The 57,671-nt window shown below is 56.1% G+C and carries 52 protein-coding genes and 7 tRNA genes (2 of these 59 running past the window's edge); 30 read left to right on the forward strand and 29 right to left on the reverse strand.

Translation table 11 applies throughout. The features are described from left to right. From lnt to miaB, 5 genes are all read right to left on the reverse strand, one after another. Nucleotides 1-1,224: the 5' portion of an apolipoprotein N-acyltransferase gene (lnt, locus tag NB069_RS05875; RefSeq protein WP_250588485.1), read on the reverse strand. 315 nt of this gene lie to the left of the window's left edge; only the first 1,224 of its 1,539 coding nucleotides appear in the window; the start codon lies at nt 1,222-1,224; the stop codon falls past the left edge of the window. A 5-nt stretch (nt 1,225-1,229) separates the two neighbouring features. Next, complete coding sequence (gene corC, locus NB069_RS05880; RefSeq protein ID WP_250588488.1) at nt 1,230-2,108, reverse strand: CNNM family magnesium/cobalt transport protein CorC; 879 nt, start codon at nt 2,106-2,108, stop codon at nt 1,230-1,232. 104 nt (nt 2,109-2,212) lie between these two features. Further along, entirely contained in the window at nt 2,213-2,680 is a 468-nt protein-coding gene (gene ybeY, locus NB069_RS05885) for an rRNA maturation RNase YbeY (protein WP_250588490.1), read from the reverse strand. Further along, nucleotides 2,677-3,723 carry a PhoH family protein gene (locus tag NB069_RS05890; RefSeq protein WP_250588492.1) on the reverse strand — a complete coding sequence of 349 codons (1,047 nt, stop codon included), beginning with the start codon at nt 3,721-3,723 and terminating at the stop codon, nt 2,677-2,679. Before NB069_RS05890 ends, ybeY begins: the two co-directional genes overlap by 4 nt. 151 nt (nt 3,724-3,874) lie before the next feature. Continuing rightward, nucleotides 3,875-5,305 (reverse strand): tRNA (N6-isopentenyl adenosine(37)-C2)-methylthiotransferase MiaB, encoded by a 1,431-nt coding sequence (miaB, locus tag NB069_RS05895; RefSeq protein ID WP_250588494.1) that lies wholly within the window; start codon nt 5,303-5,305, stop codon nt 3,875-3,877. A 136-nt stretch (nt 5,306-5,441) separates the two neighbouring features. On the opposite strand from miaB, the gene ubiF reads away from it, so the two are divergent. Next, nucleotides 5,442-6,617, forward strand: a complete 1,176-nt coding sequence (ubiF, locus tag NB069_RS05900) for a 3-demethoxyubiquinol 3-hydroxylase (RefSeq protein WP_250588502.1) — start codon at nt 5,442-5,444, stop codon at nt 6,615-6,617. A gap of 97 nt (nt 6,618-6,714) precedes the next feature. Here the strand turns inward: ubiF and NB069_RS05905 are convergent. From NB069_RS05905 to nagB, 12 genes are all read right to left on the reverse strand, one after another. Then, a tRNA-Gln gene (locus NB069_RS05905) sits at nt 6,715-6,789 on the reverse strand. A gap of 36 nt (nt 6,790-6,825) precedes the next feature. Beyond that, nucleotides 6,826-6,900: transfer RNA gene (locus NB069_RS05910), tRNA-Gln, on the reverse strand. 43 nt (nt 6,901-6,943) lie between these two features. Beyond that, a tRNA-Met gene (locus NB069_RS05915) sits at nt 6,944-7,020 on the reverse strand. A gap of 16 nt (nt 7,021-7,036) precedes the next feature. After that, nucleotides 7,037-7,111: transfer RNA gene (locus NB069_RS05920), tRNA-Gln, on the reverse strand. A gap of 33 nt (nt 7,112-7,144) precedes the next feature. Further along, nucleotides 7,145-7,219, reverse strand: a tRNA-Gln gene (locus tag NB069_RS05925). 23 nt (nt 7,220-7,242) lie between these two features. After that, nucleotides 7,243-7,327: transfer RNA gene (locus NB069_RS05930), tRNA-Leu, on the reverse strand. Between the two features lie 8 nt (nt 7,328-7,335). Further along, nucleotides 7,336-7,412: transfer RNA gene (locus NB069_RS05935), tRNA-Met, on the reverse strand. A gap of 225 nt (nt 7,413-7,637) precedes the next feature. Next, a complete protein-coding gene (asnB, locus tag NB069_RS05940) occupies nt 7,638-9,302 on the reverse strand; it encodes an asparagine synthase B (protein ID WP_250588504.1) in 1,665 nt (554 codons plus the stop codon). Between the two features lie 250 nt (nt 9,303-9,552). Continuing rightward, nucleotides 9,553-10,305 carry a ribonucleotide monophosphatase NagD gene (gene nagD, locus NB069_RS05945; protein ID WP_039031345.1) on the reverse strand — a complete coding sequence of 251 codons (753 nt, stop codon included), beginning with the start codon at nt 10,303-10,305 and terminating at the stop codon, nt 9,553-9,555. 45 nt (nt 10,306-10,350) lie between these two features. Then, nucleotides 10,351-11,571, reverse strand: coding sequence for a DNA-binding transcriptional regulator NagC (gene nagC, locus NB069_RS05950; RefSeq protein WP_250588506.1), 1,221 nt, complete (start codon nt 11,569-11,571; stop codon nt 10,351-10,353). Between the two features lie 8 nt (nt 11,572-11,579). Beyond that, nucleotides 11,580-12,728, reverse strand: coding sequence for an N-acetylglucosamine-6-phosphate deacetylase (gene nagA, locus NB069_RS05955; protein WP_250588508.1), 1,149 nt, complete (start codon nt 12,726-12,728; stop codon nt 11,580-11,582). Between the two features lie 56 nt (nt 12,729-12,784). After that, nucleotides 12,785-13,585, reverse strand: a complete 801-nt coding sequence (gene nagB / locus NB069_RS05960) for a glucosamine-6-phosphate deaminase (RefSeq protein ID WP_250588510.1) — start codon at nt 13,583-13,585, stop codon at nt 12,785-12,787. A 324-nt stretch (nt 13,586-13,909) separates the two neighbouring features. On the opposite strand from nagB, the gene nagE reads away from it, so the two are divergent. From nagE to chiQ, 4 genes are all read left to right on the forward strand, one after another. Further along, nucleotides 13,910-15,931: an N-acetylglucosamine-specific PTS transporter subunit IIBC gene (gene nagE, locus NB069_RS05965; RefSeq protein WP_250588512.1), complete on the forward strand. Its 2,022-nt coding sequence runs from the start codon at nt 13,910-13,912 to the stop codon at nt 15,929-15,931. A gap of 179 nt (nt 15,932-16,110) precedes the next feature. Further along, nucleotides 16,111-17,778 (forward strand): glutamine--tRNA ligase, encoded by a 1,668-nt coding sequence (gene glnS / locus NB069_RS05970; protein ID WP_250588514.1) that lies wholly within the window; start codon nt 16,111-16,113, stop codon nt 17,776-17,778. 432 nt (nt 17,779-18,210) lie between these two features. After that, nucleotides 18,211-19,617, forward strand: a complete 1,407-nt coding sequence (chiP, locus tag NB069_RS05975) for a chitoporin ChiP (protein WP_250588516.1) — start codon at nt 18,211-18,213, stop codon at nt 19,615-19,617. A 46-nt stretch (nt 19,618-19,663) separates the two neighbouring features. Continuing rightward, the gene (gene chiQ / locus NB069_RS05980; protein WP_434543621.1) at nt 19,664-19,993 is read left to right on the forward strand and encodes a ChiQ/YbfN family lipoprotein; all 330 of its coding nucleotides are present in this window, start codon (nt 19,664-19,666) and stop codon (nt 19,991-19,993) included. Nucleotides 19,994-20,098: 105 nt separating this feature from the next. On the opposite strand, the gene fur is transcribed toward chiQ, so the two are convergent. The 4 genes from fur to ybfF form a co-directional block, all read right to left on the reverse strand. Beyond that, nucleotides 20,099-20,545 (reverse strand): ferric iron uptake transcriptional regulator, encoded by a 447-nt coding sequence (fur, locus tag NB069_RS05985; RefSeq protein ID WP_010428651.1) that lies wholly within the window; start codon nt 20,543-20,545, stop codon nt 20,099-20,101. 291 nt (nt 20,546-20,836) lie between these two features. Beyond that, on the reverse strand, nt 20,837-21,367 hold the full coding sequence (gene fldA / locus NB069_RS05990; protein ID WP_250588519.1) for a flavodoxin FldA: 531 nt from the start codon (nt 21,365-21,367) through the stop codon (nt 20,837-20,839). 155 nt (nt 21,368-21,522) lie between these two features. Further along, nucleotides 21,523-21,810 (reverse strand): LexA regulated protein, encoded by a 288-nt coding sequence (ybfE, locus tag NB069_RS05995; protein WP_250588521.1) that lies wholly within the window; start codon nt 21,808-21,810, stop codon nt 21,523-21,525. 128 nt (nt 21,811-21,938) lie between these two features. Further along, nucleotides 21,939-22,712, reverse strand: a complete 774-nt coding sequence (gene ybfF, locus NB069_RS06000; RefSeq protein WP_250588523.1) for an esterase — start codon at nt 22,710-22,712, stop codon at nt 21,939-21,941. Between the two features lie 183 nt (nt 22,713-22,895). Between ybfF and seqA the strand changes: the two genes are divergently transcribed. Beyond that, nucleotides 22,896-23,438 carry a replication initiation negative regulator SeqA gene (gene seqA / locus NB069_RS06005; RefSeq protein WP_250588532.1) on the forward strand — a complete coding sequence of 181 codons (543 nt, stop codon included), beginning with the start codon at nt 22,896-22,898 and terminating at the stop codon, nt 23,436-23,438. A gap of 24 nt (nt 23,439-23,462) precedes the next feature. After that, nucleotides 23,463-25,103, forward strand: coding sequence for a phosphoglucomutase (alpha-D-glucose-1,6-bisphosphate-dependent) (pgm, locus tag NB069_RS06010; RefSeq protein WP_250588534.1), 1,641 nt, complete (start codon nt 23,463-23,465; stop codon nt 25,101-25,103). Nucleotides 25,104-25,230: 127 nt separating this feature from the next. On the opposite strand, the gene kdpE is transcribed toward pgm, so the two are convergent. From kdpE to kdpF, 6 genes are read right to left on the reverse strand one after another with little or no spacing between them, the layout of a single operon-like run. Further along, nucleotides 25,231-25,908 carry a two-component system response regulator KdpE gene (gene kdpE, locus NB069_RS06015; RefSeq protein ID WP_250588536.1) on the reverse strand — a complete coding sequence of 226 codons (678 nt, stop codon included), beginning with the start codon at nt 25,906-25,908 and terminating at the stop codon, nt 25,231-25,233. After that, nucleotides 25,905-28,580 carry a two-component system sensor histidine kinase KdpD gene (gene kdpD / locus NB069_RS06020; RefSeq protein WP_250588537.1) on the reverse strand — a complete coding sequence of 892 codons (2,676 nt, stop codon included), beginning with the start codon at nt 28,578-28,580 and terminating at the stop codon, nt 25,905-25,907. The genes kdpE and kdpD overlap by 4 nt, the downstream gene beginning before the upstream one ends. Further along, nucleotides 28,581-29,156: a potassium-transporting ATPase subunit KdpC gene (gene kdpC / locus NB069_RS06025; protein ID WP_250588538.1), complete on the reverse strand. Its 576-nt coding sequence runs from the start codon at nt 29,154-29,156 to the stop codon at nt 28,581-28,583. It abuts the gene before it with no gap. A gap of 12 nt (nt 29,157-29,168) precedes the next feature. Next, nucleotides 29,169-31,217, reverse strand: a complete 2,049-nt coding sequence (kdpB, locus tag NB069_RS06030) for a potassium-transporting ATPase subunit KdpB (protein WP_250588539.1) — start codon at nt 31,215-31,217, stop codon at nt 29,169-29,171. A gap of 18 nt (nt 31,218-31,235) precedes the next feature. Further along, nucleotides 31,236-32,915 (reverse strand): potassium-transporting ATPase subunit KdpA, encoded by a 1,680-nt coding sequence (kdpA, locus tag NB069_RS06035; RefSeq protein WP_250588540.1) that lies wholly within the window; start codon nt 32,913-32,915, stop codon nt 31,236-31,238. Continuing rightward, nucleotides 32,915-33,004, reverse strand: a complete 90-nt coding sequence (kdpF, locus tag NB069_RS06040; protein ID WP_250588542.1) for a K(+)-transporting ATPase subunit F — start codon at nt 33,002-33,004, stop codon at nt 32,915-32,917. The genes kdpA and kdpF overlap by 1 nt, the downstream gene beginning before the upstream one ends. Before the next feature lie 309 nt (nt 33,005-33,313). Between kdpF and NB069_RS06045 the strand changes: the two genes are divergently transcribed. The 10 genes from NB069_RS06045 to nei all read left to right on the forward strand — a co-directional run bounded on the left by NB069_RS06045 (nt 33,314) and on the right by nei (nt 41,800). After that, nucleotides 33,314-33,520 (forward strand): YbfA family protein, encoded by a 207-nt coding sequence (locus NB069_RS06045; protein WP_039029414.1) that lies wholly within the window; start codon nt 33,314-33,316, stop codon nt 33,518-33,520. Nucleotides 33,521-34,105: 585 nt separating this feature from the next. Continuing rightward, nucleotides 34,106-35,518 carry a deoxyribodipyrimidine photo-lyase gene (gene phrB, locus NB069_RS06050; protein ID WP_250588543.1) on the forward strand — a complete coding sequence of 471 codons (1,413 nt, stop codon included), beginning with the start codon at nt 34,106-34,108 and terminating at the stop codon, nt 35,516-35,518. A 10-nt stretch (nt 35,519-35,528) separates the two neighbouring features. After that, nucleotides 35,529-36,272, forward strand: coding sequence for a type 2 GTP cyclohydrolase I (locus NB069_RS06055; protein WP_250588544.1), 744 nt, complete (start codon nt 35,529-35,531; stop codon nt 36,270-36,272). Nucleotides 36,273-36,285: 13 nt separating this feature from the next. After that, nucleotides 36,286-36,942, forward strand: coding sequence for a 5-oxoprolinase subunit PxpB (pxpB, locus tag NB069_RS06060; RefSeq protein ID WP_250588545.1), 657 nt, complete (start codon nt 36,286-36,288; stop codon nt 36,940-36,942). Further along, on the forward strand, nt 36,936-37,868 hold the full coding sequence (pxpC, locus tag NB069_RS06065) for a 5-oxoprolinase subunit PxpC (RefSeq protein ID WP_250588546.1): 933 nt from the start codon (nt 36,936-36,938) through the stop codon (nt 37,866-37,868). Before pxpB ends, pxpC begins: the two co-directional genes overlap by 7 nt. Further along, entirely contained in the window at nt 37,858-38,592 is a 735-nt protein-coding gene (gene pxpA, locus NB069_RS06070) for a 5-oxoprolinase subunit PxpA (protein ID WP_250589460.1), read from the forward strand. Before pxpC ends, pxpA begins: the two co-directional genes overlap by 11 nt. A gap of 47 nt (nt 38,593-38,639) precedes the next feature. Next, the gene (locus tag NB069_RS06075; protein WP_250588547.1) at nt 38,640-39,350 is read left to right on the forward strand and encodes a DUF969 domain-containing protein; all 711 of its coding nucleotides are present in this window, start codon (nt 38,640-38,642) and stop codon (nt 39,348-39,350) included. Continuing rightward, on the forward strand, nt 39,347-40,342 hold the full coding sequence (locus NB069_RS06080; RefSeq protein WP_250588548.1) for a DUF979 domain-containing protein: 996 nt from the start codon (nt 39,347-39,349) through the stop codon (nt 40,340-40,342). Before NB069_RS06075 ends, NB069_RS06080 begins: the two co-directional genes overlap by 4 nt. 9 nt (nt 40,343-40,351) lie before the next feature. Next, a complete protein-coding gene (pcp, locus tag NB069_RS06085) occupies nt 40,352-40,996 on the forward strand; it encodes a pyroglutamyl-peptidase I (RefSeq protein ID WP_250588549.1) in 645 nt (214 codons plus the stop codon). A gap of 12 nt (nt 40,997-41,008) precedes the next feature. After that, entirely contained in the window at nt 41,009-41,800 is a 792-nt protein-coding gene (gene nei / locus NB069_RS06090; RefSeq protein ID WP_250588550.1) for an endonuclease VIII, read from the forward strand. 116 nt (nt 41,801-41,916) lie between these two features. Here nei and NB069_RS06095 read toward each other — a convergent pair whose 3' ends face one another. Together NB069_RS06095 and NB069_RS22600 are read right to left on the reverse strand one after the other, a co-directional pair. Beyond that, the gene (locus tag NB069_RS06095; RefSeq protein WP_250588551.1) at nt 41,917-43,203 is read right to left on the reverse strand and encodes a citrate synthase; all 1,287 of its coding nucleotides are present in this window, start codon (nt 43,201-43,203) and stop codon (nt 41,917-41,919) included. A gap of 205 nt (nt 43,204-43,408) precedes the next feature. Beyond that, a complete protein-coding gene (locus NB069_RS22600) occupies nt 43,409-43,516 on the reverse strand; it encodes a hypothetical protein (RefSeq protein ID WP_418936630.1) in 108 nt (35 codons plus the stop codon). A 327-nt stretch (nt 43,517-43,843) separates the two neighbouring features. Between NB069_RS22600 and sdhC the strand changes: the two genes are divergently transcribed. From sdhC to ybgC, 13 genes are all read left to right on the forward strand, one after another. After that, entirely contained in the window at nt 43,844-44,248 is a 405-nt protein-coding gene (gene sdhC / locus NB069_RS06100) for a succinate dehydrogenase cytochrome b556 subunit (protein ID WP_039029416.1), read from the forward strand. Beyond that, nucleotides 44,242-44,589, forward strand: coding sequence for a succinate dehydrogenase membrane anchor subunit (gene sdhD / locus NB069_RS06105; protein WP_250588552.1), 348 nt, complete (start codon nt 44,242-44,244; stop codon nt 44,587-44,589). Before sdhC ends, sdhD begins: the two co-directional genes overlap by 7 nt. Further along, nucleotides 44,589-46,355 (forward strand): succinate dehydrogenase flavoprotein subunit, encoded by a 1,767-nt coding sequence (gene sdhA, locus NB069_RS06110; protein WP_039029332.1) that lies wholly within the window; start codon nt 44,589-44,591, stop codon nt 46,353-46,355. The genes sdhD and sdhA overlap by 1 nt, the downstream gene beginning before the upstream one ends. Nucleotides 46,356-46,370: 15 nt before the next feature. After that, entirely contained in the window at nt 46,371-47,087 is a 717-nt protein-coding gene (gene sdhB / locus NB069_RS06115) for a succinate dehydrogenase iron-sulfur subunit SdhB (protein WP_039029333.1), read from the forward strand. Nucleotides 47,088-47,310: 223 nt separating this feature from the next. Further along, the gene (sucA, locus tag NB069_RS06120) at nt 47,311-50,118 is read left to right on the forward strand and encodes a 2-oxoglutarate dehydrogenase E1 component (protein WP_250588553.1); all 2,808 of its coding nucleotides are present in this window, start codon (nt 47,311-47,313) and stop codon (nt 50,116-50,118) included. Nucleotides 50,119-50,132: 14 nt separating this feature from the next. After that, entirely contained in the window at nt 50,133-51,362 is a 1,230-nt protein-coding gene (odhB, locus tag NB069_RS06125) for a 2-oxoglutarate dehydrogenase complex dihydrolipoyllysine-residue succinyltransferase (RefSeq protein ID WP_250588554.1), read from the forward strand. An 87-nt stretch (nt 51,363-51,449) separates the two neighbouring features. Beyond that, nucleotides 51,450-52,616: an ADP-forming succinate--CoA ligase subunit beta gene (sucC, locus tag NB069_RS06130; protein WP_032617084.1), complete on the forward strand. Its 1,167-nt coding sequence runs from the start codon at nt 51,450-51,452 to the stop codon at nt 52,614-52,616. Further along, nucleotides 52,616-53,485 (forward strand): succinate--CoA ligase subunit alpha, encoded by an 870-nt coding sequence (sucD, locus tag NB069_RS06135; RefSeq protein WP_032617085.1) that lies wholly within the window; start codon nt 52,616-52,618, stop codon nt 53,483-53,485. Before sucC ends, sucD begins: the two co-directional genes overlap by 1 nt. Before the next feature lie 809 nt (nt 53,486-54,294). After that, the gene (cydA, locus tag NB069_RS06140; RefSeq protein WP_250588555.1) at nt 54,295-55,863 is read left to right on the forward strand and encodes a cytochrome ubiquinol oxidase subunit I; all 1,569 of its coding nucleotides are present in this window, start codon (nt 54,295-54,297) and stop codon (nt 55,861-55,863) included. 15 nt (nt 55,864-55,878) lie between these two features. Continuing rightward, on the forward strand, nt 55,879-57,018 hold the full coding sequence (gene cydB, locus NB069_RS06145; protein ID WP_250588556.1) for a cytochrome d ubiquinol oxidase subunit II: 1,140 nt from the start codon (nt 55,879-55,881) through the stop codon (nt 57,016-57,018). Between the two features lie 14 nt (nt 57,019-57,032). Next, nucleotides 57,033-57,146, forward strand: a complete 114-nt coding sequence (gene cydX, locus NB069_RS06150) for a cytochrome bd-I oxidase subunit CydX (protein ID WP_003858598.1) — start codon at nt 57,033-57,035, stop codon at nt 57,144-57,146. Then, a complete protein-coding gene (gene ybgE / locus NB069_RS06155; RefSeq protein ID WP_250588557.1) occupies nt 57,146-57,430 on the forward strand; it encodes a cyd operon protein YbgE in 285 nt (94 codons plus the stop codon). The genes cydX and ybgE overlap by 1 nt, the downstream gene beginning before the upstream one ends. Nucleotides 57,431-57,578: 148 nt before the next feature. Continuing rightward, on the forward strand, nt 57,579-57,671 hold the start of the coding sequence (gene ybgC / locus NB069_RS06160; protein ID WP_250588558.1) for a tol-pal system-associated acyl-CoA thioesterase. Its footprint extends 312 nt past the window's final position; the window shows 93 of its 405 coding nt (coding positions 1-93); the start codon lies at nt 57,579-57,581; its stop codon lies off the right edge, out of view.

Genomic DNA, 57,671 nt, shown 5'->3' on the forward strand with positions numbered 1-57,671 from the left:
CAGCAAATAGTCCGTGTCCGGACGGAAATTATCCCGCACCTGCTCACCCAGAATGATCTCGTAGCAGATGGCGGCGGTCAGCAGAAATCCGTGGGCACTCAGCTGAGGCTGAACGTACGACCCCCGGCTAAAGGAGGACATAGGCAGATCGAAGAACGGCGCCAGCGGACGCAGAATGGACTCCATCGGCACAAACTCACCAAAGGGCACAAGGTGATTCTTGTTGTAACGGTTAGTCGATGCGTAGCTGTACGGATTGTCTTTCCCCAGTGTGATAATGGTGTTGTAGGTGTCGTAACGGTTCTGCTTGTTCAGACGCGCGTCAACGATACCGGTAATCAGGGTGGAGTTTTGCGCCCGCAGCTGATCGTCCAGCGTGGCAAGAAAACGCTGCTGGTTGATCTCCAGATCCGGGATTGCCGACTCCGGCCAGATAATCAGTTGGGATTTGCCCATCTCTTTCCGGGTAGCATCCAGATAAATTTTCAGGGTGTTGATCAGCTGGCCTTCATCCCACTTCAGCGACTGGGGGATATCGCCCTGAACCATTGACACCTGGGTGGCGCGTTCCGGTTCAAGGGTGAACCACTGGATATAACGCAGCGGGAAAGGCAGGGCAAAGAGCACCAGAGCCATCACCAGCGGTCGCCAGTTGCGCTGCACCAGCGCCAGCACCAGCAGGCCACTCACCACCATCAGCAGGAAGTTGATCGCCTCGACGCCCATCACCGGCGCGAGCCCTTTCAGCGGGCCGTCGATCTGGCTGTAGCCGAACTGCAGCCATGGAAAGCCGGTCAGTACCCAGCCGCGCAGAAATTCTGTGATTTGCCAGACCACCGGGGCGGCAATCGCCACACGCAGCCAGCTGGTTTTTGGCCACAGGCGCGAGAGGATACCGGCGAACAGACCGGTATACAGCGAGAGGTACGCCGCCAGCAGGACGACGAGGAAGACATTCACCGGGCCAGGCATGCCGCCAAACTGGGCAATGCTGACGTAAACCCAGTTAATACCGGAACCAAACAGACCCAGCCCCCAGAAATAGCCAATCGCCGCCGCCTGAACAGGGCGTCGGTTAAGCGTCAGCCCCTGAAGTCCCATCAGGGAGAGGAGGGCGGCAGGCCAGATGTCGTAAGGGGAAAAAGCCAGCGTACCGCTGGCTCCGAGGATCAGCGCCAGCAGCAGACGTGTGCGCTGGCGTTCAAGCAAGGGGGCAAATGCCATTTAAATCAATCATCCAGTGTGGGTTGCGGAGCGTCGTCCGGCATTCTTACATGAACCTGAATAATACGTCGACTGTCGGCCATCGCCACCTTGAACTGGTAACCGTCTATTTCCACGGTTTCGCCACGCGCCGGCAGGTGACCAAACGCCTGCATCACCAGCCCGCCGATGGTATCCACCTCTTCATCACTGAAATGGGTGCCAAAGGTGTCATTGAAATCTTCGATTGGGGCGAGCGCGCGTACGGTCCAGGTGTGGCGGCTCAGCTGACGGAAGTCGATATCCTCTTCTTCGTCATATTCGTCTTCGATTTCACCCACGATCAGTTCAAGAATATCTTCAATGGTGACCAGGCCCGAAACACCGCCAAATTCATCGATAACAATCGCCATGTGGTAGCGCTGAGAACGGAACTCTTTCAGCATGCGGTCTACACGCTTGCTTTCCGGGACAACGACCGCCGGGCGTAACACTTTTTCCATGCTGAAGGCTTCGGCATCGCTGCGCATAAACGGCAGCAGATCTTTAGCCATCAAAATCCCTTCGATGTGATCTTTATCTTCGCTAATCACCGGGAAACGCGAGTGGGCAGATTCGATGATGACATCGAGGCACTCGTCCAGGGTCTGGTTGCGTTTCAGGGTAATCATCTGCGAGCGGGGGATCATGATATCGCGAACGCGCTGGTCGGCGATGTCCATTACCCCTTCGAGCATCTCGCGCGTATCTTCATCGATAAGCTCGTTCTGCCCGGAGTCACGGATGAGCTCCAGAAGGTCGTCACGGTTTTTAGGTTCACCGTGGAACAGCTGGCTCAGAAGGAGGGAGAAAAATCCTTTTTTGCTGCTTGGTGTGTCGCTACTGTGTGAATTGTCGTCGCTCATGGCGTTTGTTAAGGGTTCTCATGTTGGATTATTCATTGCCGTCGCGGACTTTTGTCATACGCAACGGCACATTATGCCGGTAAGGCGCAGGCGCGCCCTACAGACTACTCTTTCTCGGCAATGTACGGATCCTCATAGCCCAGAGCAAGCATTATCTCTGTCTCAAGGGATTCCATCTCTTCTGCTTCGTCATCTTCAATGTGGTCGTAGCCCAGCAGATGCAGGCTGCCGTGCACCACCATATGCGCCCAGTGGGCCTCAAGCGGCTTCTGCTGCTCCTGCGCTTCCTGCTCTACCACCTGCCGACAGATGATGAGATCACCCAGCAGCGGCAGTTCAATGCCCGGTGGGGCTTCGAACGGGAAAGAGAGGACGTTAGTCGGCTTATCTTTCCCGCGGTAGGTCAGGTTCAGCTCGTGGCTTTCTGCTTCATCCACCAGGCGAATCGTCACTTCTGACTCTTCCTGGAACTGGGGGATGACGGCATTCAGCCACGCCTGAAACTGGCGCTCTTCCGGCAGACCGGAAGCGTCTTCACATGCCAGCTGTAAATCGAGGATCACCTGACTCATTTCTGCTCTTGCTCCTGGGCTTCGCGTTTGCGCTCCGCTGCCTGTTCTGCTTTACGTTTTTGATCCGCGGCTTCCCACGCTTCATATGCCGTGACAATGCGGGCTACCACCGGGTGGCGCACCACGTCTTCACTGTGGAAGAAGTTAAAGCTGATTTCGTCCACTTCACTCAGCACTTCGATGGCATGGCGCAGACCGGATTTGGTGCTGCGCGGAAGGTCGATCTGGGTGATATCACCGGTGATCACCGCTTTGGAGTTAAAGCCAATACGGGTCAGGAACATCTTCATCTGTTCGATGGTGGTGTTCTGGCTCTCATCCAGAATAATGAACGCATCGTTCAGTGTGCGCCCGCGCATATAGGCCAGCGGAGCCACTTCGATCACGTTACGCTCAATCAGTTTTTCGACCTTCTCAAAGCCAAGCATCTCGAACAGCGCATCGTACAGCGGGCGCAGATACGGGTCGACTTTCTGGCTCAGATCGCCGGGTAAAAAGCCGAGCTTTTCGCCCGCTTCCACCGCAGGGCGGGTAAGCAGAATACGGCGGATCTCCTGGCGCTCCAGGGCATCCACGGCGGCAGCTACCGCGAGGTAGGTTTTACCGGTCCCCGCCGGACCTATGCCGAAGGTGATGTCGTGGTCGAGAATATTGGCGATGTACTGCGCCTGGTTTGGTGTGCGCGGCTTAATGACGCCACGCTTGGTCTGGATGTGGATAGCTTTGCCGAATTCCGGAACGCTCTCCGCGCTCTGCTCCAGCACACGCGATTCTTTGATCGCCAGGTGGATCTGTTCCGGCTCAATATCCTGAATTTCACCGCGCATCGGCGCGGTTTCAACGTACAGGCTACGGAGAATATCCGCAGCTGCGTTGACGCAAATTGCGCGTCCGGTGAGTTTGAACTGGTTATCGCGACGATTAATCTCGATACCCAGACGTCGCTCCAGATGTTTGATGTTGTCATCAAACGGCCCGCACAGGCTCAGCAGGCGAGCGTTGTCTGCTGGCTCAAGGGTAATTTCACGCGTATCTATATTCAAACCGTTCCTCTTAATGTCCAGGGTGTCGTAAGGCAGTGGGTCTGTCTTATGAAATTATTCACGCCATAGTTTAAAGGCGCAAGCATTGCGAAGGATATGGGGGAGTGCAGGAGGAAATACAAGGCCTGCCAGAATCGGCAGGCCAGAAGGACTACGGCTGATAAACGTTTACGCCGGAATCGTTTTCTTTACGGGTGCGGGCAATCACCGATTCTGGCGATTCAACCACGCGCAGGCCCATTTCATCTTCGGTGCGTACCAGTTTGCCACGCAGGGAGTTGGTCAGCACTTCGAGGATCTCGATATCAACAAACTTGCCTACCAGATCCGGCGTGCCTTCGAAGTTCACCACGCGGTTGTTCTCCGTACGGCCAGAGAGCTGCATGATACTCTTTCGTGAAGTGCCTTCTACCAGCACGCGCTGGACGGTGCCGAGCATCCGACGGCTCCAGGCGTTAGCCTGCTGGTTGATGCGATCCTGCAGAATATACAGACGCTGCTTTTTCACCTCATCCGGCACGTCGTCAATCATATCGGCGGCAGGCGTGCCCGGACGGGCAGAGAAGATGAAGCTGTAGCTCACGTCGAAATTCACATCACCAATAACCTTCATGGTGCGCTCAAAATCGTCGTCCGTTTCACCCGGGAAGCCAACGATAAAGTCAGAGCTGATCTGGATGTCCGGGCGCGCTTCACGCAGCTTGCGGATAATGGCTTTATATTCCAGCGCGGTGTGGGTACGGCCCATCAGGTTCAGCACACGGTCAGAACCACACTGGATCGGCAGATGCAGGAAGCTCACCAGCTCTGGCGTATCGCGGTAAACATCGATGATGTCATCGGTGAATTCGATCGGGTGGCTGGTGGTAAAGCGAATGCGGTCGATACCGTCGATCGCCGCGACCAGGCGCAGCAGTTCAGCAAAGGTGCCGGTGCTGCCGTCATAGTTCTCGCCGCGCCAGGCGTTCACGTTCTGCCCGAGCAGGTTAACTTCGCGTACGCCCTGTGCCGCCAGCTGGGCGATTTCAAACAGGATGTCGTCGCAGGGACGGCTGACTTCTTCACCGCGGGTATAAGGCACCACGCAGTAAGTGCAGTATTTATTGCAGCCTTCCATGATTGAGACGAAGGCGGTCGGGCCATCCGCGCGCGGCTCCGGCAGACGGTCGAATTTTTCGATTTCCGGGAAGCTGACGTCGATGATCGCCTTGCGCTGGCCGGTCCCGCGTACGGAGTTAATCATCTCCGGCAGGCGGTGCAGGGTCTGCGGGCCAAAAATAATGTCGACGTAGTGGGCGCGCTGACGAATGAGCTTGCCTTCCTGGGAGGCGACACAGCCACCGACGCCGATGATCACTTCCGGCCTTTTTTGTTTGATCAGCTTCCAGCGACCTAACTGGTGAAAGACTTTCTCCTGCGCCTTCTCACGGATCGAGCAGGTGTTCAGCAGTAACACGTCTGCCTCTTCCGCCACGTCGGTGAGTTGATACCCATGAGTGGCATCCAGCAGATCGGCCATCTTGGATGAATCGTATTCGTTCATCTGACAGCCCCAGGTTTTAATATGGAGTTTTTTTGTCATCGACTTGCTCGTGCTCAGGATTGCAGGGCGCGTATTGTAATGCTTTGGTGCGGTTGTGACCAGTATGAAGGTTGTCAGCCTCAAGGCCAGAAAAATCCGGTAAACTTAGGGGATTATCAAATAAGGACAAATGACCATGACTATCCAACAAACCGGGATCGCCGTTGTCGGCGGCGGTATGGTCGGCGGGGCGCTGGCGCTGGGGCTGGCGCAACACGGGTTCGACGTAACGGTTATCGAACAGGCGGTGCCGACTGCTTTTGACGCTTCACAGCAGCCGGATGTACGTATCTCTGCGATCAGCGCCGCATCGGTTGATCTGCTCCGCGGGCTGGGCGTCTGGGATGCGGTGCTGGCCATGCGCGCCCACCCGTATCGCCGCCTGGAGACCTGGGAGTGGGAAAATGCCCATGTGGTATTTGACGCCACCGAGCTCAGGCTCCCGCTGCTGGGCTACATGGTTGAAAACACGGTTCTGCAGCAGGCGCTCTGGCAGGCACTGGAGGCGCATCCGCAGGTCACGCTGCGCGTCCCCGCGTCGGTGAAAAATCTGCATCGCCACAACAACCAGCATCTGGTTGAGCTGGATAACGGTGAGCAACTGGCGGTGAAGCTGCTGATTGGTGCCGACGGTGCAAATTCCCGGGTACGCGAGCTGGCCGGGATCGGCATTCATGCCTGGCAATACCCCCAGTCCTGCATGCTGATCACCGTCAATTGTGAGAACGATCCCGGCGACAGCACCTGGCAGCACTTTACGCCGAACGGTCCGCACGCCTTTTTGCCCCTGTACGATCGCTGGGCATCTCTGGTGTGGTACGACACTCCGGCACGCATTCGCCAGCTGCAGGGGCTCCCGATGGAACAGCTCCAGCGCGAAATCGCCCGCCATTTCCCGGCGCGTCTGGGTAAGGTTACGCCGGTCGCCGTCGGAGCGTTCCCGCTGACGCGTCGTCATGCGCTGAAATATGCCCGCGAAGGGTTGGCGCTGGTCGGGGACGCGGCCCATACCATACATCCGCTGGCGGGGCAGGGGGTTAACCTGGGCTATCGTGACGTAGAAGCATTGCTGGATGTATTAACCCACGCCCGCAGCCACGGCGAAGCCTGGGCCAGTCATCAGGTGCTTAAGCGTTATCAGACCCGACGAATGGCGGATAACTTCATTATGCAGTCTGGAATGGATCTGTTTTACGCCGGATTCAGTAATGACCTTGGGCCGCTGCGTATACTGCGGAACATCGGGCTGATGGCGGCACAGCGGGCAGGCGGGTTGAAGCGTCAGGCGCTGAAGTACGCGTTAGGACTTTAAACCGCTTTCAGGCCGGGTAAGGCGCAGCCGCCCCCCGGCATTTAACATGCCGGAACGCAGAAAAGCAAAAAGCTCGCCGAAGCGAGCTTTTTTTGTGTGGCTGGGGTGCAGGGATTCGAACCCCGGAATGCTGGTATCAGAAACCAGAGCCTTACCGCTTGGCGACACCCCAATTGCGTTAAAGAGAGATTTTAACGACTTTTTAAATTGGCTGGGGTACGAGGATTCGAACCTCGGAATGCCGGAATCAGAATCCGGTGCCTTACCGCTTGGCGATACCCCAACAATTTTTTTGTTTTACCGACCGGAATCGATACAACCTGATATGGTGGCTACGACGGGATTCGAACCTGTGACCCCATCATTATGAGTGATGTGCTCTAACCAACTGAGCTACGTAGCCAGACTGCATTCTTCGATGGCTGGGGTACCTGGATTCGAACCAGGGAATGCCGGTATCAAAAACCGGTGCCTTACCGCTTGGCGATACCCCAATAACCGCGGAGAACCGCAAAATCGAAGAAATATGGCTGGGGTACCTGGATTCGAACCAGGGAATGCCGGTATCAAAAACCGGTGCCTTACCGCTTGGCGATACCCCATCCGTGCAACGCTTACCTGGGAATGGTGCGGGAGGCGAGACTTGAACTCGCACACCTTGCGGCGCCAGAACCTAAATCTGGTGCGTCTACCAATTTCGCCACTCCCGCAAAAAAGATGGTGGCTACGACGGGATTCGAACCTGTGACCCCATCATTATGAGTGATGTGCTCTAACCAACTGAGCTACGTAGCCATCTTTTTTTCGCGTTACCTTATCGGCGTTGCGGGGCGCATTATGCGTATAGACCCTTGCAGCGTCAACACCTTTTTCAACGAAAATGTCTGGAATGTGACTGTTTGGTTAGGTTGCGAACAGCATGGCCGAATATTCGGCAATTATTGGTTATTAATCGTTTTTGTCCAGCGAAACGCGGGGCAAAAAAAGAGGCCCCGAAGGGCCTCATGGCGATCGGATTGATTACTGATAAGCGGACTGATGCACACCGACGGCACGTCCTGACGGATCGTTCATGGTTTTAAATGCTTCATCCCACTCAATGGCTTTCGCAGAGGAGCAGGCGACGGAAGGACCGCCAGGGACACACTCTGCTGCGCTTGGCAGCGGGAACAGCTCTTCAAAGATCTCACGGTACAGATAGGCTTCTTTCGAACCCGGCGTGTTGTACGGGAAGCGGAAGCTGGCGGTTTCCAGTTGTTGATCGGAAATCTGCTTAGCGGCCACCTCTTTCAGGGTGTCGATCCAGCTGTAACCTACGCCGTCAGAGAACTGCTCTTTCTGACGCCACGCCACGCTTGCCGGCAGATAAGATTCGAAGCATTCACGCAGAACGTGTTTCTCCATTTTACCGTTGCCGCACATTTTGTCCTGCGGGTTGATACGCATTGCCACATCGAGGAATTTTTTATCCAGGAAAGGTACGCGCGCTTCAACACCCCAGGCAGACATCGCTTTGTTAGCACGAGCGCAGTCAAACATGTGCAGCGCCTGCAGCTTACGAACGGTCTCTTCATGCAGCTCTTTGGCATCCGGCGCTTTGTGGAAGTACAGGTAGCCGCCAAAGACTTCATCAGAACCTTCGCCGGAGAGCACCATCTTGATGCCCATCGCTTTGATTTTACGCGACATCAGATACATCGGCGTGGAGGCGCGGATGGTGGTCACATCATAGGTTTCAATGTGATAAATAACGTCGCGGATCGCATCCAGTCCTTCCTGCACGGTAAAGTGAATTTCATGGTGTACGGTGCCGAGATGGTTTGCCACCTCCTGCGCGGCTTTCAGGTCCGGGGAACCTTCCAGGCCGACGGCGAAGGAGTGCAGCTGCGGCCACCAGGCTTCGGAGCGCTCCTGATCTTCAACGCGACGTGCGGCGTATTTCTTGGTGATAGCCGAGATAACGGACGAGTCCAGACCGCCAGAGAGCAGCACGCCGTACGGCACGTCTGACATCAGATGGCTTTTTACGGAATCTTCCAGCGCCTGGCGCAGTTCGTTTTTATCGGTAACGTTGTCTTTAACGGCATCGTACTCGAACCAGTCGCGCTGATAGTACTGGCGAATTTCGCCATCCTGGCTCCACAGGTAGCTGCCCGCCGGGAACTCTTTAATGGTGCGGCAAACCGGCACCAGGGCTTTCATTTCAGAGGCGACATAGAGGTTGCCGTGCTCATCGTGGCCCATATACAGCGGGATAATCCCGATGTGGTCACGACCAATCAGATAAGCATCTTTTTCGCTGTCATACAGGGCGAAGGCGAACATACCCTGCAGATCGTCAAGGAATTCCGGGCCTTTCTCCTGGTACATCGCCAGGATCACTTCGCAGTCAGAACCGGTCTGGAAGGTATAGCGATCGCCGTACTCCGCACGCAGCGCCTGATGGTTGTAGATTTCACCGTTGACCGCCAGCGCATGGGTTTTTTTCTCGTTGTATAACGGCTGGGCACCGGCGTTGACGTCCACAATCGACAGACGCTCATGCGCCAGAATCGCTTTGTCGCTGGCGTATACACCGGACCAGTCCGGGCCGCGATGGCGCATCAGACGGGACAGTTCCAGTGCTTTTTTGCGCAGTTCGACTGCGTCAGTTTTAATATCCAGTACGCCGAAAATTGAACACATAACCTTCTCCATTAACCCTGTTGCAGTGTGATGTTGCTTGCTTATGAAAATGCCGCAAAAGGGGAAGGGCAGCAAGCGTTTTGCCGGGGAAAAAACAAAAAGTGCAATGTCGATTGCTGAATGTTGAAAAAAGCGTACGTATTGAGCTGGTTTATTGATGATTATTCAATGATTGGTGTTTTTTATTAGGTACAGATCTATTTTTGCGGGGATAAAATGAAAAAACCACGTCCGGGGACGTGGTTTCGGATTACAGAACATCAATTTCCGCGACGGAGGGATAAATCCAGCTCGGCCTGAACGGCATAGAGTCGATGTCGTCCAGCGTGGATACCCCCGACAGGACCAGAATGGTTTCCAGCCCGGCCTGGAAGCCCGCCAGAATATCGGTGCGCAGGTTGTCACCGACGATCACCGTATCTTCCGAGTGAGCCTGCATCTTGTTGAGCGCCGCACGGATGATCCACGGGCTGGGCTTACCGACATAAAACGGCAGGCGGCCGGTCATCTTCTCAATACCGGCGCAGAGCGCGCCGCAGGCCGGATAAAAGCCGCGGCCGTGGGTATCCGGGTTGGTGGCGATAAAGCGGGCGCCGTTCGCCACAAAGAAGGCGGCCTTGTGCATCATCTCCCAGTTATAGGAGCGCGTTTCGCCAACGATAACGAAGTCAGGATTAACGTCGGTGATAGTGAAGCCCGCTTTGTATAACTCATGGATCAGCGCGCCTTCACCGACCACATAGGCTTTTTTGCCTTCCTGACGTTTCAGAAAATCAGCGGTCGCCATGGCTGAGGTATAAAACACGCTGTCGGGCACATTGATACCGGCGGTGGCAAAACGGTTCGCCAGATCCTGCCCTGTCTGCGACGGGAAGTTGGTGAGCAGAACCAGCGGCATGCCTTTTTCCATGATGCCGTTAAGAAATTCCGCTGCGCCCGGTACGGCAACGTTGTCGTGCATCAGCACGCCGTCGATATCACAAATAACATTCTTAATAGTCATGAACTTCCCGGCATCCAAAAAAGAAGGCGACACTATAAAACGCTGTCAGCTTTCCAGCAAACGCTGCAACAGGATACCGTTAAGCATGGCGCGTTTTACCAGCGCAAAGGCACCGATCGCCGAGCGGTCGTTCAGGGCGGATCGAACGACAGGCAGATTCTGGCGAAACGCCTTCAGCGCCTGAGTATTGATGCACCCTTCGATAGCGGGCAGCAGCACCTTTTCGGCTTCGGTAATTTCACCGGCGATCACCACTTTTTGTGGGTTAAAAAGGTTGATGGCGATGGCAATGGTTTTGCCCAGATGACGGCCAACCTGTTCGATTACCTCACTGGCTAGCGCATCGCCTTTATTGGCAGCCCGGCAGATCGCGTTGATTTTGCAGTCATCGAGCGTGACCCGGCTCTGATAGCCCTGTTCCAGCAGGTGGCGGACGCGTTGCTCAATGGCGGCGTTCGCCGCCACGGTTTCCAGACAGCCAAAGTTGCCGCAGTGGCAGCGCTCACCCAAGGGATCAACCTGAATGTGGCCAATCTCACCGACGTTGCCGTTACGGCCAATAAAGATGCGCCCGTTGGAGATGATCCCGGCACCGGTCCCCCGGTGTACGCGCACCAGAATTGAGTCTTCACAATCCTGGCTCGCACCAAAGTAGTGCTCTGCCAGCGCCAGACTACGAATATCGTGACCCACAAAGCAGGTGACGGAGAAGCGTTTTTCCAGCGCGTCGATCAGCGCCCAGTTCTCTACCTGAATATGCGGCATATAACGGATCACGCCGCTTTCGGGGTCGACGAGCCCGGGCAGGATCACCGAAATGGCGATCAGCTCACGGATTTTACGCTGGCAGGATTCAATGAACAGCTCGATGGCGTTGAGCAGCGCATGTTCAAGCGTTTCCTGCGTGCGTTCCGGCAGCGCGTAGTGCTCTTCAGCAATCGCCTTACTGCTCAGATCGTACAGGGTCAGGGTGGCATCATGACGGCCAAGGCGTACGCCGACGGCGTGGAAATGACGGGTTTCGGTAACAATCGAGATAGCGCGACGGCCCCCGGTGGAGGCCTGCTGATCCACTTCTTTGATCAGCCCGCGCTCAATGAGCTGACGGGTAATTTTCGTTACGCTGGCGGGGGCAAGCTGGCTCTGTTCTGCAATCTGGATCCGTGAGATGGGGCCGTGCTGGTCGATCAGTCGATATACCGCCGCACTGTTCAGCTGCTTTACCAGATCAACGTTGCCAATTTGAGCTTGTCCGCCAGGTGTCATACTTTTGTTTACTCTGTAACGACCTCGTTACCATTAACGATGGTCTTGATGATTTTATAATCCTGTGTGAATGCGGTGAGATTAGCGACCATTCCAGGGGCAATACTGCCCAGCTGTTTGTCTACGCCAATCGCCCGTGCCGGATAGAGCGTTGCCATACGCAGCACTTCATCAAGGGCAATACTGCAATGTTCAACCAGATTGCGCACGCCTTCGATCATGGTCAGAGCCGAACCGCTTAACGTTCCGTTCTCATCCACACAGAGTCCATTCCGGTAGTATATTGTTTTACCAGCAAAAATGAACTGTTCAATATTTGCCCCCGCTGGCGCCGTTGCGTCGGTCACCAGGCACAGCTTGTCGCCCTTCAGGCGTTTGGCGTTACGCACGTTGGCGTAATCAACGTGTAAGCCGTCGACAATAATGCCGCAGTAAACGTCTGGCTCATCGAAGATCGCCCCGGCCAGACCCGGCTCACGCCCGGTAATATATGGCATGGCGTTATAGAGATGCGTCGCGAAGGTGATACCCGCGCGGAAGCCCACTTTGGCCTCTTTCAGCGTAGCGTTGGAGTGACCTGCAGAGACCACAATGCCTGCGCCCGCCAGCTTGCGGATCACGTCCGGGTCGACCATTTCTGGTGCCAGGGTCACTTTGGTGATCACATCCGCATTCGCGCACAGGAAATCAACCAGCTCGTTATCAGGCTGGCGGACATAGTCCGGATTATGGGTGCCTTTCTTAACGATATTCAGCCACGGACCTTCAAGGTGCAGGCCCAGCGCCTGGTGCGGATATTTCGCCAGGTATTCACGCATCACGCGAACGCCCTGTTTCATCAGATCGTCGCTGGTGGTGATCAGCGTCGGCAGGTAGCTGGTGCAGCCCGATCTTTCATTGGCGCGCTGCATGATTTCCAGCGTTTCAACGGTAACGGCGTCTGCGGTATCGTTGAACTGCACGCCGCCGCAGCCGTTAAGCTGTACGTCGATAAAACCGGGGGAGATGATTGCTCCATTGAGCGAGCGTTGTTCTATATCCGCTGGCAGTTCGGCCAGTGGGCAGACACGTTCAATCAGGCCATTCGCGACAACAATCGCATGGTCATCCAGAATTTCATGGCCGGTATAAATCCGACCGTGGGTTAAAGCGTACATAACGACCCCCGGTTTAAAAATAGCATCCCGTCTCTGCAGGCAGAGACGGCGTCACATTACAGACCTTTAATGTTTTCTGCTTCTAATTCGTTGAAGTATTTCAACGTCTTCACTTTCAGTTCCATGGTAGAAGGTTCGTCGCATACGACAACCGCTTTCGGGTGCAGCTGCAGACAGCTGATGGTCCACATGTGGTTGACGTTGCCTTCTACCGCTGCCTGAAGCGCCTGCGCTTTCACGCTGCCCAGCACCAGAATCATCACCTCTTCCGCGTCCAGCAGGGTACCCACGCCAACGGTCAGCGCGTATTTTGGCACCTGGTTAACGTCACCATCAAAGAAACGGGAGTTTGCCACACGCGTGTCATGGGTCAGTGTTTTGATGCGGGTACGGGAGGCCAGAGAAGAGGCGGGTTCGTTAAACGCGATATGACCATCGTTACCTACGCCACCCATGAACAGGTGGATTTTACCGTAAGCGCGGATTTTTTCTTCATAATGACGGCATTCGGCGTCAATATCCGGTGCATTACCATCCAGCAGGTTAATATTTCCCGGTTTAATATCAATGTGATCAAAGAAGTTACGGTGCATGAAGCTATGGTAGCTTTCCGGATGCTCTTTTGGCAGACCAACGTACTCGTCCATGTTGAAGGTGACAACATGCTCGAAGCTAACCTGGCCCGCTTTATGCATCTCAACCAAGGCTTTATAGGCGGTAAGAGGTGTGCCACCGGTAGGCAGGCCGAGTACAAAAGGACGATCGGCAGTCGGTTTGAATGCGTTAATACGATTTACGATATGGCGGGCAGCCCATTTGCCGACTTGTTCTGCGGTTGCCAGGGGGATCAGTCTCATTATTCACCTCTGAAGTTTAGTAAGAGTTGGCGGATTGCTTGTCGGGGCATGATCTAAGCCTAACCTGGTTCACACCGAGAGGGGGCAATTCGTCTTGATTTTTCGTATCATAAAATAAGTTTTCACTGTTTGCCAGTCCGGGGGAGGGGTAGAAACAATATTTGGTGACAAAACTCACAAAAAGTACGCGTTTAATTTGCGATACGAATTAATTTTCCACACACTCAATCAGCCAGTGAATCATCAACTGTAGTTATAAGTTAGTGACACAATAAAAACACAGCTGAGAATACACCGTTAACGGGGTCTCATAGGGGGAACAAATTGAGCATTTTAGGTTACTTACAAAAGGTAGGCCGCGCCTTAATGGTGCCGGTCGCCACGCTGCCAGCGGCAGCGATTCTGATGGGTGTCGGTTACTGGATTGACCCGGTGGGTTGGGGTGGGGACAACGCATTAGCGGCGTTCTTTATTAAATCCGGTGCTGCCATTATCGATAACATGTCCGTGCTGTTTGCCATTGGTGTGGCTTATGGTATGTCCAAAGATAAAGACGGTGCTGCGGCATTGACCGGTTTTGTGGGCTTCCTTGTGCTGACCACACTCTGTTCCCCGGCTGCGGTTTCAATGATCCAGAAGATCCCTGCGGACCAGGTTCCGGCGGCGTTCGGTAAGATCAATAACCAGTTCGTTGGTATCCTGGTAGGTATCATCTCCGCTGAACTTTATAACCGCTTCAGCGGCGTTGAGCTGCCAAAAGCGCTCTCCTTCTTCAGCGGCCGTCGTCTGGTGCCGATCCTGACCTCTTTCGTGATGATCGCTGTGGCGTTCATTCTGATGTACATCTGGCCGGTGATCTTCGACGGTCTGGTGAACTTCGGTGAACACATTCAGAAACTGGGTTCTGTCGGTGCGGGCGTGTATGCGTTCTTCAACCGTCTGCTGATCCCGGTCGGTCTGCACCACGCGCTGAACTCCGTATTCTGGTTTGACGTTGCGGGTATTAACGATATTCCTAACTTCCTCGGCGGCGCACAGTCCATCGAAGCAGGTAAAGCGGTTGTGGGTATCACCGGTCGTTATCAGGCGGGCTTCTTCCCGATTATGATGTTCGGTCTGCCGGGTGCAGCGCTGGCTATCTATCACTGTGCACGTCCAGAGAACAAAGCGAAGGTGCTGGGTATTATGATGGCGGGCGCATTCGCGGCCTTCTTCACCGGTATCACCGAGCCGCTGGAATTCTCCTTCATGTTTGTGGCGCCTGTACTGTACGTGATCCACGCTGTACTGACCGGTATCTCTGTGTTTATCGCGGCCTCCATGCAGTGGATTGCGGGCTTCGGCTTCAGCGCCGGCCTGGTGGATATGGTGCTCTCTTCCCGTAACCCGCTGGCGGTTCACTGGTACATGCTGATCCTGCAGGGTCTGGTGTTCTTCGTGATCTACTATGTGGTGTTCCGCTTCACCATCACCAAATTCAACCTGATGACGCCGGGTCGTGAGCTGGCGGTTGCCGGTAGCGAAGCAGATGGTCAGGACGTGAATGTGAGTGCTGCCACCTCTGAAGACGTTTCTGGTCTGGCGCGTCAGTACATTGCTGCGGTTGGTGGTTCAGACAACCTGACCGGTATTGATGCCTGCATCACCCGTCTGCGTCTGAACGTGAAGGACTCTTCTCTGGTCAACGAAGCGATGGCGAAGCGTCTGGGTGCGTCTGGCGTTATCCGCCTGAACAAAACCAGCGTGCAGATCATCGTTGGCTTCGTGGCTGAGAAAATCGCCAATGCAATGAAAACCACCGGTCCCGTTGCCGCCGCAGCAGCATCTCCAGCGCCAGCTGCCGCACCTGTTGCCGCTAAGCCACAGGCTGTTGCCAACGTTACCACCATCGCAGCACTGGTTTCGCCGGTGACCGGTGAAGTGGTTGCTCTGGACCAGGTACCTGATGAGGCCTTCGCCAGCAAAGCCGTAGGTGATGGCGTAGCGGTTAAACCAACGGATAAAACCGTCGTTTCTCCTGCGGCCGGTACCATCGTTAAAATCTTTAACACCAACCACGCATTCTGCCTGGAAACAGACAAAGGCGCGGAGATCGTTGTCCACATGGGTATCGATACCGTTGCACTGGGTGGCCAGGGCTTTAAGCGCCTGGTCGAAGAGGGTGCAGAAGTGGTGGCAGGCCAGCCGGTTCTGGAGATGGATCTCGACTTCCTTAACGCCAATGCGCGCTCCATGATAAGCCCGGTTGTCTGCAGCAATATCGACGACTTCAGCGGCCTGGTTATCAAGGCGCAGGGTCAGGTGGTTGCTGGTCAGACACCGCTGTATGAAATTAAAGGCAAATAAGTGCTCCTGAGTAAGCGTTAGTGCCTGAGCGGCGGGGATATCCCCGCCGCTTTTTTTTGCAGCAATCGCCCCCATAATTCTCTCCAGAGACCTTTTTTTGCGTAACTAAAGGTTGTCACTACGGCCGGCTTATAAGATCATATGCCGTTATACGTCGTTTACGCTTTGAGGAATCCACGATGAGTGAGGCTGAAGCCCGCCCGAGCAACTTTATCCGTCAGATCATTGATGAAGATCTGGCCACTGGTAAGCACACCACAGTTCATACCCGTTTTCCGCCGGAGCCGAACGGCTACCTGCATATTGGTCATGCGAAATCGATCTGCCTGAACTTCGGCATCGCGCAGGACTACCAGGGTCAATGCAACCTGCGTTTCGATGACACCAACCCGGTGAAAGAAGATATCGAATACGTAGAGTCCATTAAGAACGACGTGCAATGGTTGGGCTTCAACTGGTCTGGCGACATCTGCTACTCCTCTGACTATTTTGACCAGCTGTACGCCTATGCCGTAGAGCTGATCAACAAAGGGCTGGCCTACGTTGACGAGCTTTCCGCTGATGAGATCCGCGAATACCGCGGTTCCCTGACCGCGCCGGGCAAAAACAGCCCGTACCGCGATCGCAGCGTGGAAGAGAACCTGGCGCTGTTTGAAAAAATGCGTGCCGGTGGCTTCGAAGAGGGTAAAGCCTGTCTGCGTGCCAAAATCGACATGGCGTCGCCGTTTATCGTGATGCGCGATCCGGTGCTGTACCGCATTAAGTTTGCCGATCATCACCAGACCGGCAGCAAGTGGTGCATCTATCCGATGTACGACTTCACCCACTGCATCAGCGATGCGCTGGAAGGCATTACGCACTCCTTATGCACGCTGGAGTTCCAGGACAACCGTCGCCTGTACGACTGGGTGCTGGATAACATCTCCATCCCGGTTCATCCGCGTCAGTACGAGTTCTCTCGTCTGAATCTGGAATATACCGTGATGTCCAAGCGTAAGCTGAACCTGCTGGTTACCGACAAGCACGTTGAAGGCTGGGATGACCCGCGTATGCCGACCATCTCTGGCCTGCGTCGTCGTGGCTATACCGCTGCCTCCATCCGTGAGTTCTGCAAACGCATTGGCGTGACCAAGCAGGACAACACCATCGAGATGGCGTCGCTGGAATCCTGTATTCGCGAAGATCTGAACGACAATGCGCCGCGCGCTATGGCCGTTATCGATCCGGTAAAACTGGTTATCGAGAACTACCCGCAGGGTGAAAGCGAGTTGGTGACCATGCCAAATCATCCGAGCAAGCCGGAGATGGGCAGCCGTGACGTACCGTTCAGCGCCGAAATCTGGATCGATCGCGCTGACTTCCGCGAAGAAGCGAACAAGCAGTACAAACGTCTGGTGATGGGCAAAGAAGTGCGTCTGCGTAATGCCTATGTGATTAAAGCAGAGCGCGTCGAAAAAGACGCAGAAGGCAATATCACCACCATTTTCTGCACCTACGATGCCGAAACCCTGAGCAAAGATCCTGCCGATGGTCGCAAGGTGAAGGGCGTGATCCACTGGGTGAGCGCAGCACATGCGCTGCCGGTTGAAATCCGTCTGTACGATCGTCTGTTCAGCGTGCCAAACCCGGGTGCCGTAGAGGACTTCCTGGAAGTCATTAACCAGGATTCGCTGGTAATCAAACAGGGCTTTGCTGAGCCATCCCTGAAAGACGCCGTCGCCGGTAATGCGTACCAGTTTGAGCGTGAAGGTTACTTCTGCCTCGACAGCCGCTACGCCACTGCGGATAAACTGGTATTTAACCGTACCGTTGGTCTGCGTGATACCTGGGCGAAAGTCGGTGAATAACTGATAAGTACCTGAAAACGCCGCGCACTGCGGCGTTTTTTTTGCATAGCGATCAGGCTTTCAATCAGCGATATGTTCGCGATGCGAATTAATTCCATTTCTCAAAACTATTCGCTTTCTCTTCCTTTTGGCAAATCCTCAGAAATAGCGTCCGGATAAGCTGTCAGCAATCTGCCTGTAAAAAATAAATAGCTTATTCAGAGCATTATTTTAATTAAATATTCTCTCTCATTAGCTTTGTTACAAATAGCAATCAAATATGTGCGCTTTGTCATAATCCTGACTTTTGATCGCTGAAAAGCATTGATAATTCGCGTCGCGAAAAATAGTCTAAAGGCAGGAGATGTAAGCGGGTATTTCCGGTTACCTCCACTTTTAACTTTTTGTTTTTCGCCGTTTAAGGCGCTTTTAATACGTCAAAGAGGATTAATTATGCGTGCGTTTAGTGGCAAACGTAGTGCGCTTGCGCTGGCTATTGCCGGTGTTACAGCAATGTCAGGCTGGATGGTTTCTCCGAAAGCCCAGGCCGAAGGTTTCATTGATGATTCAACCCTCACGGGCGGTGTCTATTACTGGCAGCGTGAACGTGACCGCAAAGATGTCGAGGCGGATAAATACAAAACCAACCTGGCGCACTCCACCTGGAACGCCAATCTTGATTTCCAGTCCGGCTATGCCGCCGACATGTTCGGTCTTGATTTAGCGGCCTTTACCGCCATTGAAATGGCGGAAAACGGCGACAGCGGCCACCCGAACGAAATTGCCTTCTCCTCCAGCAACAAAGCCTACAAAGAAGACTGGTCCGGCGATAAGAGCGGAATCAGCCTGTATAAAGCGGCTGCAAAATTCAAATACGGTCCGGTGTGGGCGCGCGGCGGCTGGCTGCAACCAACCGGCCAGACCCTGATAGCACCGCACTGGAGCTTTATGCCGGGTACATACCAGGGCGCGGAAGCCGGGGTGAACTTTGACTACGGTGACAGCGGGGCGCTGAGCTTCTCGTATATGTGGACCAACGAGTACAAAGCGCCATGGCACCTCGAGATGGATAAGTTCTATCAGAATGACAGAAAGACCCGCGTCGATTATCTCCACTCCTTTGGGGCGAAGTACGATTTCAAAAATAACCTGATTCTGGAAGCCGCTTTTGGTCAGGCTGAAGGCTTTATCGATCAGTACTTTGCCAAAGCCAGCTACAAGTTCGACATTGTGGGTGGGCCACTCTCTACCAGCTATCAGTTCTACGGCACACGTGATAAAGCCGACAGCGGCACTGTGAATGATATCTACGACGGCACGGCATGGCTGCAGGCGCTGACTCTGGGTTACAAAGTCGGTCAGGTCGATTTACGTCTGGAAGGGACTTACGTGAAAGCGGAAGGCCAGCAGGGCTATTTCCTGCAGCGTATGACTCCAACCTACGCGTCCTCCAACGGTCGTCTGGACGTGTGGTGGGATAACCGCTCCGACTTCAACGCCAATGACGAAAAAGCGGTCTTCTTCGGGGCGATGTACGACCTGAGTAACTGGAACCTGGCAGGCTGGAGCGTCGGTGCCTCTTATGTCTATGCATGGGACGCAAAACCAGCAGACTGGCTGATCAACAGCGCTGGCCAGCGTGAAAATATCGCCTCTAACAAGATCAAAGAGTCGGCCTACAGTCTGGATGCGATCTATACCCTGCAGGAGGGTCGCGCGAAGGGAACCATGTTCAAACTGCACTTCACGCAGTATGACAACCACTCCGACATCCCGAGCTACGGCGGCGGTTACGGCAACATCTTCCAGGATGAGCGTGACGTGAAGTTTATGGTTATCGCCCCGTTCACCATCTTCTGATGACTAACCCGGCGGGGGATAACCCCGCCGACTGGAGACCGCCATGTTGAAAAAAATCGTACTGGTCGCGCTGTTGGCATCAGGACTGACCGCCTGCGCACAACCGCAGACCCAGAAAGAAGACACCCGTCTTAAAGAGGCCTACAGCGCCTGTATCAATACCGCCGAAGGCTCGCCAGAAAAAATCGAAGCCTGCCAGAGCGTGCTGAACGTGCTGCGCCAGGAGAAAGCGCACGAACAGTTTGCGACCCAGGAGACCGTGAGAGTGGCCGATTACCAGGCCTGTATAATGGCGCGCAAAACAGGTAACAATCAGGCCGTCACCAAAAACTGCGACAAGATCTGGCAAGAAATCCGCAGCAACAACGCGAAGTAATCCGCTGTTTACCACGCCCGGTAACGCTATGCGTACCGGGCTTTTTTACGTTATTACAGGCAAAAAAAAGCCAACCCTCAGGTTGGCTCAGTGTGTGCAGATGAATTATTTCGCGTCGTGCGCGTGGTCATCTTCGCGGCAGTCACCTTCGGCGCAGTGGCCATACAGGTACAGGCTGTGGTTGGTCAAACGAATGCCATGACGAGCGGCAATTTCACGCTGACGTGATTCGATAGAGTCGTCGCTGAATTCGATCACTTTGCCGCAGTCCAGGCAAATCAGGTGATCGTGGTGATGCTGCTGCGTCAGTTCAAATACGGATTTACCGCCTTCGAAATTATGACGCGTAACGATGCCTGCATCGTCGAACTGGTTCAGTACACGGTAAACGGTAGCCAGACCAATCTCTTCGCCCATGTCGATCAGACGCTTGTATAAGTCTTCCGCACTGACATGATGGTTATCCGGACCCTGAAGCACTTCCAGGATTTTTAACCGTGGAAGCGTGACTTTCAGTCCGGCCTTCTTTAATGCGGTGTTGTTGTCAGTCATGCGGAATCTGTCCTGTTGCTAAACGATTCACTTCTAAAGAAGAAGTGACAGAAAATGCACCTGGGATAATGCGTCTCATTATAGAACTGCCATGTCGTAATGAAAACTGCAAGTCTCAAGTAAAGTATGCTTATAAAAACGTGGTACCGCCAACAAACTTGTTACAGGGTGACCCGTTTGAACCTGGATCATTGTACAGGTATGACAGCAAAAGTTAAAAATTTGTAGCAATTATTTTGATTGCTTATACCTATCAATGCGGCGCAACTTAAGCATTGCGCCGCAACGTCATCAGGCATTAAGAATATCGTCGAGGTGTAACTCTTCGCGGACCTGCTTCACCCATTTCTCTACACGCTCAGCGGTCAGTTCCGGCTGGCGATCTTCGTCGATAGCAAGACCAACAAAGTTGTTATCATCGGCCAGCCCTTTGGAGGCTTCGAAGTGGTAACCGGCAGTTGGCCAGTGGCCGACGATGACGGCGCCGCGTGGCTCAATGATATCGCGGATGGTGCCCAGCGCATCGCAGAAGTACTCTGCGTAGTCTTCCTGATCGCCACAACCGAATAGGGCAACCAGTTTACCGTTGAAGTCAATCTCTTCCAGAGACGGGAAGAAGTCGTCCCAGTCGCACTGCGCTTCACCGTAGTACCAGGTAGGGATGCCCAGCAGCAGGATATCGTAACCTTCGATATCTTCTTTGCTGCTTTTCGCAATGTCATGCACATCGGCAACGTCTTTACCTAGCTGTTTTTGAATGTTTTTTGCGATATTTTCGGTGTTACCCGTGTCGCTGCCGAAAAAAATGCCGATGATTGCCATGAGTAAAATAACCTCTTGAAACTTAATGGTATGGTGGCGCAATTTAGCCACGGATAAGGGCAATCATAGCAGAACAGAGAAGCCTGCGGAAACTGCTATCACCCAGGACTGCACTCTGTGCTACATGAAAGCAACAAGAAGGGGAGTTTTCTGACTTACGCTTTACCGTGCCATTTCTCGAGCTGCAAAATCAGCATCTCTTCAATAAGCTCACTGCGGCTGATATCACGGGCGTTCGCCAGCTCGTTCAGCGCATCGACGGCTTCAGCATTCAGTTTCAGCTCGACGCGTTTAAGCCCGCGGCTTTTATCGCGTTTAAGCTGATTGCGCTTATTAATGCGCAGCTGTTCATCACGCGAAAGCGGATTGGTTTTCGGTCGTCCCGGGCGACGCTCATTCGCGAACAGATCTATTGTCGTGCGGTCCGTGTGTTCTTTGGCCATGATTTTGAGACTTCGGGGGAAACAAGACACCCTGCTAATGCCCGGGCGATAAGCGCGCCATCATACATCACCGAAAACGGCACGCCAACGACTGGAGGCCTGCTGGCGACCAGTCGCTCTCTTTTTAATCAATTTTCGATATCTGCGAGGTAGCGACGGATGGCGCGCAGCACCGCGTCCGGTTTTTCGGCATGAACCCAGTGTCCGGCTCCGGCAATCACGTGCGCACGCGCCTGGGGGAATTGCGCCAGCAGGGCGTCACGATACGCTTCGGTCACATAAGGCGAGTTGCCGCCGGTGATAAAGAGGGTCGGGTGCGGCCACGCCGGCACCGTCTCCCAGCCGACGATATGGTCATACTGATCCCACAGCACCGGCACGTTGAAGCGCCATTCGCCATCAACAAAGGATTTCAGCAGGAACTGCACCACGCCTTCTTCGTGCAGATGCTCACGCATCAGCGCCGCCGCCTGCTGGCGGGTACTGACGCCAGCGTCCGTCACGGCGTTAATGGCGGCGAAGATCTCATCGTGGCGGCGCACGTCATAATTCACGGGCGCCACGTCGATGACTACCAGGCCGGCAATACGCTCTGGCGCCAGGGCCGTCAGGGCCATCACCGCTTTGCCGCCCATTGAGTGGCCGATCAGGATCGCTTTTTCGATGTTGTGTTCATTCAGCGTGTCCAGCAGATCCTGCGCCATGTCGGCATAGGTCATCTGCGCCGAGCGCGTCGACAGGCCGTGGTTGCGCATATCAACCTGCAGCAGCGCGTGATCGGTTACCAGATCTCTTGCCAGCACGCCAAGGTTATCCAGGCTTCCAAACAAGCCATGCACCAGGACGATGGGAGAATTATTGTGCGGCGATTGTGCAGATTGCGCTCGGGTATTCAATTTCATGGCAAAGTTCTTTTTTTACGTATGTCAGGTTAGGGTATCATGTTGACCATTCTGCCGCCCGGCTGCAAGGAGACAGTTAATTCTGACTTTTGCCGCCATTCTGGCTTGACGCTATCCGCTGTTGGGTTTTGAACTTATACTCCCAACGACTTGTATTCAGATAAGATATCGCACTGGATTAAGATGAAAACAATCGAAGTTGATGACGAACTCTATCAGTATATCGCCAGCCAGACGCGGCATATCGGTGAGAGCGCGTCCGACATTTTACGGCGCATGCTGAAAATTGCCGCCGCCTCGCAGTCTGCCGCTCCAGCCATCAAAGAGACGCGCCAGCCTGTTGCTGTCGCGCAGGAAAAGCCGCTGTCGCCTGTAAAAGACAAAGTGCGTGCGATGCGCGAATTGCTGCTTTCTGACGAATACGCTGAGCAGAAGAAAGCAGTTAACCGCTTTATGCTGGTGCTGACTACACTCTATTCACTGGATAACAACGCGTTTGCCGATGCGACGGAATCCCTGCATGGCCGTACCCGCGTCTATTTCGCGGGTGACGAGCAGACGCTGTTACAGAATGGCAATCAAACTAAACCCAAGCACCTGCCTGGTACGCCGTACTGGGTGATCACCAATACCAATACCGGACGTAAGCGCAGCATGATCGAACACATCATGCAGTCGATGCAGTTCCCGGTGGAATTGATTGATAAGGTTTGCGGTACTATCTAACCCTTGCATCAGAAGGACCAGGCAATGGCAAATCACAATCGTGCGGGACAACCTGCACAACAGAGCGATTTGATTAACGTCGCTCAGCTTACCGCGCAGTACTATGTGCTGAAGCCGGAAGTGGGTAACGCAGAACACGCAGTTAAGTTTGGAACATCCGGCCACCGCGGCAGTGCGGTTCGCCACAGCTTTAACGAGCCGCATATTCTGGCCATTGCCCAGGCCATCGCGGAAGAGCGCGCCAAAAATGGCGTCACCGGTCCGTGCTACGTGGGTAAAGATACCCACGCCCTGTCAGAGCCTGCTTTTATTTCCGTCCTGGAAGTGCTGGCCGCTAACGGCGTGGACGTCGTGATTCAGGAAAACAACGGCTATACGCCGACCCCTGCCGTTTCTAACGCCATTCTGGTGCATAACCAGAAGGGCGGAGCGCAGGCTGACGGCATTGTCATTACGCCGTCCCACAACCCGCCTGAAGATGGCGGCATCAAATACAATCCACCGAATGGCGGCCCGGCTGACACCAACGTCACCAAAGTGGTAGAAGATCGTGCCAATGCCCTGCTGGCCGACGGCCTGAAAGGCGTGAAGCGTATCTCCCTGGATGAAGCGATGGCCTCCGGCCACGTGAAAGAGCAGGATCTGGTGCAGCCGTTCGTGGAAGGGCTGGCGGATATCGTCGATATGGCGGCAATCCAGAAAGCCGGGCTTAAACTGGGTGTCGACCCGCTCGGCGGTTCCGGTATCGAATACTGGAAACGTATTGCGGAGCACTACAAGCTGGATCTGACCATCGTTAACGATCACGTCGATCAGACCTTCCGCTTTATGCACCTGGATAAAGACGGCGCAATCCGTATGGACTGCTCCTCCGAGTGCGCGATGGCCGGTCTGCTGGCGCTGCGCGACAAGTTCGACCTCGCGTTTGCCAACGACCCGGATTATGACCGTCACGGCATCGTGACCCCTGCGGGTCTGATGAACCCGAACCACTATCTGGCCGTAGCGATCAACTACCTGTTCCAGCATCGTCCACAGTGGGGCGCAGAGGTTGCCGTAGGTAAGACGCTGGTCTCTTCCGCGATGATCGACCGCGTGGTTAACGACCTCGGCCGCAAGCTGGTGGAAGTGCCGGTTGGCTTCAAGTGGTTTGTTGACGGTCTGTTCGACGGCAGCTTCGGCTTTGGCGGCGAAGAGAGCGCCGGGGCTTCCTTCCTGCGCTTCAACGGCACCCCGTGGTCCACCGATAAAGACGGCATCATCATGTGCCTGCTGGCGGCGGAAATCACCGCCGTCACCGGGAAGAATCCGCAGGAGCACTACGACGATCTGGCCGCCCGTTTCGGTGCCCCGAGCTACAACCGTCTGCAGGCTTCTGCCACATCCGCCCAGAAAGCGGCCCTGTCTAAGCTTTCACCGGAAATGGTCAGCGCCAGCACCCTGGCAGGTGATCCGATCACCGCGCGTCTGACCGCTGCTCCGGGTAACGGCGCATCAATTGGCGGCCTGAAGGTGATGACCGAGAACGGCTGGTTCGCGGCGCGCCCATCCGGTACGGAAGATGCGTACAAAATCTACTGCGAAAGCTTCCTTGGCGCAGAACACCGCCAGCAGATTGAGAAAGAAGCGGTAGAGATTGTCAGCGAAGTGCTGAAGAACGCGTAAGTGCGGTTACGGTGCGGGCTGATGCCCTCACCCCGACCCTCTCCCACAGGGAGAGGGAGCACAGACTAAAAACGGCAACCCCAGGGTTGCCGTTTTGCTTTTACCTTGCCACCGGGCTTTTTTATGCTCAAAGCATAAAGCGGTAGCCAATCCCTGTTTCGGTTAGCAGGTGTTGTGGGCGCGCGGGATCGGTCTCCAGCTTCTGACGAAGATGCCCCATATAGATGCGCAGGTAGTGACTGTGCTCCACCGCATTCGGTCCCCACACCTGGCTTAACAGCTGGCGTTGGGTGAGGACTTTACCGTGATTGTTGAGCAGCACCGCCAGCAGGCGAAATTCAATGGGCGTCAGATGGATTTCCGCCTCACCCCGCTGGATACGCCGTGAGGCCAGATCGACGCGAATATCGGAAAAGGTATACACCGGGTCGACGGGGGCGGTTGTTGCGTGGCGGCGCAGGGCGACGCGCAGACGTGCCTGCAGCTCGCCAATGCCAAACGGCTTGCTGAGGTAGTCGTCGGCACCGGCATCAAGGGCGGCAATTTTGTCGGTCTCTTCCAGACGGGCGGAGAGCACGATGATCGGCATCTGGCTCCACTGGCGCACTTCGCGGATGAAATCGAGGCCGTCTCCGTCCGGCAGACCGAGATCGAGGATCACCAGATCCGGCTTGCGGGTGGCGGCTTCAATCAGGCCCCGCTGCAGCGTCCCGGCATCGTGGACGCGCAACCCTTCACCCTCCAGCGCGGCGCGCAGAAAACGGCTGATGGCGAGTTCATCTTCAACAATCAGGACGTTAATCACAAATCCTCTGGGAATGCATTCAGTTCGGGAGGCGTATCAAGCGGCAGTGTAACACAAAAAACGGCGCCGCCTTCGGGGCGGTTATGGGCCGAGAGGGTGCCGCCGTGTACCTCAACAATCGCCTGGCAGATAGCCAGCCCCAGACCCACGCCGGGAATGGCAGACTCCTTATTACCCCGGGCGAACTTATCAAAGATAGCCTGCTCCTGGCCCGCCGGAATACCCGGACCGCTATCCCACACCTCCAGCTGTAACGTATCGGGGGTGACGTGGGCCAGAATGCCAATTTGCGCTTTGCTGCCCGCGTATTTCGCGGCGTTTTCCAGCAGGTTGATCAGCACCCGCTCGAACAGCGGCCCGTCAACGTGGATCAATGCCAGCGGGGCCGACATCTCCAGCGCGATGTGCCGCCCCCCGAGCCCCGGCTCCAGCATTTTTAGCGCGCTGCCAATGACCTCTTCCAGCGTCAGCCACTCTTTCTTGAGATTAAATCCGCCGGACTGGATCCGCGCCATATCCAGCAGGTTGTTCACCAGCCGGGTGGTGTTCAGCACGTGCTGGCGGATCTCACTGGCCTGCATGGCGTGGCGGGAACCCTCAGCCGCCAGATCGAGGGTCAGGATCTCCGACTGGCCGAACAGCACCGTCAGGGGGGTACGCAGGTCGTGGGAGAGGGCCGCCAGCAGCGAGTTACGAATGCTCTCCCGCTCGCTGGCTAACCGGGCCTGCTCTTCGCTGGCGGTGAGCGCCAGCCGCTCCAGCGCGCTTGCTACCAGCAGGGTGAAGGTCTCCAGCAGGCGCTGCTGCTCGGGGATCATCAGCTGGCGCAGATTGGATGGCTCCACAATTACCACCCCCTGGTTCTGCAACGGCAGGATCTGCCAGGGCACGCCCGGCAGGGTGTCGGTGCCCGCGCCCGCAGGCTGGCCCTTATCAAAGCTCCAGCGGGCAATGGCCTCATCCCACGGCGTCATGCCCGAGGCTGGCGTGAGCGGACTCAGTTTGCCCTCAGGATCCGGGAGCAGGATCAGGCTGCGGGCATTGAAGGTGGAGTGAATGAACTGCTGGCTGGTCTGGACGATATCCTGCGGCGTACGGCCCACCGCCAGCGCTTTCGACATCTCATACAGATGGCGGGTGCGCTGCTCGCGATAGCGGGCGATGCGCGCCTGGTAGCGTACCCCCGCCGTCAGGTTACCGATCAGCAGACCCACTGCCAGCATCACGGCGAAGGTGAGGAGGTACTGGACATCCGACACGGCCAGGGTGCCGCGGGGAGCGATGAAGAAGATATCGAAGCTGATGACGTTGATTACCGTCGCCAGCACCGAAGGCCAGCGGCCATAAAATAGCGCCACCACCACCACCCCCAGCAGATAGATCATCACCAGGTTGGCGGCATCGAAACCGGGTAGCCACTGGCTGGCGACAAAGGTAATCAGGGCGCAGAGCAGCACCGCCACCAGACAGCCGCGCAGCTGGATCCGCCATTTGTCGCTGAACGCCCGGTTATCCGGGGTTCTGGCGGGCAGGGCGGCCGGTTTGTCGTCGAGGGCGACAATCAGCAGATCGAGGTCGGGGGCGCGCCGGGCCAGCTTGTCGGCGAAGCTCTCGTGGCTGAACCCGCGGCGACGGGCGCGTCTGCCGATGACAATCTTGCCGAGGTTGTGCTCCCGGGCGTAGCGCAGAATGGCTTTCTCTTCCGCCTGCTCGGCCAGCGTGGCGGTTTCTGCGCCCAACTCCTGGGCCAGCCGCAGGGCAGCAAGAATGGCGCGGCGCTGGTTCTCCGGCAGGCGGTGCAGCTGCGGCGTCTCGACATAGACGGCGTGCCACACGCTGCCAAATTTGGCCGCCAGTCGGGCGGCGGTGCGTACCAGTTTTTCATTGCCGCTGCCGTGACCGATGCAAAGCAGGATGGCATCGCGGGTATGCCACACTTTCTCCTGACCCTGGCGGTCGCGCCAGGCCCGCATCTGATCGTCCACGCGGTCAGCGGTGCGGCGCAGCGCCAGTTCGCGCAGGGCGATCAAATTGCCTTTACGGAAGAAGTGCTCGATGGCCCGCTCGGCCTGCCCGGCGATGTAGACCTTGCCCTCATGCAGGCGCTGGCGCAGATCGTCCGGGGGCAGATCCACCAGCACCACCTCATCCGCCGCGTCGAAGAAGGGGTCCGGGACGGTCTCCCGCACCTGAATGCCGGTGACGCCGCTCACCACGTCGTTAAGACTCTCCAGATGCTGGACGTTGACGGTGGTGAAGACATCAATGCCCGCCTCCAGCAGCTCCTCGACGTCCTGCCAGCGCTTGGGATGGCGCGAGCCGGGGGCATTCGTATGCGCCAGTTCGTCCATCAGGATCAGCGCCGGACGGCGGGCGAGGGCGGCGTCGAGATCGAACTCCGTTACCAGACGCCCACGATGATGGATGCGCCGGGGCGGCTGGGTGGTCAGCCCGGCCAGCAGGGCGGCGGTCTCCTGACGTCCGTGAGTTTCCGCGACGCCGACCAAAATATCGAGCCCCTGAGCGCGCAGACGCTGGGCTTCGCTCAGCATGGCGAAGGTCTTCCCGACGCCCGCACAGGCGCCGAAGAAGATTTTCAGCTTGCCGCGATGGGGCGTGGCGGCCTGCTCCAGCAGTTTATCCGGGTCCGGGCGCAGAGGCTCGTCGATCATTTACTCTTTCCTTAGCGCGTCCAGCGCCAGATTTAATTCAACGATATTCACCACTGGATTACCCATCGCGCTGAAGAACGGTTTTTGCGTATGGGCGGCCACCAGCTGGCTGAGCTGTTCAGTGCTGAGCTGACGCGCCTGGGCTACGCGCGGGATCTGCCAGGCCACGGCCTGCGGCGTCAGGCTGTAGTCCAGCCCGCTACCGGAGGCGGTCACCAGTTCAACCGGCACCGCCGGGCTGGCCTGGGGATTGGCTGCGCGCAATTGTGCCACCCGCGCGCGAACGGCATTATCCAGTTCAGGATTGCTGCCCGCCAGGTTGCTGCCCCCCGAAGCAAGAGGATTATACGGGGTCTCGGCCGTAGCGGAAGGACGCCCGTGAAAGTAACCCGCGGCGGTAAAGTTCTGTCCAGTCAGGCGGGAACCGCGGATCTCCCCCTGCTGGCGGATAAGCGAGCCGTTGGCCTGGTCGGGAAACCACCACTGGCCCAGCGCGGTGGTCACCAGCGGATAGAGCCCGCCGGTGATCAGCGCCAGCAGAATAAACAACAGTATAGCGGGACGTAACATAGCCATTTGATTTTCCTCTTAAACCAGCCCAAACAGGGTGAGCACGACATCTATCGCTTTGATGCCGATAAAGGGCACTACCAGCCCACCCAGGCCGTAAATCCACAGGTTGCGGCGCAGCATGGCGGCGGCAGTGAGCGGCTTGTAGCTCACGCCTTTCAGTGCCAGCGGGATCAGGAAGATAATGATCAGCGCGTTGAAGATCACCGCGCTCAGAATTGCCGAGGCGGGGGAGTGGAGATGCATCACGTTCAGGGCGTTCAGCTGCGGGTAAGTCGCTGCAAAGGCCGCCGGGATAATGGCGAAATATTTCGCCACGTCGTTGGCGATACTGAAGGTGGTGAGCGAGCCCCGGGTCATCAGCATCTGTTTACCGATGTGTACCACCTCGATCAGCTTGGTGGGGTTCGAGTCGAGATCGACCATATTCCCGGCCTCTTTTGCCGCCTGGGTACCGGAGTTCATCGCTACCGCCACGTCCGCCTGGGCCAGCGCCGGGGCGTCGTTAGTGCCGTCACCGGTCATCGCCACCAGCCGACCTTCTCCCTGGTACTGGCGGATTAACGCCAGCTTGGCTTCCGGCGTTGCTTCGGACAGGAAATCATCCACACCCGCTTCGGCAGCAATGGCGGCGGCGGTCAGTCGGTTGTCCCCCGTGATCATCACCGTTTTGATGCCCATTTTACGCAGCTGGGCAAAGCGCTCCTTGATGCCCCCTTTGACGATATCCTTCAGGGCGATCACCCCCAGCACGGTAGCGCCTTCCGCTACCACCAGCGGCGTGGCCCCCTGTCGGGCGACGCTTTCCACCAGGGCATCTACCTGTGGCGGGAAGTGGCCGTTGTTGGCCGCGATATGACGGCGAATGGCATCCACTGAGCCTTTGCGGATCAGGCGATCCTGAATGTTAATCCCGCTCATCCGGGTTTGCGCCGTGAAGGGGACAAAGGTGGCATGCAGGCTCTGAACGTCGCGCTGACGCAGGTTGAAGCGCTGCTTGGCGAGAACCACGATGCTGCGGCCTTCCGGCGTTTCGTCGGCCAGTGAAGCGAGCTGTGCGGCGTCGGCCAGCGCTTTTTCATCCACGCCCGGCGCGGGAAGAAACTCAGAGGCCTGACGGTTCCCCAGCGTAATGGTGCCGGTTTTATCCAGCAGCAGCACGTCGACGTCCCCTGCCGCCTCGACGGCCCGCCCGCTGGTGGCAATGACGTTGGCCGCCAGCATCCGGCTCATGCCCGCCACGCCGATGGCGGACAGCAGGCCCCCGATGGTGGTGGGGATCAAACAGACCAGCAGGGCCACCAGCACGGTGACGCTCACCGCCGTCCCGCCATAGGACGAGAAGGGCCACAGGGTTGCCGTCGCCAGCAGGAAGACGATGGTCAGCGCCACCAGCAGAATGGTCAGGGCAATTTCATTTGGGGTTTTACGCCGCTGGGCACCTTCCACCATGGCGATCATCCTGTCGAGGAAGGTTTCACCTGGATTGACGCTGCACTGGATCACCAGCCAGTCGGAAAGAATACGCGTCCCGCCGGTGACCGAGGCGAAGTCGCCCCCGGACTCACGGATGACCGGTGCGGACTCCCCGGTAATGGCGCTCTCATCCACCGAGGCTCCCCCTTCGATGACCTCCCCGTCGCAGGGGATGATGTCTCCGGCCTCGACCAGTACGACGTCGCCTTTGCGCAGCGCATCCGCCGGCACCCTGTCGGTTTCCGCACCGTATTTCGCTTCGCGCAGCCTGCGGGCGAATGCCGTCTTCTGCACCCCTTTAAGGCTGTTGGCCTGGGCTTTACTGCGTCCTTCCGCCAGCGCTTCGGCAACGTTGGCAAACAGCACGGTGAACCACAGCCACAGGCTGATTGCTGCGGTGAAGGTGGCGCTCCCGGCCAGTAACCCGCCCGCCATGGCTATGGCAAGCAGGGTGGTTAAAAAGCTCCCCAGCCAGACGATAAACATCACCGGATTGCGCCACTGTACGCGCGGATCTAATTTTTTTATCGCATCCATCAGCGCCTGGCGAACAAGAGAAGGTTCGAGCAGGGCCAGTTGCTTACGACTCATGACGAATACTCCATAAAATCAGCGTAAAGAGAGATGTTCCGCAACCGGGCCTAATGCGAGGGCGGGAATAAAGGTAAGGGCACCGACCAGCAGGACGGTGCCGATCAGCAGACCGACAAACAGCGCGCCGTGGGTTGGCAGGGTGCCGCCAGAGGCGGGCTGGCGGGTCTTATTGACCAGCGAGCCGGCAATAGCCATCACCGGCACAATCACGCCAAAGCGGCCGATCAACATGCAGAACGCCAGCAGGCAGTTCCAGAACGGCGAGTTGGCGCTCAGGCCCGCAAAGGCGCTGCCGTTGTTGTTGGCCGCCGACGACACGGCGTAGAGCACCTCGCTGAAGCCGTGGATCCCGGGGTTGAAGATGCCACTGCGTCCGGCGTCGGTCATCAGCGCCAGCGCGGTACCGGGCAGCACCAGCGCCGGGGTGACGAGGATCGCCAGGGCGGTCAGCTTCATTTCGCGCACGTCGATTTTCTTGCCCAGATATTCCGGGGTGCGGCCAATCATCAGTCCGGCAATAAACACCGCCAGCAGCACAAACAGCAGCATGCCGTACAGGCCGGAGCCGACGCCGCCAAACACCACTTCCCCAATCTGCATCAGCCACAGCGGGATCATCCCGCCTAAGGCAGTGAAGGAGTCGTGCATGCTGTTGACTGCCCCACATGAGGCAGCGGTTGTGATCACTGCATACAGGCTGCTGGCGAGAATGCCAAAGCGGCTCTCTTTACCTTCCATATTGCTGTTGCTGTCCGCACCCAGCAGCATGAAGTGGCTATTGCCCTGCCACTCCGCCCACATCACCAGCGCCGCGCAGACCACAAAGATGGCGGACATGGTCCAGAGGATCGCATGTCCCTCGCGGCGATCGCTGACCGCCTCGCCAAAAGCAAAACAGAGCGCGGTGGGGATCAGGAAGATCGCCAGCATCTGTACGGCGTTTGTCAGCGCGGTCGGGTTCTCGAACGGATGGGCAGAGTTCGCATTAAAGAAGCCACCTCCGTTGGTACCGAGCATTTTGATCGCCTCCTGAGAAGCCACCGGCCCCATAGGCAGTAGCTGTTTTGCCCCCTCAAGCGAGGTGAACGGCTGGTACGGCAACAGGTTTTGCAACACACCTTGCTGGATAAACAGCAGCGCGATGAGCAGCGACAGCGGTAGCAATATCCACAGGGTAATGCGGGTCAGGTCAACCCAGGCATTGCCTAGCGTAGTGACATTCTGACGAGCAAAGGCGCGGGTCAGGGCGAAGATCACCGCGATGCCGCTCGCCGCAGAAAGGAAGTTTTGCACCGTCAGCCCCACCATCTGGCTGAAATAGCTCAGGGTGGTTTCACCGGCATAGGACTGCCAGTTAGTGTTAGTGACAAAACTGACGGCGGTATTGAGCGCCAGATGCCAGGAGAGCCCGGGGAGTTGCTGCGGGTTGAGCGGCAGCGAGCCCTGAAGCATCAGTATGGCGAAAAGGACGACCAGTCCTACTCCGTTCAGCAGCAGGATAGCGAGCAGGTAGTGCCGCCAGTCCATTTCATCGGTGCGGATCCCTGACAGGCGCAGTAGCCCCGCATCAATGGTCTGTACCCCTGGCAGCGGCAGGCCGTTAATCATACGTGCCAGCCACATCCCCAGCGGTCGGGCGAGCACCATCAGCACCAGCAGGAAGCTGGCGATAAGCAGAAATCCCTGAGCGGCCATCAGAACGCCTCCGCATGAAGCAGGGCATAAATCAGATACCCCAGTAACAGAAACACCAGCGCAATGCCCGCAATGATACCTGCACTCACAATTCACCTCCGGGTGACATTAGTCGTGGTGCAAACGGTAAATTTTCTGGCGCAAAGATTTCGCAAAAATCAGAGGAGGCGGTGTAAAAAAAGTATAAAAATGGCTAAGACCATAATTTAACTAATGGTTAGTATTAATTTAACTTTTATGTAACTAAATTACGGGGTGAAGTGTAAATATTCACTAAATGAATAAAAAAGAGTGGTCGGATGAGTAGTAAAATTACAGCCAAAGCGTTACTATTTTCATCAGTTAATCAATTTTACTTTTCCGGAGAGGGTTTCCGGCCAGAGAAAGGGGAGAAAATGATGGAATTTTACAAAGCGTATCCGGCACATATCGTTTTTATTCGCCGCACTTTCGCTGTGTTAGCGGGTGTTCTGGCGTTACCAGTCATGCTTTTCTGGAAAGATCGTGCTCGTTTTTACAGCTATCTACATCGCGTCTGGGCTAAAACCAGCGATAAACCGGTGTGGATGGATCAGGCTGAAAAAGCCGTTTGTGATTTTTACTAAGAAAGACTACACACAGCCATTGCAGTAATAAAAAAACCGCCACAGCAATGTGGCGGTTTTTTTATCCCTCGGGATTCGCGGTCCGTTGGGATAAGCTACCAGGCTCTTCCAGAGGACAACATCATATCCTTAACCACTCTCAGGCGAAATGTGCGCAATCTAAATGAATTCTGAAAGGGCTGTGGCGGTCTGCCTGTAACCCATGATGTTGACTATGATGTGTCGTCCCTTTCCGCCATCTCGCAAATGGGCACCGGTCCCGGGGAAGGTGTATTCACAGCCGTAAATCAGGTTCTTCCAGAACTTGTGTCTGCCGGATTATCACCGGTGGTGAACGGTGGAGCGGTGAGTTTGCAGGGACCGCATAATGAATCGCTATCTGTGTATCGCGTTCATTGTCGCCAGCGTTTTTGTGGTCAGAAGTGACGATCCAACGGTGCTCGTTGCCATGACTTCAATCACGCAGGACAAGTAGCGTTAAGGCCGCCATCAGGGCGGCCTTTTTTATTTCAGTATGGCTACACTTGTTAAAGCAAAGTATCCTCGGTGACTTGTAGATGTTACAGACGATAATAATGGAGTGTTATGGCCACCCATCTGGTCTGGTTTCGCGCCGATCTGCGCATCCACGATAACCTGGCGCTTGCCGCCGCCTGTCGCGACAAAAATGCCCGCGTGCTGGCGCTATTCATCGCCACGCCACAACAGTGGCAGCAGCATGCTATGGCCCCACGCCAGGCCGCGTTTATTCATGCCCATCTCAACGATTTGCAACAGCAGCTGGCCGATAAAGGCATTCCGCTGCTGTATGAGCAGGTGGCTGATTTCGCCGCCCAGGGTGAGAAAGTCGCCCAACTTTGCGACACGCATAATGTCACCCATCTCTTTTATAACTACCAGTACGAACTCAACGAGCAGCAGCGGGATCGCCACCTGGAGCGCACGCTGGAGGGCATAACCTGTCAGGGCTTTGACGACAGCGTGATCCTCCCCCCAGGGAGCGTGATGACCGGCAATCACGAGATGTACAAGGTCTTTACGCCGTTTAAAAATGCCTGGCTGCGGCGGCTGAAAGAGGGGCTGCCCGAATGTGCGGCGGCGCCTGCCGCCCGGGAAGGCGAAAAGATTACCCCGACGGCACTGGATTTCGACTATCCAAAAAAGGCATTCGACACCGATCTCTTTCCGGCGAACGAGAAAGAAGCCATTGCCCGCCTGCGTCAGTTCTGCCAACAGGGGGCAGGGGAGTATGAGGCGCAGCGTGATTTTCCGGCCATCGAGGGCACCAGCCGTCTCTCCGCCTGTCTGGCGCTGGGGGTGCTATCTCCCCGCCAGTGCCTGCACAGATTGCTGGCAGAACAGCCGCAGGCGCTGGAGGGGGGGCCGGGTTCCGTATGGCTTAATGAGCTTATCTGGCGAGAGTTTTACCGTCACCTGATGACGTATCACCCTGATTTATGTAAATATCGGCCGTTCATCCGCTGGACAGATAACGTGAAGTGGCAGGCTGAGGATGCGTCGCTGAAGGCGTGGCAATCTGGCCAGACCGGCTATCCCATCGTCGATGCCGCCATGCGCCAGCTCAATGAAACCGGCTGGATGCACAACCGCCTGCGCATGATCACCGCCAGCTTTCTGGTCAAAGATCTGCTTATCGACTGGCGTGCCGGGGAACGTTACTTTATGTCGCAGCTGATCGATGGCGACCTGGCCGCCAATAACGGTGGCTGGCAGTGGGCAGCCTCCACCGGAACCGATGCAGCACCCTATTTTCGTATTTTTAACCCGACAACCCAGGGGCAGAAGTTTGATGCCGACGGCGTGTTTATCCGCCGCTGGCTGCCGGAGCTGGCCACCGTATCGGACAAGGCCATCCACGATCCCTGGACCTGGGCGGACAAACAGGGCGTGACCCTCGATTATCCGCGCCCGGTTGTCGACCATAAACAGGCGCGCGTTGCCACGCTGGCAGCGTATGAAGCCGCCCGTAAAGCTTAAGAGAATCATAATGAAAAACAGTGAACTGGAAAGACTGATTAACGACAAACTCAACAGCGCCAGCTTTAGCGATTACGCCCCGAACGGCCTGCAGGTGGAAGGACGTGAGAAGGTGCAGAAGATTGTCACCGGCGTAACGGCAAGCCAGGCGCTGATTGATGAGGCGGTGCGCCAGAGTGCCGATGCGGTCATCGTTCACCACGGCTATTTCTGGAAAGGGGAATCCCCGGTTATTCGCGGCATGAAGCGTAATCGCCTGAAGACCCTGCTGGAAAACGACATCAACCTTTATGGCTGGCATCTGCCGCTGGACGCGCACCCGGAACTGGGGAACAACGCCCAGCTGGCGGCGCTGCTCGGCATTACCATCATGGGTGAAATCGAACCGCTGGTGCCCTGGGGTGAGCTCTCCATGCCGGTACCGGGTCTGGAACTGGCGTCCTGGATCGAAGCACGCCTGGGGCGTCGTCCGCTGTGGAGCGGCGATACCGGGCCGGATACGGTTAAACGCGTAGCCTGGTGTACCGGCGGCGGACAGAGCTTCATTGACAGCGCGGCGCGTTTTGGCGTCGATGCGTTCATCACCGGCGAAGTGTCCGAGCAGACCATTCACTCCGCCCGTGAGCAGGCGCTTCATTTCTATGCAGCAGGCCACCACGCCACGGAACGCGGCGGTATTCGCGCCCTCAGCGAATGGCTGACAGAAACCACCGACCTGGATGTCACCTTTGTGGATATCCCTAATCCAGCCTGATGAGAGGTATTAAGTGCAGCGAGCACGTTGTTATCTGCTAGGCGAAACCGCCGTCGTACTGGAGCTGGAGCCGCCGGTAACCCTGGCGACGCAAAAACGGATCTGGCGCCTGACCCAGCGACTGGGTGAAATCCCTGAAGTGGTGGAAGCCATTCCGGGGATGAATAACATTACCGTGGTGCTGCGTAATCCCCACTCCGTGGCGCTGGATGCTATCGAGCGGCTGCAGCGCTGGTGGGAAGAGAGCGAGGCGCTAGAGCCTGACTCCCGCGCCATCGACATCCCCGTCGTGTACGGTACGGCCGCGGGCCCCGATCTTGGCGAAGTGGCCCGGCATGCCGGGCTATCGGAGAAACAGGTCGTGGAGCTCCATTCATCCGTGGATTATGTGGTCTGGTTCTTAGGTTTTCAGCCGGGTTTCCCTTACCTGGGCGGGCTGCCTGAGCAGCTGGCTACCCCACGCCGCGCCGAACCCCGCTTGCAGGTTCCTGCGGGTTCAGTGGGCATTGGCGGGGCGCAGACCGGGATCTATCCCTTAGCCACGCCTGGCGGCTGGCAGCTGATCGGGCACACCTCTCTGCCGCTGTTCGATCCCCGTCGCGACGAGCCGGTGCTGCTGCGTCCGGGGGATACCGTGCGGTTTATCCCGCAGAAGGAGGGGGTATGCTAAAAATTATTCGCGCCGGGCTCTATACCTCGGTGCAGGACGGCGGACGCATCGGTTTTCGCCAGTCGGGCATCAGCTATTGCGGTGCGCTGGATAAACCGGCATTGCAGATTGGTAATCTGCTGGTGGGCAATGATCCGGACGATGCCGCGCTGGAGATCACGCTTGGACAATGTACTTTCGAATTTGAACGAGACGGCTGGTTTGCCCTGACCGGGGCAGGCTGCGATGCCCGCCTTGATGGGGCCGCGGTCTGGACCGGCTGGCGGCTGCCGGCAAAAGCAGGGCAGCAGCTCACCCTAAATCGCCCTCGCCGCGGCATGCGTAGCTATCTGGCGATCGCGGGCGGCATCGACGTGCCGCAGGTGATGAACTCCCTGAGCACGGACCTGAAGGTGGGGCTCGGCGGACATGAAGGGCGCCTGCTGAAAGATGGCGACCGCCTGCAGGTCCGTACCGGAGGCCGCGACTTCCGTGAAGCTCAGGGCGTGAAACAGCTCCTGTGGGATAACCGCGTGCGCGCCTTGCCAGGGCCCGAATACCACGAATTCGATCAGGCCTCGCAGGATGCGCTCTGGCGACTGCCCTGGCAGCTTAGCCCGCAAAGTAACCGGATGGGCTACCGTCTGCAGGGGCAAAAACTGGCGCGCACCACCGAGCGTGAAATGCTGTCCCATGGCCTGCTGCCGGGCGTCATTCAGGTGCCGCATAACGGTCAGCCTATTATTCTGATGAACGATGCCCAGACCACCGGAGGCTATCCGCGTATCGCCTGCATCATTGAGGCGGATATGTATCACCTGGCCCAGGCTCCGCTCGGACAACCGATCCACTTTGTCCCCTGTACCCTAGAAGAGGCCCTGGAGGCGCGACGCATCCAGAAGCAATACATCGAACAGCTGGCGTGGAGGTTGCATGATCGCGGTTGATTTAAATGCAGATTTGGGTGAAGGGTGCGGCAGCGATGCCGCGCTTTTACAGCTGGTATCCTCAGCCAATATTGCCTGCGGGTTTCATGCCGGTGATGCCGAAACCATGCTTGCCTGCGTGCGCGAGGCGCTGAAAAACGGGGTGGCCATCGGGGCCCACCCCAGCTTCCCGGATCGGGAGAACTTCGGCCGCACGGCGATGAACCTGCCGCCGGAAACGGTGTACGCACAAATGCTGTATCAGATTGGCGCCCTGGCGGCGATCGTTCGCGCCGAGGGCGGGCAGCTGCGTCACGTGAAACCCCACGGCATGCTCTATAACCAGGCGGCGAAAGATCCTGAGCTCGCCAATGCGATCGCCCGCGCCGTCTCGACCGTCGATCCGGATCTGATCCTGGTCGGGCTGGCCGGGAGCGAACTGATCCGCGCCGGGACGCGCTATGGCCTGATCACCCGGGAAGAGGTGTTTGCCGATCGCGGTTATCAGGCGAATGGTAGTCTCGTGCCGCGGACCCAGGCCGGCGCGCTGATCGCCGATGAAGAGCAGTCTCTGGCGCAAACTATGGAGATGATCCAGCGGGGGCGGGTGAAAAGTATCACCGGTGAATGGGCTACCGTGCATGCGCAGACGGTGTGCATCCACGGTGACGGGGAACATGCGCTCGACTTTGCACGTCGCCTGCGCCAGGAATTTGCAGCAAATAATATAAAAATCAGTGCGTAACGCACGGCAAAAAACACAACACAAAACAACACAACAGGAAAGAGAACATGGCAGAGACGCTTTCCCTCTGGCCACTCATCGGTATCGCGGTGATTGTGGTCGGGTTTCTTTTACGCTTTAACCCGGTGCTGGTGGTCATAGTCGCCGGGATCGTCACCGGCCTGGCAGCGCATATGCCCATCGCCACTATTCTGGAAAAACTGGGTGAAGGGTTCCTGAACACCCGCAACCTGCCTTATATCCTGCTGATCCCGCTGGCGGTTATCGGTCTGCTGGAGCGCCATGGCCTGAAAGAGCGGGCTCAGGCGTGGATCGCGAAGATCCACAGCGCCACCGCCGGACGTCTGCTGATCGTCTATCTGTTCGTCCGCGAAGCCTCGGCGGCGATGGGGCTGACCAGCCTCGGTGGACATCCGCAGATGGTACGTCCGCTGCTGGCACCGATGGCAGAAGGGGCGGCCGAGAAGCGATATGGCGAGCTGCCGGGCGCAGTACGCTATCGCCTGCGGGCCATGTCGGCGGCCACCGATAACGTCGGGCTGTTCTTTGGCGAAGACATCTTCGTTGCCTTTGGCGCCATCATCTTTATGCATAACTTCATGCTGGAATCCGGCGGCATCCAGACCGAGCCGCTGCACATTGCCCTGTGGGGGATCCCGACCGCGCTCTGCGCCTTTGCGATCCACGCCACCCGACTCTACCGCCTGGATAAGCACCTGGAGCGCGAACTGGCGAAAGTGCAGGGAGAGGTGAAATGAATTTCCAGCAAAGCTATCTCTACTGGCTGGCGGGCCTGATCCTGCTCATCGTGGCGCTGATGTCGTTTCGCGATAAAGCCAACCCGCGGCGCATCACCACCGGTCTGTTCTGGGGCATTTACGGCCTGCTGTTCCTGCTCGGTAACTGGACATACGATCTGGTGGGCGATAAGCGCACCGTTCATATCGGGGTGGGTGTGGCGGTGGTTGTCCTTGCGCTGATCGCCGGTTTTGGCGGCGTGCGGCTCGGGAGCTACCACCAGCGCACGGCAGAAGAACGCGAGAGCAGCGCGAAGCGTCTGGGCAATCGCCTCTTCTTACCGGCGCTGGCCATTCCGGTGGTGACGGTGGTGGGCGTGCTGATGTTTAACCACATTCCGGGCCTGCAGGAGACGCTGTTCGGGCCGGGCAACCACTCGACGCTGGTGACGCTGTTCTCAATGACCGTCGGCTCGCTCATTGGCCTGGCGATGGCGGTCAAAATGACCCATGAGAAAGTGCATCAGCCTGTACAGGAGGCGCGCCGTCTGCTCGACTCTATCGGCTGGGCCTTTATTCTGCCGCAAATTCTCGCCACTCTTGGCCTGCTGTTTACCGCCGCTGGCGTCGGGGAGGGCATTTCTTACCTCACCCAGACGTATCTGGCAGTCGACAGCCGGTTTATCGCGGTGGCGGTCTATGCCGTGGGGATGGCGCTGTTAACAATGGTCATGGGTAACGCTTTTGCCGCGTTCCCGATAGTGACCGCGGGGATCGGCATCCCGATTCTGGTGCTGCAGCACGGCGGGAATCCGGCGGTAATGGCGGCGATTGGTATGTTCTCGGGCTACTGTGGCACGCTGATGACGCCGATGGCGGCCAACTTCAACATCGTGCCCGCCGCGCTGCTGGAGCTGCCCGATAAAAATGCGGTAATCAAGGCGCAGGTGCCGACCGGGGTACTGCTGCTGATCGCCAACGTCTTCCTGCTCTACTTCCTGATGTTCCTGTAAGGAGAAATGATGCGAACCGTTTTAATCACCGGCTTTGAGCCCTTTGGCGGCGAGACCGTTAACCCGTCCTGGGAAGTGGTGAAACAGCTTGATGGTACGATTATTGACGATTGTCGCGTAGTGGCGCGGCAACTGCCCTGCGTATTTGGCGAGTCGTTAGAGGTGCTGAACGCGGCCATTGATGCGCTGCAGCCCTCGGTTGTGCTGGCGATTGGCCAGGCCGGGGGCCGGGTGGATGTGACCGTTGAGCGGGTGGCGATAAACGTTGATGACGCCCGTATCCCGGATAACCGCGGGCAACAGCCGGTGGATGTCGCCATTGTCGATGGCGGCCCGGCGGCCTGGTTCAGCACCCTGCCGATCAAGGCGATGGTGACGGCGCTGCGTGAAGCCGGTATTCCTACTTCTGTTTCCCAGACGGCGGGGACATTCGTCTGCAACCATGTGATGTACGGCGTGCTGCACAAGCTGGCCAACAGCCCGGACGTTAAGGGCGGGTTTATCCATATTCCTTATCTGCCCGAGCAGGCGGCAGCGCACCCGGGCGCCCCGAGCATGGCAACGCAAACCGTGAAGCAGGCCCTGGAAATCGCCATTGCGGTGGCGCTGCATCAGGAGCATGACATCAAAGTGGCAGGCGGCGCGACGCATTAGAAAGGAGACACAATGCCAGAAGGCCCAGAGATCCGCCGGGCGGCGGATAGCCTGGAGGCGGCGATAAAAGGCAAACCCCTTACCGACGTATGGTTTGCTTTTCCTCAGTTAAAACCCTTTGAGTCCCGGCTTATTGGCGAGACGGTTACGCATCTGGAGACGCGCGGTAAAGCGCTGCTCACCCACTTCTCCAATGCGCTGACGCTCTACAGCCATAACCAGCTGTATGGCGTCTGGCGGGTGGTGGATACCGGTAAAATACCGGAGACAACCCGGGTGCTGCGCGTCAGGCTGGAGACGGCGGATAAAACCATTCTGCTTTACAGCGCCTCGGATATTGAGATGCTGCAGCCAGAACAACTCACCACCCATCCCTTCCTGCAGCGGGTGGGGCCGGACGTGCTGGATTTACGCCTGACGGCAAAGGATGTGAAAGCGCGGCTGCTATCGGCAAAATTCCGCAATCGCCAGTTTTCCGGGCTGCTGCTGGACCAGTCGTTTCTGGCCGGGCTGGGCAACTATCTGCGGGTCGAGATCCTGTGGGAGGTGGGGCTGGCTCCGCAGCACAAGGCGTCACAGCTATCTGAAGAGCAACTTGATGCACTTGCCGGGGCGCTGCTGGGGATCCCCAGACTGTCGTACAACACGCGCGGCGTAGTGAATGACAAAAAGCATCACGGGGCACTGTTTCGTTTTAAGGTGTTTCATCGCGCGGGGAAAAAGTGTGAGCGCTGCGGTGGGGTGATTGAGAAAACGACGCTGTCGTCGCGCCCGTTTTACTGGTGCCCGCAATGTCAGACATAAAAAAAGCCGGGTGGCGGAGGTAAAAGCAAAACGGTAACCCAAGGGTTACCGTTTTTTATGTATGCACCCTCTCCCGTGGGAGAGGGCCGGGGTGAGGGCATCAGGCTGCCCTGCTGTTAGCGTTTGGACACGTCAGACTCGAAATTACGCTGCTCGTAGCCGGTATACAGCTGGCGAGGACGCGCAATTTTCATGCCTTCGGTGTGCATTTCGTTCCAGTGTGCAATCCAGCCCACGGTACGCGCCATCGCGAAGATAACGGTGAACATGGAAGACGGAATGCCCATCGCTTTCAGGATGATACCGGAGTAGAAATCGACGTTCGGGTAAAGTTTCTTCTCGATGAAGTACGGGTCGTTCAGCGCGATGTGTTCCAGCTCCATCGCCACCTGCAGCAGGTCATCTTTGGTGCCCAGCTCTTTCAGTACTTCATGGCAGGTTTCACGCATGACGGTTGCGCGCGGATCGTAGTTTTTGTAAACACGGTGACCGAAGCCCATCAGGCGGAAGGAGTCATTCTTATCCTTCGCACGGCGTACGAATTCCGGAATGTGTTCAACAGAGCTGATCTCTTCCAGCATCTTCAGTGCCGCTTCGTTCGCGCCGCCGTGCGCCGGTCCCCACAGGGAGGCAATACCTGCTGCGATACAGGCAAACGGGTTCGCACCGGAGGAGCCAGCGGTACGCACGGTAGAGGTAGATGCGTTCTGCTCGTGGTCAGCGTGCAGGATCAGGATACGATCCATGGCGCGTTCCAGAACCGGGTTAACTTCGTACTCTTCGCACGGCGTGGCGAACATCATACGCAGGAAGTTACCTGAGTAGGAGAGGTCGTTACGTGGATAAACAAACGGCTGTCCGATGGAGTATTTGTAACACATCGCTGCCATGGTTGGCATTTTGGACAGCAGGCGGAACGCGGCGATATCGCGGTGACGCTGGTTATTCACGTCCAGCGAGTCATGGTAGAACGCCGCCAGCGCGCCGGTGATCCCGCACATTACCGCCATTGGATGTGAATCGCGGCGGAAGGCATGGAACAGACGGGTAATCTGCTCATGGATCATGGTGTGACGGGTAACGGTGGTTTTGAACTCATCGTACTGTTCCTGCGTCGGCTTTTCGCCGTTCAGCAGGATGTAGCACACTTCCAGGTAATTGGAGTGAGTCGCTAACTGGTCGATGGGGAAACCGCGGTGCAGCAGGATACCTTCGTCACCGTCAATGTAGGTGATTTTGGACTCGCAAGATGCGGTGGAGGTAAAACCAGGGTCAAAGGTAAACATACCTTTAGAACCAAGACTACGGATATCAATAACATCCTGACCGAGCGTGCCTTTTAGCACATCCAGTTCGATAGCAGCGTCACCATTTAGGGTGAGTTTTGCCTTAGTATCAGCCATTTACGGTCTCCTTAGCGCCTTATTGCTTAAGACTGCCCATAACCGGATTTGCATTCAGCTGACTTATCATTGTTACCAGTTTGTTATTTGGCTCGCCGCTCAGCTCACGAGGAGAAACCAGGGTACAGAGCAATGGCGCTAGCAGGTAAACAAATGAGAAATCAGAGAAATAACAGCAAATCAGTGTCTGCGCAGTCCGAATTATTCAAACCTGTATATCACTAATAACTGTCCTGATAACTTCGGTCAATACCATCACACTGTTACATAACTTATTCTCAGGTGAAAGAGAGACCTCATAACTTTTGCGCATTATATGCCTTTTCTGGTGATGTTTGTAACAATAATGTTTAACATTTGTCAAATCAGATGATTAAAAATTAAAAAGATGTTGTTATCGTGACCCTGATCACTGTTCCGTATAAAACCCGACAAACTGTATGTAGGTTAATTGTAATGATTTTGTGAACGGCCTATACTGCCGCCAGGTCTCCGGAAAACCCTGCAATCCCGAGCCAACCAGCGTTGTAACGTGTCATTTGAGCATCTGGAAGCAATGTTTTGCATGACGCACAGTTATATAAAAGGCACGCTGTCTGACCCGCATCGCAGTCCGGAGGAAGGAAACAATAAGAACAGCATGTGGGCGTTATTCATGATAAGAAATGTGAAAAAACAAAGACCTGTCAATCTGGATCTGAAAACGATCCGATTCCCCGTAACGGCAATAGCGTCCATCCTTCATCGTGTATCCGGTGTGATCACGTTTGTCGCGGTGGGTATCCTGTTATGGTTGCTGGGTACCAGTCTCTCGTCTCCGGAAGGATTCCAGCAGGCCTCCGACATCATGAATGGTTTCTTCGTGAAATTTATCATGTGGGGCATCCTGACCGCGCTGGCTTATCACGTCGTCGGCGGCGTTCGTCATATGCTGATGGACTTCGGCTATCTGGAAGAGACCTTCGAAACCGGCAAGCGTACCGCTAACATCTCCTTTGTTATCACTGTCGTGCTTTCACTTCTCGCAGGAGTTCTCGTATGGTAAGCAACGCCTCCGCATTAGGACGCAACGGCGTACATGACTTCATTCTGGTCCGTGCTACCGCTATCGTTCTCACCCTCTACATCATCTACATGATCGGCTTCTTTGCCACCAGCGGCGATCTGACCTGGGAAATCTGGACCGGCTTCTTCGGTTCTGCTTTCACCAGGGTATTTACCCTGCTGGCGCTGTTCTCCATCCTGATCCACGCGTGGATTGGCATGTGGCAGGTACTGACCGACTACGTTAAACCGATGGCAATTCGTCTCGCATTGCAGCTGGCTATCGTCGTTGCACTGGTGGTTTACGTAATTTATGGATTTGTTGTGGTGTGGGGTGTGTGATGAAACTTCCAGTCAGAGAATTTGACGCTGTAGTGATTGGAGCCGGCGGCGCAGGTATGCGCGCGGCGCTGCAAATTTCCCAGAGCGGCCAGACCTGTGCGCTGCTCTCTAAAGTATTCCCGACCCGTTCCCATACCGTATCCGCGCAGGGTGGCATCACCGTTGCGCTCGGTAATACCCATGATGATAACTGGGAATGGCATATGTACGACACGGTGAAAGGCTCCGACTACATCGGTGACCAGGACGCCATTGAATATATGTGTAAGACCGGCCCGGAAGCGATTCTGGAGCTGGACCATATGGGTCTGCCATTCTCCCGCCTGGAGAACGGTACCATTTATCAACGTCCGTTTGGCGGCCAGTCGAAAGACTTCGGCGGCGAGCAGGCGGCACGTACAGCGGCAGCGGCAGACCGTACCGGTCACGCCCTGCTGCACACGCTGTATCAGCAGAACCTGAAGAACAAAACCACTATCTTCTCCGAGTGGTATGCGCTGGATCTGGTTAAAAACGAAGATGGCGCAGTGGTCGGTTGTACCGCCCTGTGCATCGAAACCGGTGAAGTGGTCTACTTCAAAGCCCGCGCAACCGTGCTGGCAACCGGCGGTGCAGGCCGCATTTACCAGTCCACCACTAACGCCCATATCAACACCGGTGACGGCGTAGGTATGGCTATCCGTGCGGGCGTCCCGGTGCAGGATATGGAGATGTGGCAGTTCCACCCTACCGGCATCGCCGGTGCGGGCGTTCTGGTGACAGAAGGCTGCCGTGGTGAAGGTGGTTACCTGCTGAACAAACACGGCGAACGCTTCATGGAGCGTTATGCACCGAATGCGAAAGACCTGGCGGGTCGTGACGTGGTGGCGCGTTCCATCATGATCGAAATCCGTGAAGGTCGCGGCTGTGACGGCCCGTGGGGTCCACACGCCAAGCTGAAACTTGACCATCTGGGTAAAGAGGTTCTGGAATCCCGTCTGCCGGGTATCCTGGAGCTGTCCCGCACCTTCGCTCACGTCGACCCGGTTAAAGAGCCGATTCCGGTTATCCCAACCTGCCACTACATGATGGGCGGTATTCCGACCAAAGTGACCGGCCAGGCGCTGACCGTGAACGAGCAGGGCGAAGATGTGGTGATCCCGGGCCTGTTCGCGGTAGGCGAAATCGCCTGCGTATCCGTACACGGTGCGAACCGTCTGGGCGGCAACTCGCTGCTCGACCTGGTGGTGTTTGGCCGTGCGGTGGGTCTGCACCTGCAGGAGTCCATTGCCGAGCAAGGTCCGCTGCGTGATGCTACCGAAGCGAATATCGACGCCTCTCTGGAACGTCTCAACCGCTGGAACGGCAACCGCAACGGCGAAGATCCGGTGGAAATCCGTAAAGCGCTGCAGGAGTGCATGCAGCACAACTTCTCGGTGTTCCGTGAAGGCGACGCGATGGCAAAAGGGCTTGAGCAGCTGAAAGCGATCCGCGAGCGTCTGAAAAATGCCCGTCTGGACGACACGTCCAGCGAGTTCAACACCCAGCGCGTCGAGTGTCTGGAACTGGACAACCTGATGGAAACCGCGTACGCGACGGCGGTCTCTGCAAACTTCCGTACCGAAAGCCGTGGCGCCCATAGCCGCTTCGACTTCCCGGATCGTGACGACGAAAACTGGCTGTGCCATTCCCTGTACCTGCCAGAGTCGGAATCCATGACACGTCGTAGCGTCAATATGGAACCGAAACTGCGTCCGGCGTTCCCGCCGAAGATTCGTACTTATTAATGCGGAGACAGGACAATGAAACTCGAATTCTCAGTTTATCGTTATAACCCGGATGTAGATGACGCTCCGCACATGCAGGATTACACCCTGGAAGCGGAAGAAGGCCGTGACATGATGCTGCTGGATGCCTTAATGCAGCTGAAAGAAAAGGATCCGACACTGTCATTCCGTCGTTCCTGCCGTGAAGGGGTGTGTGGCTCTGACGGTCTGAACATGAATGGCAAAAACGGTCTGGCCTGTATCACGCCGATCTCTGCGCTCAACCGTCCAGGACAGAAGATCGTGATCCGACCTCTGCCTGGTCTGCCGGTTGTCCGCGATTTGGTGGTGGACATGGGGCAATTCTATGCACAATATGAGAAGATTAAGCCTTACTTGTTGAATAATGGGCAAAATCCACCCGCTCGCGAGCATTTACAGTCGCCAGAGCAGCGTGAAAAACTCGATGGCCTGTATGAGTGTATTCTTTGTGCATGTTGCTCGACCTCATGCCCGTCGTTCTGGTGGAACCCGGACAAGTTCATCGGCCCGGCTGGCCTGCTGGCAGCGTATCGCTTCCTGATTGACAGCCGCGATACCGAAACCGACAACCGCCTGGAAGGGCTGAGCGATGCTTTCAGTGTATTCCGCTGCCACAGCATCATGAACTGCGTCAGTGTATGTCCTAAGGGGCTGAACCCGACGCGCGCTATCGGCCACATTAAGTCGATGCTGCTGCAGCGCAGTGCGTAAGTAACAAGAGGGGGCGCTGTTCCCCTCACCCTGGCCCTCTCCCCAAAGGGGAGAGGGGATAGATTGCAGAAACCTTTAAAAACTGCCCTGAAGTCTAGACAGTTTCTAAAGGTTCCTTCGCGGGCCAAACTACAAGAGCTCGCAGGTGAACCCCGGCACGTACACGTGGTGTGCGTGGTAGTTTCTACGGCGAAATAAGCATAAAAATGCTTAAGGGATCACGATGCAGAACGGCGCAATGAAAGCCTGGCTGGACTCTTCATTCCTCTCTGGTGCAAACCAAAGCTGGATTGAACAGCTCTATGAAGACTTCTTAACCGACCCTGACTCAGTGGACGCTAACTGGCGTTCTATGTTCCAGGAGTTACCTGGAACGGGTGTCAAACCGGATCAATTTCATTCCAAAACACGTGATTATTTCCGTCGTCTGGCGAAGGATGCCTCACGTTACTCTTCCGCTGTCTCCGACCCTGACACCAATGCGAAGCAGGTTAAAGTCCTGCAGCTGATTAACGCCTACCGTTTCCGTGGCCACCAGCATGCGAATCTGGATCCGCTGGGACTGTGGCAGCAAGAGCGTGTGGCCGATCTCGACCCGGCTTATCACGACCTGACCGAAGCAGATTTCCAGGAAACCTTCAACGTAGGCTCTTTCGCTATCGGCAAAGACACGATGAAGCTCGGCGATCTGCTGGAGGCGCTGAAGCAAACTTATTGCGGCTCCATCGGCGCGGAATACATGCACATCACCTCAACCGAAGAGAAACGCTGGATCCAGCAGCGTATTGAATCCGTTGCCGGTAAATCCACTTTCAATGCCGACGAGAAAAAGCGCTTCCTGAGCGAACTGACCGCAGCGGAAGGTCTGGAGCGTTATCTCGGTGCTAAATTCCCGGGTGCAAAACGCTTCTCGCTGGAAGGCGGCGATGCGCTGGTGCCGATGCTGAAAGAGCTGATCCGCCACGCGGGCAACAGCGGAACCCGTGAAGTGGTTCTGGGCATGGCGCACCGTGGTCGTCTGAACGTGCTTGTCAACGTGCTGGGCAAAAAGCCGCAGGATCTGTTCGACGAATTCGCAGGCAAACATAAAGAACATCTCGGAACCGGTGATGTGAAGTACCACATGGGCTTCTCATCGGATATCGAAACCCAGGGCGGCCTGGTTCACATGGCGCTGGCGTTTAACCCGTCGCACCTTGAGATCGTCAGCCCGGTGGTTATCGGCTCCGTGCGTGCGCGTCTGGACAGACTGGACGAGCCGAGCAGCAACAAAGTTCTGCCAATCACCATTCATGGCGATGCGGCGGTAACCGGGCAGGGCGTGGTTCAGGAAACCCTGAACATGTCCAAAGCGCGGGGTTACGAAGTGGGCGGCACCGTTCGCATCGTGATCAACAACCAGGTCGGCTTCACCACCTCTAACCCGCTGGATGCGCGTTCCACCCCATACTGCACCGATATCGGTAAGATGGTTCAGGCGCCTATTTTCCACGTTAATGCCGATGACCCGGAAGCGGTCGCCTTTGTTACCCGCCTGGCGCTGGACTTCCGTAACACCTTTAAACGCGATGTGTTCATCGACCTCTTCTGCTATCGCCGTCATGGTCATAACGAAGCGGACGAGCCGAGTGCAACCCAGCCGCTGATGTACCAGAAAATCAAAAAGCATCCTACCCCGCGCAAAATCTATGCTGACAAGCTGGAAGCGGAGAAGGTTGTTGCCCTGGAAGACGCGACCGAGATGGTCAACCTTTACCGCGACGCACTGGATGCCGGTGAATGCGTGGTGAAAGAGCTGCGTCCGATGAACATGCACTCCTTTACCTGGTCGCCGTACCTCAACCACGAGTGGGATGAGAGCTACCCGAACAAGGTTGAGATGAAGCGTCTGCAGGAGCTGGCAAAACGCATCAGCACCGTACCAGAAGCGATCGAGATGCAGTCCCGCGTGCAGAAAATCTACGCTGACCGTCAGGCGATGGCAGCAGGCGAAAAACTGTTCGACTGGGGCGGCGCAGAAAACCTGGCCTACGCAACGCTGGTTGATGAAGGCATTCCGGTACGTCTGTCCGGTGAAGATGCGGGTCGTGGCACCTTCTTCCACCGTCATGCGGTGATCCATAACCAGACCAACGGTTCGACCTACACCCCGCTGCAGCACGTGCATAACGGCCAGGGCCAGTTTAAGGTCTGGGACTCCGTGCTGTCAGAAGAAGCGGTACTGGCGTTTGAATACGGCTATGCCACTGCAGAACCACGTACCCTGACCATCTGGGAAGCGCAGTTCGGCGACTTCGCCAACGGTGCTCAGGTCGTTATCGACCAGTTCATCTCCTCTGGCGAGCAGAAGTGGGGCCGTATGTGTGGCCTGGTCATGCTGCTGCCACACGGTTACGAAGGGCAGGGCCCGGAGCACTCCTCCGCGCGTCTGGAGCGTTATCTGCAACTCTGCGCCGAGCAGAACATGCAGGTTTGCGTCCCGTCTACCCCGGCACAGGTTTATCACATGCTGCGTCGTCAGGCGCTGCGCGGGATGCGCCGTCCGCTGGTGGTCATGTCACCGAAATCGCTGCTGCGCCACCCGCTGGCTGTCTCCACCCTGGATGAACTGGCGAACGGTACCTTCCTGCCGGCGATTGGTGAAATTGATGAGCTGGATCCGCAGGCGGTTAAACGCGTGGTGATGTGTTCTGGTAAGGTTTATTACGACCTGCTGGAACAGCGCCGTAAGAACGACCAGAAAGATGTCGCTATCGTGCGTATCGAACAGCTTTATCCGTTCCCGCATCAGGCGATGCAGGAAGTGCTGAAACAATATTCTCACGTACATGATTTTGTCTGGTGCCAGGAAGAGCCGCTTAACCAGGGCGCATGGTACTGCAGCCAGCATCATTTCCGTGAAGTGATTCCATTTGGGTCTGCCCTGCGTTACGCAGGTCGCCCGGCCTCCGCCTCTCCGGCGGTAGGGTATATGTCCGTTCACCAGAAGCAGCAACAAGATCTGGTCAATGACGCGCTGAACGTCGATTAATTAAAGGATACATAATGAGTAGCGTAGATATTCTTGTTCCCGACCTGCCTGAGTCTGTAGCAGATGCGACCGTCGCCACCTGGCACAAAAAACCGGGCGATGCCGTTAAGCGCGACGAAGTGCTGGTAGAAATCGAAACTGACAAAGTGGTACTGGAAGTACCGGCTTCGGCGGATGGTGTTCTTGATGCCGTACTGGAAGATGAAGGGACAACCGTAACGTCTCGCCAGATCCTGGGCCGCCTGCGTGAAGGCAACAGCGCAGGTAAAGAGTCCAGCGCGAAAACTGAAGAGAAAGCTTCTACCCCAGCGCAGCGCCAGCAGGCCTCCCTGGAAGAGCAGACTAACGACGCGCTCAGCCCGGCGATCCGTCGTCTGCTGGCCGAGCACAGCCTCGACCCGGCTGCCATTAAAGGCACCGGCGTGGGTGGCCGTCTGACTCGCGAAGATATCGACAAGCATCTGGCTAAAGGGCCTTCTGAAGCGAAAGCAGAAGCCAAAGCCCCTGCGGCGACAGCAGCACAGCCAGCGCCAGCGCTGGGCGCCCGCAGCGAAAAACGCGTGCCGATGACCCGTCTGCGTAAGCGTGTGGCCGAGCGTCTGCTGGAAGCGAAAAACTCTACCGCGATGCTGACCACCTTCAACGAAGTCAACATGAAGCCAATCATGGACCTGCGTAAGCAGTACGGTGACGCGTTTGAAAAACGTCACGGTATCCGTCTGGGCTTTATGTCCTTCTACGTGAAAGCGGTTGTTGAAGCGCTGAAACGCTACCCGGAAGTGAACGCCTCCATCGATGGCGATGACGTGGTTTATCACAACTACTTCGACGTGAGCATGGCCGTTTCTACCCCACGTGGCCTGGTGACCCCGGTTCTGCGTGATGTGGATACCCTGGGCATGGCTGACATCGAGAAGAACATCAAAGAGCTGGCAGTAAAAGGCCGTGACGGCAAGCTGACCGTAGACGACCTGACCGGCGGTAACTTCACCATTACCAACGGTGGCGTATTCGGTTCGCTGATGTCTACTCCAATCATCAACCCACCGCAGAGCGCGATCCTTGGCATGCACGCCATCAAAGATCGTCCTATGGCGGTTGACGGTAAAGTCGAGATCCTGCCGATGATGTATCTGGCGCTCTCCTACGATCACCGTCTGATCGACGGCCGCGAGTCTGTGGGCTTCCTGGTAGCCATTAAAGAGCTGCTGGAAGATCCAACGCGTCTGCTGCTGGACGTCTAGTTTTTAGCGGTACTGCCCGGCGGCGTTTTGTCTGCCGGGCCTACAAAAGCATGACCTAACGATTACCCTGAAGGATGGATAGAACACATGAACTTACATGAATATCAGGCAAAACAGCTGTTTGCCCGGTATGGCTTACCGGCTCCGGTGGGTTATGCCTGCAATACCCCTCGTGAAGCAGAAGAAGCCGCCTCTAAAATCGGTGCGGGTCCTTGGGTAGTAAAATGTCAGGTTCACGCTGGCGGCCGCGGTAAAGCGGGCGGTGTGAAGGTTGTTAACAGCAAAGAAGAGATCCGCGCCTTTGCAGAACATTGGCTCGGTAAGCGTCTGGTGACCTATCAGACAGACGCAGGCGGCCAGCCGGTTAACCAGATCCTGGTTGAAGCGGCAACCGATATTGCAAAAGAACTCTACCTTGGCGCAGTCGTAGATCGTAGCTCCCGTCGCGTGGTGTTTATGGCCTCTACCGAAGGCGGCGTGGAAATCGAAAAAGTGGCGGAAGAGACCCCACACCTGATCCACAAAGTCGCTATCGATCCGCTGGCAGGCCCAATGCCTTACCAGGGTCGTGAGCTGGCATTCAAACTGGGTCTGGAAGGCAAACTGGTGCAGCAATTCACCAAGATCTTCATGGGCCTGGCCACTATCTTCCTCGAGCGCGACCTGGCGCTGATCGAAATCAACCCGCTGGTTATCACTAAGCAGGGCGATCTGATCTGCCTCGACGGCAAACTGGGCGCTGACGGCAACGCGCTGTTCCGCCAGGCAGACCTGCGCGAAATGCGCGACCAGTCCCAGGAAGACCCACGTGAAGCGCAGGCTGCACAGTGGGAGCTGAACTACGTAGCACTCGATGGCAACATCGGCTGCATGGTTAACGGTGCGGGCCTGGCAATGGGCACCATGGACATCGTTAAGCTGCACGGCGGCGAGCCGGCAAACTTCCTGGATGTGGGCGGCGGTGCAACCAAAGAGCGCGTGACCGAAGCATTCAAAATCATCCTCTCCGATGACAATGTAAAAGCGGTTCTGGTTAACATCTTCGGCGGTATCGTACGTTGCGACCTGATCGCTGACGGTATCATCGGCGCGGTAGAAGAAGTGGGCGTAAACGTCCCGGTTGTTGTCCGTCTGGAAGGTAACAACGCTGAACTCGGCGCGAAAAAACTGGCTGACAGCGGCCTGAATATTATTGCAGCGAAAAGTCTGACGGATGCAGCTCAGCAGGTTGTTGCCGCAGTGGAGGGGAAATAATGTCCGTTTTAATTAATAAAGATACCAAGGTTATCTGCCAGGGCTTCACCGGTAGCCAGGGTTCATTCCACTCTGAGCAGGCGATTGCTTACGGTACGCAGATGGTTGGCGGCGTAACGCCAGGCAAAGGCGGCACCACGCATCTGGGCCTGCCGGTGTTCAACACCGTGCGTGAAGCGGTAGAAGCGACTGGCGCAACCGCCACCGTGATCTACGTTCCGGCGCCATTCTGCAAAGACTCCATTCTGGAAGCTATCGACGCAGGTATCAAACTGATCATCACCATTACCGAAGGTATCCCGACGCTGGATATGCTGACCGTGAAGGTGAAGCTGGACGAAGCGGGTGTACGCATGATCGGGCCAAACTGCCCGGGCGTCATCACCCCAGGCGAATGCAAAATCGGCATCATGCCGGGCCACATTCACAAGCCGGGCAAAGTGGGCATCGTCTCCCGTTCCGGTACCTTGACCTATGAAGCGGTTAAGCAGACCACCGACTACGGTTTCGGCCAGTCCACCTGTGTGGGCATCGGCGGCGACCCAATCCCGGGCTCTAACTTCATCGACATCCTGAAGCTGTTCCAGGAAGACCCGCAGACTGAAGCGATCGTCATGATCGGTGAGATCGGCGGTAGCGCGGAAGAAGAAGCGGCTGCTTACATTAAAGACCATGTGACTAAGCCAGTCGTTGGCTACATCGCGGGTGTGACTGCGCCGAAAGGCAAGCGTATGGGCCACGCAGGCGCCATCATCGCGGGCGGTAAAGGTACTGCGGACGAGAAATTCGCAGCGCTGGAAGCCGCTGGCGTGAAAACCGTTCGCAGCCTGGCTGACATCGGTGAAGCACTGAAATCCATCATTAAGTAAATCCTCTCTGCTCCCCGTGCGGGGAGCTTTGACATAATAAATGTCCGTTTCGACATGGTTGGCCATCGTAAGATGGCCTTTTTTTTGGCCGCGATTTGCCCCATGCCGCAAAAGGGAAGGGCGAATAAAATCTCAGCAGAGGCGTCAGGTAAAGGAGGGGGGGATACGATCAGAAACAAAATGGTAACAGCGCGGTGTTAATTTATGGATTGTTAAAAGTAAAATATTTGTGATAACTATTTTGAATAAAAAACGGCGTGGAAAATTACTGTGAAGCATCTAACATTAACTGTTCGGCACTATTAAAAACCTGCGCCGCTTTTTGCGTTAATTTAAATCACCTTTATTTATATTTTTCCCTTTATTTGATAACTACCACGTCGATCGGCAAACATACTGTTAACATTATTTTCATTGTATTTACCATGCAGAAACACCCTTAACACACCTGGGCGATATTGATTTATATCAATATTTAATACCTGGAAAAGAGCGCCAAAAGGCGTTAAATTGTTCCCGATCAAACTGGTCGAAAAGGGGTAAATTCGCTATATATTGATCGCTGTCGTAAAACATAAAACGCTTTCAATAAAAACCTGTTTATTGTAAGGGTTTTGCAGCGTAATATATTTGCGGGATCAATTTCTGTTTTTATTAACGCATCTGCAACCTTTCATCATGGCTTTTTCCTCCTGCGAAGATTAAGTAACGAAGAAAGGATGCTGATAACTTTTTTTTGGGGCATGTGTGTGGATCCTTTCTAACGGGGTTCACTCTCGGAGTCTTCATGCGATGAGCAAGGAGTCATGATGTTAGATATAGTCGAACTGTCGCGCTTACAGTTTGCCTTGACCGCGATGTACCACTTCCTTTTTGTGCCACTGACGCTCGGTATGGCGTTCCTGCTGGCCATTATGGAAACGGTCTACGTCCTTTCCGGCAAACAGATTTATAAAGATATGACCAAGTTCTGGGGCAAGTTGTTTGGTATCAACTTTGCCCTGGGCGTGGCAACCGGTCTGACCATGGAGTTCCAGTTCGGGACTAACTGGTCTTACTATTCCCACTATGTCGGGGATATCTTCGGTGCGCCGCTGGCCATTGAAGGTCTGATGGCCTTCTTCCTCGAATCCACCTTTGTAGGTCTGTTCTTCTTTGGCTGGGATCGCCTGGGTAAAGTACAGCACATGTGCGTCACCTGGCTGGTCGCTCTGGGCTCTAACCTGTCCGCGCTGTGGATCCTGGTGGCCAACGGCTGGATGCAGAACCCTATCGCGTCTGATTTCAACTTCGAAACCATGCGTATGGAGATGGTCAGCTTCTCCGAGCTGGTGCTGAACCCGGTGGCGCAGGTGAAATTCGTTCACACTGTGGCATCCGGCTATGTCTGCGGCGCGATGTTCGTGCTGGGCATCAGCGCCTACTACATGCTGCGTGGTCGTGACTTCGCCTTTGCCAAGCGCTCTTTCGCCATCGCGGCAAGCTTCGGTATGGCCGCTATCCTCTCCGTTATTGTGCTGGGTGATGAATCCGGTTACGAGATGGGCGACGTGCAGAAAACCAAACTGGCCGCGATCGAAGCAGAGTGGGAAACCCAGCCTGCGCCAGCCGCCTTCACCCTGTTTGGTATTCCCGATCAGGACGCGCAGGAAAACCACTTCGCTATTCAGATCCCTTATGCGCTCGGTATCATTGCCACCCGCTCTGTGGATACGCCGGTTATCGGCCTGAAAGACCTGCTGGTGCAGCATGAAGAGCGTATCCGTAACGGGATGAAAGCCTACTCCCTGCTGGAGCAACTGCGTGACGGTTCTACCGATCAGACCGTTCGCGATGAGTTTAACAACGTGAAGAAAGACCTGGGTTACGGTCTGCTGCTGAAGCGCTATACCCCGAACGTCTCTGACGCGACGGAAGAGCAGATCCAGCTGGCGACGAAAGACTCCATTCCACGTGTCGCGCCGCTGTACTTCGCGTTCCGTATCATGGTTGGCTGCGGCATCATCATGCTGTTGATCATCGGCGCTTCTTTCTGGTCGGTTATCCGCAACCGTATCGGCGAGAAAAAATGGCTGCTGCGCACGGCGCTGTATGGTATCCCACTGCCGTGGATCGCCATCGAATCCGGCTGGTTTGTTGCCGAGTATGGCCGTCAGCCGTGGGCTATCGGTGAGGTACTGCCAACTGCCGTGGCGAACTCATCCCTGACCGCCGGGGATCTGATCTTCTCCATGCTGCTGATTTGTGGTCTGTACACCCTGTTCCTGGTGGCTGAACTGTTCCTGATGTTCAAGTTTGCGCGCCTTGGCCCAAGCAGCCTGAAAACCGGTCGCTACCACTACGAGCAGTCCACCGTGGCTACTCAGCCGGCACGCTAAGACAGGAGTCGTCAAATGATCGATTATGAAGTATTGCGTTTTATCTGGTGGCTGCTGGTCGGGATCTTACTGATTGGTTTCGCGGTCACTGACGGGTTCGACATGGGGGTGGGCATGCTCACCCGCTTCCTCGGTCGTAATGATACCGAGCGTCGAATTATGATTAACTCCATCGCCCCTCACTGGGACGGTAACCAGGTGTGGCTCATCACCGCAGGTGGTGCGCTGTTTGCTGCCTGGCCGATGGTCTACGCCGCGGCGTTCTCCGGCTTCTATGTGGCGATGATCCTGGTGCTGGCGTCGTTGTTCTTCCGTCCGGTGGGTTTTGATTACCGCTCGAAGATCGAAGATACCCGCTGGCGCAACATGTGGGACTGGGGCATCTTCATCGGTAGCTTCGTGCCACCTTTGGTAATCGGCGTCGCGTTCGGCAACCTGCTGCAGGGCGTGCCGTTCCACCTCGATGAATACATGCGCCTGTACTACACCGGCAACTTCTTCCAGCTGCTGAACCCGTTCGGCCTGCTGGCGGGCGTGGTCAGCGTGGCGATGATCCTCACCCAGGGGGCAACCTATCTGCAAATGCGTACCGTGGGTGAACTGCATCTGCGCTCTCGTGCGGTATCGCAGATTGCGGCTCTGGTGACGCTGGTTGGCTTCGCGCTGGCAGGCGTATGGGTCATGTTTGGTATCGACGGTTACGTGGTGACCTCAGCGATTAACCATACTGCGCCATCGAACCCGCTGACTAAAGAAGTGGCTCGTCAGGCAGGCGCCTGGCTGGTGAACTTCAATAATACCCCGATTCTGTGGGCGATTCCGGCGCTGGGCGTGGTGCTTCCGCTGCTGACACTGCTGACGTCTCGCATGGAAAAAGGCGCTCTGGCGTTTATCTTCTCTTCACTGACCCTGGCGTGCATTATCCTGACTGCCGGTATCGCGATGTTCCCGTTCGTGATGCCGTCCAGCACCATGCTGAATGCGAGTCTGACCATGTGGGATGCCACCTCCAGTCAGATGACGCTGAATCTGATGACGTTTGTGGCTGCCGTGTTCGTACCGATCATTCTGGCTTACACCGCCTGGTGTTACTGGAAAATGTACGGTCGTATCACGAAAGAACATATCGAAAGCAATACTCACTCTATGTATTAAGGAAGGAGCTGAATATGTGGTATTTCGCATGGATTTTAGGAACGCTTCTGGCCTGTGCATTTGGTGTGATTACCGCCCTGGCGCTTGAGCATGTTGAAGCGACCAAAGCCGGTGAAGAAAAACACTGATGATCACGTATCTCTACGCGATCATGGACAAGCGCCCGTTAAGGGCGCTTTCCTTAGTGATGGCCTTACTGCTGGCGGGCTGCATCTTCTGGGACCCGTCGCGCTTTGCGGCGAAGACCAGCGAGCTCGAAATCTGGCACGGTTTTCTCATGATGTGGGCAGTATGCGCTGGTGTGATCCACGGCGTTGGCTTTCGTCCAAAAGCGGTACACTGGCAGGGCATTTTTTGCCCGCTGATCGCGGATGTGGTCCTGCTGATTGGGCTGATTTTCTTTTTCAGCTGAATAAGAATTATCCGTTAAAATTATGGGTCTACCCAGGCCCATAAAAATTTACTCTCTGTTTACTTTCCCCCATTCCAAACCACCATTCCCGCGCGTATAGTAGCGAAGTTCAAAAGCTCTAAACCTTTTTGCATTACCGGGATGTAAAGTGAATACAACGCTATTTCGATGGCCGGTTCGTGTCTACTATGAAGACACTGACGCCGGTGGTGTGGTTTACCACGCCAGCTACGTTGCCTTT

Origin of the sequence: Leclercia adecarboxylata (assembly GCF_023639785.1) — a bacterium.
In the GTDB taxonomy this organism is placed as follows: Bacteria; Pseudomonadota; Gammaproteobacteria; order Enterobacterales; family Enterobacteriaceae; genus Enterobacter; species Enterobacter adecarboxylatus_D.

What these genes read in the sequence shown, in the direction of transcription:
- corC (WP_250588488.1), bottom strand. Translation starts at nt 2,108, where the DNA reads ATGAGCGACGACAATTCACACAGTAGCGACACACCAAGCAGCAAAAAA.
- ybeY (WP_250588490.1), bottom strand. Translation starts at nt 2,680, where the DNA reads ATGAGTCAGGTGATCCTCGATTTACAGCTGGCATGTGAAGACGCTTCC.
- miaB (WP_250588494.1), bottom strand. Translation starts at nt 5,305, where the DNA reads ATGACAAAAAAACTCCATATTAAAACCTGGGGCTGTCAGATGAACGAA.
- ubiF (WP_250588502.1), top strand. Translation starts at nt 5,442, where the DNA reads ATGACTATCCAACAAACCGGGATCGCCGTTGTCGGCGGCGGTATGGTC.
- asnB (WP_250588504.1), bottom strand. Translation starts at nt 9,302, where the DNA reads ATGTGTTCAATTTTCGGCGTACTGGATATTAAAACTGACGCAGTCGAA.
- nagD (WP_039031345.1), bottom strand. Translation starts at nt 10,305, where the DNA reads ATGACTATTAAGAATGTTATTTGTGATATCGACGGCGTGCTGATGCAC.
- nagC (WP_250588506.1), bottom strand. Translation starts at nt 11,571, where the DNA reads ATGACACCTGGCGGACAAGCTCAAATTGGCAACGTTGATCTGGTAAAG.
- nagA (WP_250588508.1), bottom strand. Translation starts at nt 12,728, where the DNA reads ATGTACGCTTTAACCCACGGTCGGATTTATACCGGCCATGAAATTCTG.
- nagB (WP_250588510.1), bottom strand. Translation starts at nt 13,585, where the DNA reads ATGAGACTGATCCCCCTGGCAACCGCAGAACAAGTCGGCAAATGGGCT.
- glnS (WP_250588514.1), top strand. Translation starts at nt 16,111, where the DNA reads ATGAGTGAGGCTGAAGCCCGCCCGAGCAACTTTATCCGTCAGATCATT.
- chiP (WP_250588516.1), top strand. Translation starts at nt 18,211, where the DNA reads ATGCGTGCGTTTAGTGGCAAACGTAGTGCGCTTGCGCTGGCTATTGCC.
- fur (WP_010428651.1), bottom strand. Translation starts at nt 20,545, where the DNA reads ATGACTGACAACAACACCGCATTAAAGAAGGCCGGACTGAAAGTCACG.
- fldA (WP_250588519.1), bottom strand. Translation starts at nt 21,367, where the DNA reads ATGGCAATCATCGGCATTTTTTTCGGCAGCGACACGGGTAACACCGAA.
- ybfE (WP_250588521.1), bottom strand. Translation starts at nt 21,810, where the DNA reads ATGGCCAAAGAACACACGGACCGCACGACAATAGATCTGTTCGCGAAT.
- ybfF (WP_250588523.1), bottom strand. Translation starts at nt 22,712, where the DNA reads ATGAAATTGAATACCCGAGCGCAATCTGCACAATCGCCGCACAATAAT.
- seqA (WP_250588532.1), top strand. Translation starts at nt 22,896, where the DNA reads ATGAAAACAATCGAAGTTGATGACGAACTCTATCAGTATATCGCCAGC.
- pgm (WP_250588534.1), top strand. Translation starts at nt 23,463, where the DNA reads ATGGCAAATCACAATCGTGCGGGACAACCTGCACAACAGAGCGATTTG.
- kdpD (WP_250588537.1), bottom strand. Translation starts at nt 28,580, where the DNA reads ATGATCGACGAGCCTCTGCGCCCGGACCCGGATAAACTGCTGGAGCAG.
- kdpC (WP_250588538.1), bottom strand. Translation starts at nt 29,156, where the DNA reads ATGGCTATGTTACGTCCCGCTATACTGTTGTTTATTCTGCTGGCGCTG.
- kdpB (WP_250588539.1), bottom strand. Translation starts at nt 31,217, where the DNA reads ATGAGTCGTAAGCAACTGGCCCTGCTCGAACCTTCTCTTGTTCGCCAG.
- kdpA (WP_250588540.1), bottom strand. Translation starts at nt 32,915, where the DNA reads ATGGCCGCTCAGGGATTTCTGCTTATCGCCAGCTTCCTGCTGGTGCTG.
- NB069_RS06045 (WP_039029414.1), top strand. Translation starts at nt 33,314, where the DNA reads ATGGAATTTTACAAAGCGTATCCGGCACATATCGTTTTTATTCGCCGC.
- phrB (WP_250588543.1), top strand. Translation starts at nt 34,106, where the DNA reads ATGGCCACCCATCTGGTCTGGTTTCGCGCCGATCTGCGCATCCACGAT.
- NB069_RS06055 (WP_250588544.1), top strand. Translation starts at nt 35,529, where the DNA reads ATGAAAAACAGTGAACTGGAAAGACTGATTAACGACAAACTCAACAGC.
- pxpC (WP_250588546.1), top strand. Translation starts at nt 36,936, where the DNA reads ATGCTAAAAATTATTCGCGCCGGGCTCTATACCTCGGTGCAGGACGGC.
- NB069_RS06075 (WP_250588547.1), top strand. Translation starts at nt 38,640, where the DNA reads ATGGCAGAGACGCTTTCCCTCTGGCCACTCATCGGTATCGCGGTGATT.
- NB069_RS06080 (WP_250588548.1), top strand. Translation starts at nt 39,347, where the DNA reads ATGAATTTCCAGCAAAGCTATCTCTACTGGCTGGCGGGCCTGATCCTG.
- pcp (WP_250588549.1), top strand. Translation starts at nt 40,352, where the DNA reads ATGCGAACCGTTTTAATCACCGGCTTTGAGCCCTTTGGCGGCGAGACC.
- nei (WP_250588550.1), top strand. Translation starts at nt 41,009, where the DNA reads ATGCCAGAAGGCCCAGAGATCCGCCGGGCGGCGGATAGCCTGGAGGCG.
- NB069_RS06095 (WP_250588551.1), bottom strand. Translation starts at nt 43,203, where the DNA reads ATGGCTGATACTAAGGCAAAACTCACCCTAAATGGTGACGCTGCTATC.
- NB069_RS22600 (WP_418936630.1), bottom strand. Translation starts at nt 43,516, where the DNA reads ATGCGCAAAAGTTATGAGGTCTCTCTTTCACCTGAGAATAAGTTATGT.
- sdhC (WP_039029416.1), top strand. Translation starts at nt 43,844, where the DNA reads ATGTGGGCGTTATTCATGATAAGAAATGTGAAAAAACAAAGACCTGTC.
- sdhD (WP_250588552.1), top strand. Translation starts at nt 44,242, where the DNA reads ATGGTAAGCAACGCCTCCGCATTAGGACGCAACGGCGTACATGACTTC.
- sdhA (WP_039029332.1), top strand. Translation starts at nt 44,589, where the DNA reads ATGAAACTTCCAGTCAGAGAATTTGACGCTGTAGTGATTGGAGCCGGC.
- sdhB (WP_039029333.1), top strand. Translation starts at nt 46,371, where the DNA reads ATGAAACTCGAATTCTCAGTTTATCGTTATAACCCGGATGTAGATGAC.
- sucA (WP_250588553.1), top strand. Translation starts at nt 47,311, where the DNA reads ATGCAGAACGGCGCAATGAAAGCCTGGCTGGACTCTTCATTCCTCTCT.
- odhB (WP_250588554.1), top strand. Translation starts at nt 50,133, where the DNA reads ATGAGTAGCGTAGATATTCTTGTTCCCGACCTGCCTGAGTCTGTAGCA.
- sucC (WP_032617084.1), top strand. Translation starts at nt 51,450, where the DNA reads ATGAACTTACATGAATATCAGGCAAAACAGCTGTTTGCCCGGTATGGC.
- sucD (WP_032617085.1), top strand. Translation starts at nt 52,616, where the DNA reads ATGTCCGTTTTAATTAATAAAGATACCAAGGTTATCTGCCAGGGCTTC.
- cydA (WP_250588555.1), top strand. Translation starts at nt 54,295, where the DNA reads ATGTTAGATATAGTCGAACTGTCGCGCTTACAGTTTGCCTTGACCGCG.
- cydB (WP_250588556.1), top strand. Translation starts at nt 55,879, where the DNA reads ATGATCGATTATGAAGTATTGCGTTTTATCTGGTGGCTGCTGGTCGGG.
- cydX (WP_003858598.1), top strand. Translation starts at nt 57,033, where the DNA reads ATGTGGTATTTCGCATGGATTTTAGGAACGCTTCTGGCCTGTGCATTT.
- ybgE (WP_250588557.1), top strand. Translation starts at nt 57,146, where the DNA reads ATGATCACGTATCTCTACGCGATCATGGACAAGCGCCCGTTAAGGGCG.